We start from the raw sequence: 56,743 nt of genomic DNA, 5'->3' as shown, positions 1-56,743 counted from the left end.
ACGCGGCCCAGGCCCTTGCCTACGCCGAGAGTTACCTGGTCCGTCGCCTGTTCGCCGGGCTGTCCACGACGGGCAACAACCGGGTCTTCATGGAGCTCCCCAAGGAGCTGGACAAGGACCTTCCGCCGGCCGAAGCCGTACGCAGCCATCTGTCGCGCAGTACGGCCGGGCCCCGCCTCTGGCCCCGGGACGAGACCGTCCGCGAGGCGATCCGCACCCGGCCCTTCTACAAGTCGGGCCGCAGCGGGCAGCGTTTCCAGGTGCTGCGCAGGCTGGAGGAGAGTTACGAGGCCAGCGAGCCGGTCGACTACGGCAGGGCTCGGCTCACCGTGGAGCACGTCCTGCCGCAGAATCCCGCCCAGGACTGGTTCGACCTGCTCGCCGAGGAGACCGAGGACGCCCAGAGTCCCGGCGAACTGCTGGCCACGCTCGTGCACACCCTCGGCAACCTCACTCTCTCCGCCGACAACGCACGCCTGTCCAACCACCCCTTCCGCCGCAAGCAGGAGATCCTCGATGCCAGCGCCCTGCGGATGAACCAGCAGATCGCCGCTCGGACCCGTTGGGGCCGGGCCGAGATCCTCGCCCGCGCCGACGAACTGGCGGACCGTGCACTGGTGCTGTGGCCGGGCCCGATCGAGGACCTGGCGCCCGCCGACGCGGAGTCACCGGTCTGGACGGAGCTGCGCGCGGTCCTGCGGGCCATGCCCACCGGCGCCTGGACGACGTACGGCGAACTCGCCGCTCTCCTCGGGACGCACGCCATCGCCGTCGGCAACTACCTGATGTCGAAGCCGGGCGTGTACGGGGCGCACCGGGTCCTGACCGCCGACGGCCGGGTCGCCGAAGGATTCCGTTGGCCCGACGGCCAGGACAAGGGAGATCCGCGTGGCCTGTTGGCGGCCGAAGGCGTCTCCTTCGACGACGCCGGCCGCGCCCACCGCTCCCAGAGGCTGACCGCCACCGACCTGGCGGCGCTCCTGGGCAAGGACCCCGACGACCTCACCGTGCCCTCCGCCTCCCCCTCCCCGGGCTACGAACAGCTGCCGGCCGCCGCACGCTTCGAGGCCCAGCTGAGCGACAACCAGACGCCGGAGACCGTCCAGGGCATACGCGCCGTGCTGTCCGCCTGGGAGGACCTGGGCGGCCACCGCGATTACGGCAAGGCGAGCGAGACCAGCTGCTATCCGGCGATCCAAGTGGACGGCGAACCGCGCCCGCGCGTCCTGTGGCCGATCACGCTCTACCCCGTGAGCGGTGTGGCCGAGGTGGTCTTCCAGTACCTGAAGCGTCGTCCGCCCTTCGACGACGAACCGATGCGACGCGAGCTGATGCACCGTCTGAACAAGATCGACGGTGTCGAGCTGGCCGAGGCGAAACTGGACCTGCGCCCCTCCTTCCCGCTGGAGGTCTTCGCGGAGCACGCGGAGGAGATCAGCGCCGTGCTGGAGTGGTTCGTCCACGTCGTCGCACTGGCCGAGGCGCGGCGGTCGCTGGCTGAAAGTGATGTTCTGGATGGGGTGGGGCGCGGGTAGCCTGCGCGAACAGTGATCGGTATGTCACCCCGGGCACAGGTGCGTGGAGAGTGGCCTGCGACCGGAGCGCGGGGGGCCCATGGTGGACGCAGTCGAGGGTGTCGCCGACGGCGGCCGGCGGGTGGTGCCCGCGGTGTTGCCGCAGGTCCTGCGCGCGTGGCTCGGCGTCGTCGCCGGGATCGCCGTGCTGGTGGTCGCCGGGATCGGGATGCTGTACGCCGGGCACGGCGAGCCCGGCACCGCGGACAGGTGGGTCATCGACCCGACGGCGGACAGTGTGCGGCCGCCGTGGCGGCGCGTCGCTCTGGCCACGGACTTTCTGGGCGAGCCCATCGGCGCGGCCGTGCTGGTCGTGGTCGCCGTGACGGGCTGCCTGCTGCTTCGGAGAACCCGCGCCGCGGTGCTCGTCGTCGCCGGGGCCGGCGTCACCGTGGGGGTTGCGCGGCTGCTCAAGCACCTGGTGGGGCGCACGATCCACGGTGACGGCAATCTGTCCTACCCGAGCGGGCACACCGCCTTCGTCACCGCTCTCGCCCTCGTGTTCGCGCTCCTCGTGGTCGGGCGGCTCGGCCTCGGCAGGGCGGGCGGCGCGCTGCTCGTGCTCGGCGCGGCGCTGGTCGCCGGCGCCGCCATGGGCTGGGCCCAGGTCGCCCTGGGCGCGCACTACCCGACCGATGTCCTCGGCGGCTGGTGCACCGCGCTCGCGGTGGTGCCGGTGACCGCGTGGTGCGTCGACCGGGTCGCCGACACCGGTCGACGGCAAACTCCCTGACGTAGCGTCACGTCACGTCAGGCCAAGCGGCGGAACACCGGCTTCACCGGGCGGCCCTCCAGCCAAGGCGTGGGGTCCCCCGCGTCCAGCGCCTTCCGGTACACCGCGCACGCCTGGGCCACCGCGTCGACGGTGTGGTCGATGTCGGCGTCGCTGAGTGCGCTGCTCACGACGAACGACGGGGCCAGGACCCCGGCCGCGAGGAGTCGGCGCAGGAACAGGGTGCGGTACCGCTGTGACGGCTGACCGTTCCCGTCGAGGGTGGCGAAGACCAGGTTGCTCGCCCGGCCCCGGACGGTGATGTGGTCGCCCACACCCATGCCGGCCGCCGCCTCGCGCACCCCGGCGGCCAACCGCTCGCCCAGGGAGTGGAGTTGAGCGGTGATGCCCTCTTCGGTGTAGGTGGTCTGGACGGCCATCGCGGCCGCCAGCGAGTGCGTTTCCGCTCCGTGTGTGGTCGACAGCAGGAACACCCGGTCGCCGGAGTGGCGCAGTCCGCCGCGCTCCATCAGCTCGCGGCGTCCCGCCAGCGCGGAGACGGCGAATCCGTTGCCCAGCGCCTTGCCGAAGGTGGAGAGGTCGGGGACGACGCCGTACAGACCCTGCGCGCCCGCCTCGGACCAGCGGAAGCCGGTGATCATCTCGTCGAAGACCAGGACGCAGCCGTGCCGGTCCGCCAGCTCGCGCAGGCCGGTGAGGTAGCCGGGCGGGGGTTCGGTGTGGGTGGCGGGTTCGAGGATCAGGCAGGCGACCTCGCCCTGGTGCCGGGTGAGCAGTTCCTCCGTGGCGGCCAGGTCTCCGTAGGGGAACGTCAGGGTGAGGTCGGTGGTCTCCGCCGGGATTCCGGCGGGCATCGGTGTGGTGCCGATGAACCAGTCGTCGGTGGAGAAGAACGGGTGGTCGCCGCAGATGGCCGCCCGCGGGCGGCCCGTGACGGCGCGGGCCAGTCGTACCGCCGCGGTGGTGGCGTCGGAGCCGTTCTTCGCGAACTTCACCATCTCGGCCGTCGGCACGGTGGCCAGGAAGCGTTCCGCGGCCTCGACCTCCATGATGGAGGGCCGGACGAAGTTGCTGCCGCGGTCGAGTTCGCGGCGCACCGCCTCGATCACGCGCGGGTGGGCGTGGCCGAGGCTGACCGACCGCAGCCCCGAGCCGTACTCGATGTAGCGGTTGCCGTCGATGTCCCACACGTGGGCGCCCTGGCCGTGGCTGATGACCGGGGCCAGGTTCTCGGGGTACTGGTCGTCGCCCTTGGCGTAGGTGTGCGCGCCCCCGGGGACCATGGCGTGCAGCCGCTCGTTCGCCGCTCGCGACCGGGGCAGGGAGAACTCTTCGTTGTCCACGGTGGGTTCAGCTCGCTCTCTGCTTCAGGAGTTGTGCTTCAGGACGTCGGCCAGGCTGGGTGCCTCGCGGTCCCGCTGCGACATCGAGGTGGCCGGCAGCGGCCATGGAATGGCGAGTTCCGGGTCGTCGAAGGCGATCGTCACGTCCTCGGCCGGATCGTGCGGGCGGTCGATCCGGTACGAGGTGTCGGCGGTCGCGGTGAGCGCCTGGAAGCCGTGCGCGCACCCCGCCGGGATGTACAGGGTCAGCTGCGTCTCGTCGGACAGCTCGAAGAAGGCGCGGTTGCGGTACGTCGGTGAGTCGGGCCGCAGGTCCACGACGACGTCGAAGATCTTCCCGTACGAGCAGCGCACGAGCTTGGCCTCGCCGGCGCCGGAGCGCAGGTGCAGGCCGCGCAGCACGCCACGGACCGAGCGGGACAGGCTGTCCTGGACGAAGGCGTCCGGGTCGAGGCCCACCGAGCGGACCACGTCGGCGTCGAAGGTGCGGCAGAAGAAGCCGCGCTCGTCGGCGTACGGCGTCGGCTCGAAGAGGTACGCGCCGGAGATCTCCGGGACTTCGGTCGCTCTCATGGAGTCTCCTGCTGAAGGTGCGGGTGGGTGTGGGGGTCGGTTCTGGTGTGACTGTGACAGTGACTGTGACTGTGGGTGTGAGTGTGGGTGCCGGCGGGCGAGGGGAACAGGGCCTCGGTCAACGCCGCGAACTGATCGGCCAGTTCACGGGCGGCGGCCGCGTTCCGTTCGGTGAGGATCTGTCGTAGCTCCGCCGATCGCCGCTCCAGTTCCCGGAACTGTTCGAGCAGCCGGTCGGCGTCGACCTCGCGGGCCGGGTGGCGGTACGCGGCGAGGCCCATGCGGTCCATGAGGGCGTCGCTCTTCGCCGCGTAGCTGAGGGCGAGCGTCGGCGTTCCGGACTTCAGCGCGCAGACCAGGTTGTGGTACCGGGTCGCCACCACGCTGTCGGCGGCCGCCGTCTCCTTCATCAGGTCGGCGAGCGAGGCCGCCTCGGCGGCGGTGACCAGTGGCGAGTCCACCGCGTCGAGGATCGCGTCGACCACCGGCGCGTCGCACTCGTCGCCGGTGAGGAGCCGGACCGGCCTGCCGTCCTCGACCAGCGCGCGCACGAACCGGATCGTCCCGTCGAGGTAGCGCCGGTGGATTTCCTCGGCCCGCGCGCGGTCGTCGTTGCCGCCGTGGAAGGCCATGACGCCGACGCAGACAGGACCCGGCGAATCCGAAGGCGCGCCCGCCTGTGGTGTCGGCAGGGCGAAGGCGAGATCCGGGTAGACCTCGTCGCGCGTGGTGTCCACGCCCATCGCCCGCATCGCGTCGCGGGACAGGTCGTCCCTGTACGAGCGGTACGTGGCGAGCCGCGCCGACCAGCGCACCAGGGTCCGGGTCGGCCGGCTGCCGATCGCCGCCGCGCCGACGCCGACCAGCGCGACCCGGGTGCCGAACAGCCGGCCGGACGCGCAGAGCAGGAACAGCGAGTAAGGGAAACCCCACGGCCGCAGCGGCAGCGTGGCCTCCAGGACGCCCATGCCGGGCACGATCACCACGTCGTGCCTGCGCACCCAGGCCGCGGTGCGGAAGGCGTCGACGAGTTTGCCCGCGCCCTTCGCCGCGATCGCGCCCGCGCGGGACGCGGTCCGGTACTCCCCGCGGTACCAGTGCAGCCGCGTCGCCGGAACGCTGTACCGGGCCGACACGACCTCGGGGCCGCCGCACAGCGCGTCCACGGCCGCGTCCGGGTGCTCGGCGCGGAGGTACCCGAGCACGGCCTCCAGTGATCCGTCGTTGCCGAGGTTGCCGGAGCCGAGCAGGCCGAACACCCCGACGCGGGCGCGTTTCCCGCCTGCCTTCCCGTTCACGCCTGCCTTCCCGTTCACCCCTGGCTCCCCGTACGGCCCTCACGGCCCGCGACGAGGGCGTCTACGGAGACGGTGAGCCGGTCAGGGTCGACCGGGGCCCGGTCCTCGACCCGCTCGCCGGCGCCCGGCCGGACCCGGCTGGTCAGCCACGCGGCCAGGTGGCGGTGGCACGCGCGCCGGTCGGCCGCGGACAGCGGCGCCCGTCGGATCGCCGAGACGAAACCCCAGACGTACTCGGCGAGCAGCCGGGGCGTCGGGTGCAGCGGGCCCGCCCGGCGCGGGTCCAGGTTGACGCACCGGGAGCGCTTGGAGGGGTTCGCCCGCTCGGCGCGGGTGGGGTGGTCGCGGCGGAAGTACAGCAGCTCGGGCACCTGGTGGAAGGGCCCGTGCAGGGTGATCTCGGCGACGAACGTGCGGTCCGCGTGGTGGTAGCTGTCGTGCGGTTTCACCCGGCGCAGCACGTCGGCCCGCAGCACCCCGTAGAAGTCGTCGCCGCCGGGCTCGAACAGCAGGCTGCGGAAGCGCTCCGGCGCGCGGGGCGAGTCGGTGGCGAGCGTGTAGTCGTACGGGACCTTCACCTGTCCTTCGCCGTCGATGACCGCTTGGCCGGCGTGCGCGAGGACGACGTCCGGCCGCTCGTCCAGCGCCTCCACGCAGCGCAGCAGCAGGTCCCGGGCGTACAGGTCGTCGTGCGACGCCCACTTGAACAGCTCGCCGCGGCACTGCGTGAACACGTAGTTGTGGTTCGGTGCGGCGCCGATGTTCCGGGTCAGCCGGATGTACCGGATGCGCGGGTCCAGCGTGGCGTACCGGCGGCAGATGTCCTCGGTCCCGTCGGTGGAGGCGTTGTCGGAGATGACCAGCTCGAAGTCCTCGTAGGTCTGGCCGAGCAGGGCGTCGAGGGCCTCGGTGAGGTACTCCTCGCCGTTGTAAACGGGCAGGCCGATGCTCAGCCTGGGGTGCGCGGTCATGAGGTCCTCACTTCGGGGGTGGAATGGTGGTGGCGCTCGCGCAGGGCGGTCCGCAGCTGCAGCCACCACACGGCCGAGCTGACCGCCGTCGCGGCGGCGACGCCCCAGGCGGAGCCGGCCGTGCCGGCCACGGCCGCCCCGCCGAGCCCGCCGCCGACGTAGCAGGCGGAGGCGAACAGCTGGCAGCGCAGGCTGCGGCGGGCCGCGGCGAGGGCGCGGAGCCCGGCGGCCGCGCCGGTGCCGAGGCCGGCGCCCGCGACGCCGAGCGTGGCCGGCACGATGAGCTGTGACGCGGAGTGCCAGACCCCGCCGAGCACGAGCTCGCCGAGCCGGTCCGGCACGAGGAGCAGCGCCGAGCCCCAGAGCAGCGCGGCGACGGCCTGCCCCGCGCCGAGCAGGAGGCAGAACTTGGCGAGCCGGTGCGGGGACCGCCGCAGCACCCGTGCCGCTTCCGCGACGGTGACCAGGGAGAGTCCCATCAGCACGGCGAGGAACGGGCCGAGCAGGAGTTCGGCGCCCCGGATTGCGCCCACCGCGCCGATCCCGACGATCGCGCCGAGCCCGTAGGCCCGCAGCTGGCTCGCGCCGCTGACGCCGACGTTCTCGACGAGATAGCGGTAGCTGAGGTCGCGCTGCTCGCGCAGCCACGCGCGCGCTCCGGTCATCCGGGGCCGGAGGCCGGACTGGAGGCAGCCGTACGCCGCGGCCACGGCTGCGGACGCGCCCCAGGCGAGCACGAAGGCGGCCACGTTGCCGGCGCGGGCCGCCACCACCATGGCGGGGATGAGCGCGACGCCCCACACGAGGTCGTTGACGAACGCCTTCCGTCCGGCGCCGGCGGCGAAGAACGCGTACCGCCAGGCGTCCTGCAGCAGCAGCCCCGGCAGCATGACGCCGAGGCAGGCGAACGCGGGCCCCACCCGGCCGCCGAGGGCGAGCCCGGTCACCAGGCACGCCGCGCCGATGGCGGTGCCGACGCCGAGCGCGGTGCCCGACGAGCGGACCACCGCCCCGCGCCAGGAAGCGTCCGGCACGCCGCTGAAGCGGACCACGAGCGGGTCGGTGGCCAGGCCGCGGGAGACGCTGAGCACCACGCCGTACGTCACCCAGGCCAGGCTGAACACGCCGAAGGCGGTCACTCCCAGCGAGCGTGCCACGTAGATGCCCACCGCGAAGTTGGTCATGCTGGAGGCCGCCTGGTCGGCGAGTCCCCAGGACAGCCGGCCGACGAGGGCCCGCCGGGCGGACCCGGCAGACCGCTGCGTCGTCCGCGGTTTCTCCCCCTCGGTGGTCATCGGCTTCACGCCTTGAGCAGCCCGGCGCCGTGCAGGGCGTCGGCCGCGACGGCCACGGTGTCGAACGGCAGCCCGGACCGCTCGGCGACGTCCAGCAGACTGTGCTCGCCGTCGGACAGGTTGAGCACCCAGAGCATGGCCAGCTGGGCCTCCTTGGTGTCGCTGCGGCCGCCGAGCGCGTCGTACAGCCCGCGCCGTCCCAGCTGCGGTTCGCCGTAGGGGCTGAGGTTGACGTACCGCCGGTTCCTGTCGAGGACGGCGGACGCCTCCCGGCAGACGGCGAGCGTGTCCGCCATCGCCTCCGGGGAGACGAAGTCCGGGTTGTCCGCCGAGGTGTGGTACTCGGGGTAGCCGGCGTACGGGGTCCGGCTGAGCGAGCCCACGCCGAGGTCGAACCCGGGGGAGCAGAACTGCCTCTCGTCGTAGCCGTACGGGGTGAACTCCTTCACCTGGTGCGGGCGTTCGGAGGAGGCGAGGACGTGCCGCATCACCCGGTCGATCTCCGCGTCGCCGCGCCTGCTCTGCTTGTACGTCAGTTGGCCCCGGTCCCCGGCGCAGGCCAGCACGAGCCCGTGCTTCACCTGCTCGATCCGCTCCGCGTTGCGGGCCAGCCAAGTGATCGCCCCGATGGTGCCGGGCGCGAAGATGAACCGGTACGTGTAGTACGGCGTCGTCTCCGCCAGCGCCCGCGCCAGGAACGTCGCCACCGCGATGCCGGCCAGGTTGTCGTTGGCCAGCGACGGGTGGCAGACGTGACAGGAGACGATCACCTCGTCGGGGATCTGCCCCGGGACGACGTGCTCGGCGTAGGTGAGGTGGCCGTCGGCGAGCGTGGAGTCGACGCACACCTCGTACTCCCCGTCGGGCAGCGCGTCCAGGGCCTCCTGCGACAGGCAGAATCCCCACTCCGGCTTGTAGTAGCTGGTGCGGTACGGCACCCAGGCCGGGTGGTCCGGCAGGGTGTGCAGATGTCCGCGCAGTTCGGCCAGCGGCATCGTCGCCGACACCGGCACGCTGTAGCCGAGCACGTGCAGGCTGGACGCGGCGAAGTCGACGACCCGGTTGCCGGCGGCGTCGGCGATGTACGCGTCGCGGATGTTCCACTCCTGCGGCACCGTCCAGTCGAGCACCTGCGTCCCGGTCGGCACCTCGTGCATCCGCAACGGGACGTACTCGTCGACGATCTTCAGGGTGGCGCGCACGCCGTCGCCCGTGATGCTCCGGCACAGCGGGTACAGCCGCTCCACCAGCGCGTGCATCTGCTCGCCGAGCGTGGTCACCGGCGCCACCGCAGGGTGTCGTCGACGGTGTCGGCCTCGGACGCCGCGCGCAGCACGGCGAGGCGGGTGAAGCGTTGCTCGAAGCCCTCCCGCGTGAGCCCGAACTTCCGGTAGGCCCCGGCGAGTTCGAGCGCTCCCTGCTTCACCGTCCACTCGCAGTCGAAGCCCTCCGCCGCGGCGCGGAACCGGGAGAAGTCCACCCGGTACGACCGCGGGTCGGCCCCCGTCTCCCCGGTGATCACCACCTTCGAGCCGGACACCGCCTCGGCGACCTGCCCGGCGATCTCGGCGACCGTGACGTTGTTGGTCTCGCTGCCGATGTTGAACGCCCGGTCGTGCACCGACTCGCGCGGCGCGCTCAGCGCGGCGGTGAAGGCCCGTGCGATGTCGGCGGCGTGCACCAGCGGGCGCCAGGGCGTGCCGTCGGACATCACGAGGACCTCGCCGGACAGGAGCGCGTGGCCCACCAGGTTGTTCAGCACGATGTCGGCGCGCAGCCGGGGCGAGTAGCCGAAGGCGGTGGCGTTGCGCATGTACACCGGGCTGAAGTCGCCGTCGGCCAGCGCGTGCAGGTCGTCCTCCACCCGCACCTTGGACTCCGCGTACGGCGTCACCGGGCGCAGCGGGGCGTCCTCGGTGACCAGGTTCGACAGGTCGGGGTCGCCGGAGGCGCCGTAGACGGAGCAGGTCGACGCGTACAGGAAGCGCCGCACCCCCGCCTCGCGGGCCAGCCGCGCGAGGCGCACGGACGCGTGGTGGTTGATGTCGTAGGTGAGCTCCGGCGCCAGCGATCCCAGGGGGTCGTTGGAGAGCGCGGCCAGGTGGATCACGGCGTCCACCCCCGCCACGTGTTCGGCCGTGACGTCGCGCAGGTCCACCCGGTGTCCCGGCGGGTCCGCGGGCGGCGGGCCGAGCACGCAGTCGGCGAACAGGCCGGCGTCGAGCCCGACGACCTCGTGTCCGGCGGCCGCGAGGACAGGGGCCATCACGGTGCCCAGATAGCCCTGGTGTCCGGTCAGCAGTACGCGCAAGGTTCATTCCCCCACAGTGGAAGTGCTCAGGTCGAGCGTGAGTTTGGTGACGGCGAACGCCTCGGCGTAGCGCGCGTGACATTCGATGCCGCGGATGCGGGCGAGGCCGAGGAAGGCCTCGCGGTCGTACCAGGGGCGGTGCCGCTGCGAGGGGTAGTGCTCCTGCAGCAGCCGCACCTTCTGTTCGGCGACCTCGGGCGACAGCGGCTGGTACGCCGCCATGCGGCCGAGATCGCCGTCCCACTTGACGATCTCGTAGCCGAGCACGAGGTGGTCGCGGAACGCGGTGGGGATCAACTGGGCGAGACCGCGGTGGTCCTGGTGCGCGTCGTCGGTGCGCGGTGCGAGCACCAGGTCCGGATCGGTCTGCCCCCGCAGCTCCTCGACGGCGGCCTTGGCCTCGTCCCAGTGCACGGGCATCCGGCCGTCCGGCAGCTTGAGCACGGTCAGGCGCAGGTCGGCGCCGGGGCAGAAGGCGGCGAGCGCGGCCCGCTCCTCCTGCTCCCGCTCACTGCCGCCGCCGGAGAGCACCAGCGCGTCGACGCGGACACCCGGGCGCGCGAGGCACAGCGCGAGGAGCGTGCCGCCGGCGCCGATGGCGATGTCGTCGCAGTGCGCGCCCACCGCGACGAGCCGGTCCAGGCGCCCGGCCCCGAGCCGGATCACGCCCGCGCTCCGGCGGTGTCGTGCTCCCACACGGCCCACGGGCGGTCGCCCCTGGTGTAGGCGTCGTCGAGCGCGGCCCGCTCCTTGACGGTGTCGGTCGGCTTCCAGAAGCCGCGGTGCTGGTACGCCACCGTCCGCCCCCGCTTGGCCAGTTGGGCGCAGCCGTCGGCGACCAGGTCCCCGTTCTCCGGTATGTGGTCGAAGACCTCCTGGCGGAGCACGAAGTAGCCGCCGTTCTCCCACAGCGGCAGTTCGCTCACCGCGGTGATGCCCCCCACCAGGCCGTCCTCGCCCAGGTCCACGCAGTGGAACGAGGACTGCGGCGGCACCACCATCATCGACGCGCCGGCGTCACGCCGGGAGAACTGGTCGATCATCCGCGGCAGCGGGGCGTCGGTGAGCACGTCGGCGTAGTTGGCGAGGAACATCTCGTCGCCGTCCAGGTGGTGCCGCACCCGGCGAAGGCGTTCCCCGATCGGCGACTCGATGCCGGTCTGCGCGAACGTGATCGTCCAGTCGGCGATGTCGGTGGAGAGCAGTTCGGTCCGCCCGCCCCTCAGCACGAAGTCGTTGGACGTCGTCTCCTCGTAGTTGAGGAAGAAGTTCTTGATGTGGTGGGCGCCGTACCCGAGGCACAGGATGAACTCCTTGTGCCCGAAGTGCGCGTAGTAGCGCATGACATGCCAGATCAGCGGGCGCGGGCCGACCATCGCCATCGGCTTGGGCACGTCGTCCCCGGCACCGTCGCGCATCCGCATCCCGTAGCCGCCGCAGAACAGAACGACCTTCATGCTGTGACCTCTTTCGACGACGCGGCCTCGACGATGCTCAGTTCCGGGATGGGAAAGACGAGGCGGCCGCCCCACTCGTGCACGTACGACAGCTGCTCGGCCAGTTCGGCCCGCAGGTTCCACGGGAGGACGAGGACGTAGTCCGGCCGGTCGGCGGCGATCTGCTCGGGCGCCAGGATCGGGATGCGGGTGCCAGGGGTGAACCTGCCGTGCTTGTACGGGTTGCGGTCGACCGTGTACGGGAGCAGGTCGGGCCGGATGCCGCAGTGGTTGAGCAGGGTGTTGCCCTTGCCGGGGGCGCCGTAGCCGACGACCGTCTCGCCGCGCTCGGCCGCCTCGACGAGGAACTTCAGGAGGTCGCGGCGCACCTTGGCCACCCGGGAGGAGAACTCGGTGTACCCGGACAGGTCCTGGAGGCCGGCGGCCTTCTCCCGGTCGAGGACCTCGGCCACCTGCCGGGACGGCTCGCCCGCCACCTCGGCGGGGCGGGCCCACAGCCGGATGGAGCCGCCGTGCGTGGGCAGCAACTCGACGTCCACGAGCGTCAGTCCGCCGCTCGCGAGCGCACGGGCCGCGGACGCGACCGTGTAGTACTGGAAGTGCTCGTGGTAGATCGTGTCGTACTGGTTCTCCTCGATCAGGGTCAGCAGGTGCTGCACCTCGATGGAGACCCAGCCGTCGTCGGCGACCAGCGCCCGCAGCCCCTGGGTGAACCCGACCACGTCGGGGATGTGCGCGTACACGTTGTTGGCCACGACCAGGTCCGCAGGGCCGTGTTCGGCGCGGACGGCCGAGCCGGTGTCCGGGCTCAGGAACGCGGTGAGCGTGGGCACACCCGCCTCCCGCGCCGCCGCGCCGACGTTCACCGACGGCTCGACGCCGAGGCAGCGGACGTCGCGGTCCACCAGGTGCCGCAGCAGGTACCCGTCGTTGCTCGCGACCTCGACCACGAAGGCGTCGGAGCCGAGACCGAGGCGCCGCACTGCACCGTCGACGAACGTGCGCGCGTGCTCCACCCACGAGGTCGAGAAGGAGGAGAAGTACGCGTACTCGCTGAACGTGTCCTCCGGCGTGATCAGCGGCGGTATCTGCGCGAGCCAGCACTCGGTGCAGACCCGCAGGTGCAGCGGGTACGCGGGCTCCGGCTCGTCCAGTTGGTCCGCGGCGAGAAAACTCTCGCACGGCGGTGTCGCCCCGAGATCGACGACGCTCTCCAGCGCCGCCGATCCGCAGAGTCGGCATCGTGTCATGTGTTGCCCCCCAATAATTCCGACCGACCCGCGATCGCGGTGCGGTACCCCTCCACCAGGCGTTCGAGGCCGACGGCCGGGCTGAACCCCTGCTCGTACCGGCGCCGGGCCGCCCGGCCCATCTCCTGGTTGCGCTCCGGCCCGGCCGTGATCCGGCGCAGGCTGGACGCGAGCGAGGCGGAGTCGCCCGGCTGGTGCAACAGCCCGGTCACCCCGTCCTCGACGAGTTCGACGAAGGCGCCGTGACCGGCGGCGACGGTCGGAACCCCCGCCGCCATCGCCTCCGCGACCACCAGACCGAACGCCTCCATCCACGTCGAAGGAGCCACCACGGCCACCGAGCGCGCGATGGCCTGACGGCACTGCGCGGGGTCGTACAGGCCGACGTACCGCACGTCGTCCCGGCCCGCCGCCCAGGCGGTCACCTCCGGCTCCAGCGGCCCCGCCCCGGCGAGCACGAGCGGCACGCCGACCCCGCCGTCCGCGGCGATCTCGTCCCACGCGGCCATGAGCAGCCGTACACCCTTGGCCTCCGCGAGCCGGCCGAGGAACAGCAGGTGCTCGCCGGCGCCCGAGCGGCGGGCGTCCGGTTCGGGCACGAAGTTGTGCTTCACCGTGAGGCGTTCGGCCGGCATGCCGGACCGCACCAGGACGTCGCGCTGCGCCGCGGAGATGCAGAAGAACCGCTCCACGCCCGACCACCACCGCCGCCGGTTCACCGAAAGGCTGAGCGCGAGCGGCACCGTCGCGAGCCGCGAGCCGCGGTAGCAGCCGTGCCGGACGGCGGGCAGCGGAGCCCGCCCGACGCACTCGGTGCACGGCAGACCGTCCCGCTGCAGGGTGCCGGGCGGGCACACCTGGGTGTAGTTGTGCAGCGTGGCGACGGCGGGCACGCCGGCGTCGGCGCAGGCGGCGAGGACCGCGGGGGACAGGAGCGGGAAGACGTTGTGGACGTGCACCACGTCCGGCCGCTCGGCGCGGAGCCGGGCGGCGAGCTCCGAGCGGACCGCCCGGTTCCACGGCACGAGCAGCGGCACCCGGGCCTTGGCGGGCAGCGACATGGCGGCGATGTCGTCGCTGCGCCGCTCGAACATCCCGACCCGGTGGCCGGCCGCCCGGAGCAGCTCCACCTCCTGGTCGACGACGTTGTTCTCCCCGCTCGGCTGCGCCGAGGCGTAGCGGTTGTGCACCACGAGGACGTGCATGTCCGGGGTCACCTCCTGTCCTTGGCCCAGCGCGGGACGCGCCGTCGGGGAACCGCGGGAGCCGTGGGGGCCGCGGCCGCGGCGGGTGACGCGAGGAGCGTGGCGGCCACGGCCAGATGCAGCAGGTACGGCGAGGCGTCGCCGAGACCGGCCTCGGTGTACGACGCGATCGCGCAGTAGGTGATCAGGAAGATCGCGCAGGCCCTCGCCAGCGACGGCGGCCGCAGCAGCGCGACGCCGGCCAGGACGACGATGATCGCCGCCACCAGGGTGATGCCGGTCCAGCCCTGTTCGTGGTAGACGGCCAGCCAGCTGTTGTCTATCGGCAGCCCGCCGAACGACTTGTCACCCAGGCCCATGCCGAACAACTTCTCCGAGGTCGACCTGGGCGCCGCGAGCAGCGCGTCCCAGACCTTCGCCCGGCCGGTGAGGCTGGTGAGGTTCTCCTCGCTCTGGCCGCGCAGGAACCACGCCCGCAGCGCGGAGGCGAACCCCACCGCGGCCACCGCGGCGATCACCACCGCCCAGGTGAAGAAGCGGCGGGCGGCGGCACTGGTCAGGACGAGCGAACCGATCGCCACCGCGAGGCCGATGAGCAGGCCGAGCGTGGCCGTACGGGTGTGGGTCAGCGCGAGCAGGACGAGCGAGGGCACGATGATGACCACGGCGCTCGCCCTGTCGGTCCTGCGGCCCATCACGAGCAGCACGGTGAGCCCGATGATCACCGCTGCGTACTGCCCGATCTGCGGCGGGGTGAGCGGCCACAACGCGCCGACGAGGCGCCCGCCGTAGAGGTCGGGCATGGCGGCGCCCGGTGAGACGACCGCGCCGGCGGCGACCGACCCGAGCACCGCGAAGTACATCCGGATGTGGTGCCGTACGAACGTCAGGCCGCCGTCCCACCAGCGGCTGAGCAGCCACAGCGTGCCGATGAAGAGCGCCAGCCGGGTGCAGCGGAACAGCGCGCCGAACCCGGACTCCAGTTGCAGGCTGGAGATGAGGCTCGGCACAAGGAGCAGGGTGAGCAGGAGCACGTAGGCGCTGGCCCTGATGCGCAGCCGGAGATTGAGCGCGAGCGCCAGCGTGAACGCGGCGACCAGCGCGCCCATGGTGACGAGCTGGATGAGGGAGCGGGGCAGCGGGATGATCGTCTCCGCCCCGGCGGAGCCGAGCGTGTTGAGGATCAGCAGCCTCCACACGGTGCCGACCAACTTGGGTGTGCCGGTGCGCGGTTCGGCGCCGGGCCGCGTGCCCGCCGCGTCCGCTCCGCCCGGCAGTCCGCCGTGCCGCAGGACTTCGCTCATCTCAGCCCCCGGCCCGTGTGTCGAGGGTGCTGCCCGTGTCCTGCTGGTAGGGCGTGCCCTGCCACCGTCCGAAGTCGAGCACCCGGCTCGGGTCGTGGACGACGAACTTCCAGGCCCCGACGTAGACGTTGTCGTGCCAGCGGTTGTGCTGCTTGCGGGTGATCGCCTCGGCGACCCGTTCGCCCTTGTACGGCGACCACTTCGGGTAGGTGCCGTAGTTGGCGAGGACCGCCATGCGGTCGCACTTCACCGTGCACTTGACGACGGACTTGTCCAGCACGAAGCGGTTGGCGTGGATGTCCACCCGCTGGGTCTTCCACCGGCAGTCGGCATAGAGCGGCGCGGTGGCGATGCCGGGCCGCTCGCAGCGGTCCGTGTCGGGCACCAGCAGCGTGCAGTCACCGGACGAGGTGTTGGCCGGGCTGTTGCAGAACCGGTCGGCGTTCTCCCACAGGGTGATCCCGGACCAGTTGTTCTCCAGCACGTTCCGGTACACCTCGATCTTGTCCGTGCGGGCCTTGATCCGTGGTTCGCCGCCGGACTCGGACAGATAGACGGTCGCGAACGGGAAGTTGTCGCCGCGCTCGGCGTACTTGCGGCCCTCGACCCAGTTGTTCCGCCGGATCGTGTTCTTCCGGATGACCGCGTTGTAGCTGGTCTCATAGATCAGCGCGGCACCGTCGTTGGCCTCCAGCACGTTGTTCTCGATGCGGAAGTCGTTGTTGTTGGTGTCCGCCCACAGCCCGGTGCCACGGTTGTCGTGCACCCAGTTGCCGCGTATGTCCGCTCCGTCGACGGCCCAGAACTTGACGCCCCCGGTGCAGCCGCAGCCCTTCCGCTTCCGCTCCCAGTCGCCGGTGTTGTTGCCGACGATCTCGTTGCCCTCGATCACCAGGTCGCGGAGGGGCCCTGTGCCCTTGTACGCGTTCATGCCGTACTGGCCGTTGCCGCGCAGGCAGCTGGCGCGGACCCGCTGTCCGGCGCCGGCCATCAGCCCGGCACCGGAGTTGTACTGGATCGTCGCGTGCTCGATCACCCAGCCGTCCGCCGAGTCGTGGTTGACCACGCCCTCGTCGTGCGGCGCGACGAAACCCTGCACGGTCAGATGGCGGATGGTGACGTCGCGGCCCTCGCCGCCGAACGCGTACTGGTTGGTCTTGCGGCCGTCGAGCGTCGCGCCCGGCGCGCCGAGGTAGCGGTTGCCCTTCTTCGGGATGACCTGGGCGTGGCGGTCCGGTTCGAGCCTGTGCTTGCCGGGACGCAGCCAGAACGTGGTGTCCGGCGGGTTCTCCCGGGTCTTCGCGGACAGGTCACCGACCACCGCGGGATCGACCGTCACCGCGCCCGCCGGCGCCTTCGCCGGCCCCCGCGCGGGCTCGGCGCACACCCGTGCCACGGAACCGGCCACGGCCGTGGACGGCGCGACGGTCGGCTCCTCCTGGGCGCCCTGCGTGCCCACGCAGCCGGTCGCCAGCAGTGCCGACGCCACCATCGGCAGCGCCCAGTTCCGCCACTTGATCCCCACACGTCCTCCTAGTCGAACCTGAGCACGGTGGTGAACTCCCCCGACAACCCCGCGCCATCGGCGAATCCGGTGCCGACCAGCGTGGTGGAGGGTTCCTTGCGTCCGAAGCCCGCGGAGTACCAGCCGAGCGGCGGTTCGGTCTCGCCGCGGTGCGCCCGCCAGTTCAGCTGGCCCGGCAGGTCGAGCACGGCGGAGCGTTCCTCGCCGTCCCGGGTCCAGGTGAGCACCGCACGGCTGCCCGTCAGGTCCGCGACGATCGTCGGGCCCAGGTGGAAGGCCAGGCGCGCGGCCCGGCGCGGCCCGCGCACCTCGTCGACCACGCGCAGCTCCTGGCTCGCGGCGGTCAGCTCCACCCGGCGGCGGTGCACCGAGGGCTCGTAGCCGTCGTGCTCGGCGCTCCAGCGGGCCACGCCCTTGTCGGACGTGTCCGCGACCAGGACGCGGCTGCGGGCATGCCGCGCCCACAGGAACGGGCCGCCGGAGACGGACTGGTCCTCGCCGTCCAGCTCCAGGGTGTTGTGGCCGAGCGTCGACCGGAAGTACTGCCGCCACTCGGGCTGCCCGTGGTAGCAGAACGTCCCGGGGTCGGCGAGCACGTCGACCCCGTCGTGCCGGACCTCCACGGACAGCGCGTCCGCGTGGGCGTGCGCGGCGATGGACAGGAAGCCGTGCGGGCCGCCGTCGCAGCGGCACCAGATCTTCGAAGGGCCGCGCAGGATGGTCAGGCCCGCGTCGGCGAAGTGGTCCGGGCGCTGTGCCGGGCGGGGGAGGGCCGGTGGCGTGCCGTCCTTCGCGTACGGCCGGATGAGCGCGGCGAGGAGCGGGGTGCGCACATCGGTGCCGGTCACCGCAGGCCACCAGTCGAGCCGGCCGAACACGGCGTCCCCCGTGGCGAGCAGCGAACCCCAGCGGTCGGTGCCCGCCCCGTCGACGACGAGGCCGTGCCCGTCGTCCGCGTCGCCCTGGCGCGGCGGCCGCAACCGGTCGTCCACGACGGCCGCGAGCGCGTCGGTCATCCGCAGCAGCACCAGGCGGACCGTCGGCGGGACGGGCACATCGGCGGCGTCCGCCTCGGCCACCGCGGCCAGGCCGAGCTCCAGCACCAGGCCGTGGTACTCACTGGCCAGTTCGCGGTTGAGGCCGGAGACGAACGTATTGCTCCGCAGATGCCGTTCCAGCGACCGCAGCGCGTCGTCCCGCCACCGCGCCGACGAGGGGAACCAGCCGAACGCGCAGGCCGCGGCGGACTGCCCGGCGGCCTCCGCGACGATGTGGTTGTTCGCCGACGATCCCCGGCTGGGGAAGGCGGCGAGCCAGCGCTGGTGGTGCCAGATCTGGTTGCGCGCCACCGGGTTGTCCTCGAACAGCGCGGCCGCGCCCGGCCAGCCGTCGAGCAGCCGGCGGACCCACACCCAGGAGAGCAGCCGGATGCCCAGCTCGATGCCGCTGATCCAGTGCACTCCGCGCAGCGGGGCGTTGGCCGCCCACCACAGGCGCAGATGCTCGGCCACGCGCTCGGCGTACCGCTCGTTCCTGGTGAGCGCGTAGGCGGCGGCGAGGACGGTGAGGTACTGGTGCCGGGACAGCTCCCAGATCTGCTTGATGTCCCCGACCACCTCCTCGTCGCGGTAGGGCACGTCGAAGGCGTAACCCCACGGAGCGCGGCGTCCGGTCTTCGGGTCGTACCACCAGTCCGGGTCGGCCAGGTCGTCGCGGTCCACCCCGAAGTACTCGACGTGCCCGGCCATCAGCCGGTCCGCCTCGGCGATCAGGCGTTTCGCGGCGTCCGGCGGCACCGTGGCGAGTGTTCCCGCGGGCAGCACGGCGGTGAACCGGGCGCCGGTCACGTCCGGGCAGTCCGGCCGCGCCGACCGCCACCACCGCCTGCGCACCGCGTCGCCCACCCGGCCGCCGACCTCCCGCGGCCCCATCCGGGACAGCCGGCGCAGGTACCAGCCCGGACTCCCCGAGCGCACGGTCATCGCGCCTCCGCCAGCGTCACAGGGGCGCCGCCGACCAGGCTGCTCCGCACCGCCAGGGTCGCCGCCGTGGTGGCGACCAGCGACTCCAGCGGCACCGGCATCGGCGCGCCGGTCCGCACGGCCCTGACGAACGAGGCCAGTTCGGCGTTCTGCCCCTTGTCACGGGCCTTCGGCAGCCGCGAACCGACCCACCGCTTGCGGCCGCCGTCGTACACGCAGGCGCGGACGAAGTCGTCGAGCCGCAGCGCGTGGCCGTCCGCGATCAGGTCCAGCGTCTCCTTGGGGAAGCCGGCCGGGCCGGTGGTGACGTAGCTGATGGTGGCGGTGGACCCGTCCGGGTAGCGCAGCACGACCTGAAGGTCGTCGTTGCCGGAGGTGGCGACCGCGTACACCGAGACCGGGTCGGCCCCGAGCAGCCAGCTCGCCGTGTCGATGAAGTGCCCGCCCTCACCGGCGAACCGCGAGCCCTCGGTGCCCTGTTGGAGGTACCAGCTGCCGTGCTGCAGCCGGCCCGCGTTGACCAGGTAGCGGAGGTTCGCCGGCCCGGTCCGGGTGCCGAACCGCTCCCTGGCCTCCCGCAGCAACGGCGCGAACCGGCGGTTGAAGCCCACCTGGATGCGGTCGTTGCCGGACTCCTCCACCGCCGCGAGCACACCGGCCAGCTCGTCCTCGGTGAGGGCCAGGGGCTTCTCGACGAACACCGCCTTGCCGGCGAGGAGCGCCCGGCGGGTCAGTTCGGCGTGCGAGCTGTGCCGGGTGACCACGAACACCGCGTCGATGGCGGGGTCGCCGAGCACGGCGTCCAGGTCGGTGGTCGCCTCGGCGAAGCCGAACTTCCGCTTCGCGTTGGCCGCGGACAGCGCCGTCGTGGTGACGACCGTGGACAGCTCGACGCCGTCGCGCTGCGCGAGGTGCGGCAGCAGCATCGACGTCGCGTAGTTGCCCGCGCCGGCGAACGCGAGGCGCACCGGCTTCCCGGCGGTTCCGGCGGTTCCGGCGGTTCCGGCGGTACCGGCGGTACCGGCGGTTCCGGCCGGTGCGGACCCGCCGCCGGTCCGCTTCACCGCGGGCACGGAAACCACCGGGGCCTCCGTCTCCTCCTCCGTCTCCGTCGCCTTCTCCGCCGCCTGTTCGGGGTACCGGAACAGCACGGCCACGGCCTTCAGGTCGCCGTCCTTCAGGCGCCGGTACGTCTCGACGGCGTCGTCGAAGTCGGCGACGTGGGATATCAGGGGCTCCACGTCGACGCGGCCGCGGGCGGCCAGGTCGAGGAAGCACGCCAGGTTGCGGCGCTCGGTCCAGCGCACATAGCCGATCGGGTAGTCCCGCCCCTCCAGCTCGTACTCCGGGTCGTAGCGCCCGGGGCCGTAACTGCGGGAGAACCGGACGTCGAGCTCCTTCTCGTAGTACGCGTTCCACGGCAGGTCCAGGCTGCACTTGCCGATGTCGACGACCCGGCCGCGGTCCCGGCTCAGCCGGGCGGCCAGCTCGACGGGCTGGTTGCTGCCGCCGCCCGCGGCCAGATACACCTGGTCCACGCCGTGCCCGCCGGTGAGTTCGGCGACGGCGGCCTCCACGGCCGCGGACGCGGGATCGCCGCAGGCCGCGGCGCCAAGACGCTCGGCGAGTTCGCAGCGCACCGGGTCGGGGTCGGCCCCGACGACGCGCACCCCAGAGGCGGTGAGGAGCTGCACCACCAGCTGTCCGATCAGCCCGAGGCCGATGACCAGTGCCACGTCGCCGAGTTGCGGCTCGCCGCGGCGCACGCCCTGCATCGCGATCGACCCGACGGTGCCGAAGGCGGCGTGCCGCGGCGCGAGGCCGTCGGGCACCGGGGCGTAGAGGTTCTTGGGCACCCAGTTCAGCTCGGCGTGCAGCGCGTGCTCGTTGCCCGCGCAGGCCACCAGGTCGCCGGCCTTCACGTCGTCGATCCCGGCGCCGACCTGCTCGACCACCCCGCACAGCGAGTAGCCGAGCGGCGTGTACGAGTCCAGCTTGCCCATGACCTTGCGGTACGTGGCGGGCACCCCGTTGGTGGCCACGCTCTGCATGACCTTGGCCACCTGGTCGGGCCGGGAGCGGGCCTTGCCCACCATCGACATGCCGGCCTCGGACACCTTCATGAGCTCGGTCCCGGTGGAGATCAGCGAGTAGGCGCTGCGCACCAGCACACCGGCCGGCTTGCACCCCGGCACCGGCACGTCGAGGAGTGCCAGCTCGCCGCTCTTGTAGTTCTGCACAACTTGTTTCACCCAAAGGCCTCTTGTTCTCTACGCCGTCAGAAAGAGTTCTGGCCGGAGCCGGAGGTCGCGCCGCGATACCAGTACTCGAGGGTCAGCACGTGCCACAGATGCTTGGAGAAGTCCCGCTGCCCGGCGGCGTCCTCCGCGACCATCCGCGCCAGCGCGTCGCGGCGCAGGATGCCGGAGTTGACGAGCACGCCGTCGTTGACCACCTCGCGCACCAGCGGCGCCAGATCCCGGCTCATCCAGGCACGCAGCGGGGCGCTGAACAGACCCTTGGGCCGGTACACGATCTCCTTGGGCAGGACCGAGAGGGCCGCCTCCTTGAGGACGGCCTTGCCCTGCCGCCCGACGATCTTGCGGTTGCCGGGCACCGCGAACGCCGCCCTGACCACCTCGACGTCCACGTACGGCACCCGCACCTCGGTCGACGCGGCCATGCTGGAGCGGTCCGTGTACGCGAGGTTCAGGCCCGGCAGGAACATCCGGGAGTCGCCGAGGCACATGCGGTTGACGAAGTCGTCGAGCTCGTTGTCCTCGTAGATGTCCGCGTGCTCGGTCAGTACGTCGTCGACCGTCCCGGCCAGGTCCGGGTTGACCAGGGCGAGCAGCTCGTCCTGGTCGTACATGGTGTAGCTGCGCCGGAACGCGGTCTCCTCCGGCAGATCGGCGAAGGACAGGAACCGCTTCGCGAAGCGCACCGACCGGTATCCGCGGCGGGCCGTGGCGACCGGCAGCCGGTCCACGGCCCTGGACAGGCCGCGCCGCAGGGGCCGCGGAACGCGCTGGTAGCGCAGCGCGAGCAGGTTGGCCAGGTGCTTGCGGTACCCGGCGAACAGCTCGTCGGCGCCCATCCCCGAGAGCATCACCTTGACCCCGGCCTCGCGCGCCGCCGAGCAGATCAGGAACGTGTTGATCGCCGCGGGGTCGCCGATCGGCTCGTCCAGGCTGTACGTCATCTGCGGCAGCAGGTCGAGCACGTTCGGGGCGATCTCGATCTCGTGCAGGTCGACGCCGAACTGCTCGGCCACCTGCCGGGCGTAGCGCAGGTCGTCCGGCATCGCCTCGAACTTGGCGTCGGCGGCGCGGAACCCGATCGTGTAAGCGGAGATCCCGGGCCGGCTGCGGGCCGCGAGCGCGGTCAGATAGCTGGAGTCGAGCCCGCCGGACAGGAAGGTCGCCACCGGTACGTCGGAGAGCAGGTGCTGCCGGGTCGACTCCTCGACGATCGCCGCGAGATCCGGCCGCTCGCCGCTGCGGGCCCGCTCCTGGCCCTCGGCGGCGACGTCCTTCAGGCTCCAGAACCGGCCGCGCTCCACCCGGCCGTCGGGCCGGCACCTGAGCCAGCTCCCCGGCGGCAGCTTCTCCGCCTCGCGGAACGCGCAGCGCGAGTCCGGCACCCAGTAGTAGAGCAGCGAGGCGACCAGCGCCGCGTGGTCCACCTCCAGCGACCCGCCGGTCACGGCGGCCAGCGCCTTCAGCTCGGAGGCGAACATCAGGCCCTGCCCGCGCCGGAGCAGGAACAGGGGCTTAATGCCGAGCTGGTCGCGGGCGAGCGTCAGGTCGCCGGTGCGCTCGTCGAAGACCGCGAACGCGAACATGCCGCGCAGCCGGGGCAGACAGTCGGTGCCCCAGCGCCGCCAGGCCTCCAGGAGCACCTCGGTGTCGGAGGTGCCGCGGAAGCGCACACCGGCGGCCGCCAGCTCGGTGCGCAGCTGCGGCGCGTTGTACAGCTCGCCGTTGTACGTGAGGGCGAGGCCGTCCGAGACCATCGGCTGGGCGCCGGTCTCGGACAGGTCGATGATGGCCAGCCTGCGGTGCCCGAGGTGCACTTCGCCTTCCCCGGCGCCGTGGCCGTACCGGCCCGCCCCGTCCGGGCCGCGGTGGGCGAGGACATCGGTGAGCCGGTCGGTCACGGCCTTGCCGTCCGGCCAGAGATAAGTGCCTGCGATGCCACACATGATCTAGCGCGCCTCCTGGTCGCTGTACGGGACCCGTGCGGCCGGCACCGACGGCCGTTCCGTGCGCGGCTGACCCGTCCCGTGCTGCCGGGCCGGCCGCTCATGAGGGCGGTGCGGCGCCGTGTGCCGCCCGTCCCACAGCGTGCCGTCGGTCCGGTCACGCGGATCGGGGTCCACCAGCACCACACCGACCACCGGAATGCGCTGGTCCGCGAGTTGCCGTGCCACGGTGTGCAGCCATGCGGCGCTGCTGTGCCCGGCGCGTACGACGAGCACGGTCTGGCCGCCCAGCTGGTGCAGGTCGCTCCACGCCGTGCCGGGGGCGACCGAGCCGACGCCGATCCTGCGCGCCTGACGCGGCACGGCCGCGGCACGCTCGGCGCCGACCACGGTCGGGTCTCCCGGCTCCTGGCGGCGCTTGGCGAGCTCGGGGCCCGGCAGCCCGTCTATGACGGCCACGGGCCCCTCCGTCGCCAGTTCCCTGGCGACGTCCAGGGCGATCGCGCCCGTGGTGCGCGCGCAGCCGAGTTCCAGCAGGGACACCGGTTCCGCGGCGCCGCGCACGGTACGCGCGAGGCTCACGGTGAGGCGCTCGCGGGCCGCCCTGGTGCGGGGGAGCTGCCACCGTCCGGCCGGTCCGCGGAGCGTGCGGCGCAGCTCCGCGACGACCGAGGCGCCGAGGTTCGCCGCGATCTGCCGGCGCAGCACGGGGCGGTCCGCCACCACCGTGCCGACCGCGGCCAGCGCGAGCCCGACGACGAGCCCGAGGACGAGCCCGATCGCGGCGTTGGTGGCAGCGGCCTTGGGCAGGGAGTGCGGCACCGCGCGCGGTGCGTCCACGATCTGCGTCCCAGCGATGAGTTTGGGCGTGCCGGTGCGCGCCTCCGCGGCGCGCTCGTCGAAGTCGGCGATCCGCGAGTTGAGTTCGGCCCGGCGGGCGAAGAGTGACTCGATGCTCGCCGACGCCGTCGGGTCGCTGTCCGGCGACCTGCCTCCGATCGCCTTGTTGACCTCGGCGAGTTCGTCGCGCATGCGGTCACGCTGGTCGAGCAGCGCCTTGGCCTCCGCCTTCGCGGTGTCCCGCATCCGCCGTACGTGGTCGGCGACGAACGCGTCGGCCAGCGCCTTGGCCCGGGCCACCGCGTCGGCGTCGCTGTCGCCCGTCACATCGATCTGGAGCAGGTTGTTGGTCAGGCCGGTGCCCCGGTAGTCCTGGATGAAGTTTTCCGGTTTCTCCGTGGACTTGAGGGTGCGCAGGGCCTCGCCGGCGATCCGGGTGGTGCCGAGGAGCGCGACGTCGGTGCGGATCAGCGTGCCGGTGTCGTTGGGCTGGTCCTCCTTGTGCACGACAAGGACCTTGGTCAGGGCGGTCGGGGGCGGCGGCATCAGGACCGCCACCGCCGTGCCGGCCAGCAGGCCGAGGAGCGCCATGAGGCACCAGAGGCGGCGGCGTCTGCGCACCGCCACCACCAGCGCCTGGAGGTCGAGGAGCGGAGTGGCCGCCGACGACTCGTCGGTCGTGCTCGTCGTCACCCCGCACCTCCCGTCGCACGGCCGCGGGCCGCGAGCGCCGGAGCGGCGTTCTCCGCGGGGCGTTCCCCGGCGGACCGCGCGGGACGGGTCCGGACCTGGCCGGCGACGACGACGCCGACGACCTCGTGCCGGGCGTCCGCACACGCCTCGGCGATGCCGGCGAGCTCGCCCGCGGTCCAGTTGCCCGCGCTGAGCACGACGACGGCTCCGGACTCGGTGTCGCGGTCCGGCACCATCGGCCGGTCCACGGGAACGTCGACCACCCGTAGCAGCGGATCGTTCTCGGCCTCGGCGGCGAGCTGTCCGGCGGCCCGGCGGGCGACCTCGTCGCCGTCCGGTACGACGACAAGCAGCCGCCTGGGGGACGACAGCCGGTTCCGCAGACGGGCGCACACCCGCCGGTAGCGGATGCGTCTGCCGGCCTCGTCGGAGGTCTCGGGGGTGGGGACGTCCCACCGGGTGTCGAGGCCGAGGAACCGGCGGAGCCAGGCCCGCGGGCCGCCGCTCTCCGGTCGCGGCGCGTGCTTCTCGGCGGGTACGTCGACACTGCCGAGGAGGGTGGAGCCGAGCGCCGCGGTGATCTCCGGTTCGGTGCGCAGCCGGCGGTTCGTCCGGGCGGCGGCGAGGTGGCCGACGACCGAGAGCAGGAGGAACAGCAGGGCCCCGGTGACGATGAACTGCGTTCTCGTCGGCGGCGCCTCGCCGGCCGGCCGGGGTGCGGGACCCATGACGACCATGCCGGCCTTGCTGGTCGCGGGGTCGGCCTCGTCCAGCTTCTTCATGGCCTCCTCCAGCGCCGTGCGCAGCTTCTCCAGGGAGGTGCGGGCCTGCACGCTCTCCACGGTCCGCCCCGGATCGGCCGCGTCGGCCAGGTCGCTGATGCGGCGGTTCGTCTCCACGACCTGCTGCCGCAGCGCCTCGGGCCCGGTGGCCGCCTCGGGGTCGGAGCTGTCGCCCGCGACCTCCGCGGCGAAGGTGACGAACTGCTGGGCCAGCCGGTCGGAGAGCCGCTGGGCGCGCTCCGGGGTCTCGGCCGTACCCGAGATCTTGATGATGTTCCCGTCGGTGGCCTTGGCGCTGACGCGGTCGCGCAGCTCGTGACCGCTGACGCCGCTCCAGCCGAGCGTGGTGGCGGCGCGGTCGACGACGGCCGAACTGGTCGCGATCTCCGCCTGGGTCAGCAGTTCGCGCTCCTCCCACTGCCCCGGCAGCAGGACCGATGCCGACGCGGTGTACCGGGGCGGGAACAGCACGGAGGTGCCGTAGCCGACGAGTGCGCCGACCACGGTGAGGACGGCGAGGAGGCGCCAGCGCCGACGGAGTATCCGCCCGATCGTGGCCAGGCGAATCGTGTCATCGCTCAACGGCGCGGCCTCCTCCCTTTCCGGCCCGGGGCGCCGGCCGAAGCCTGGGCGCGGCCACGGCAGGCGGCGGCGTAGGCGGCGAGGAGCGACTGCTGGGAGTTGCGCCAGGAGAGCTCCCCGTTGATCCGCTCGCGGCCGATCTCGCCCATCCGGGTCCGCTGCGCCGGATCGTCGAGCAGCAGCGTGATGAGCTTGGCGAACTCGGCCTCGTCGTTGGCGGGCGCGTAGAGGGCGGCGTCACCGGCGGAGACGCGCGCCTCCCGGAGGTCGAAGGAGACGATCGGCCGGCCCATCGCCATGTACTCCAGGACCTTGTTCATGGTCGACACGTCGTTGAGCGGGTTGCGCGGGTCGGGGGAGAGGCACACGTCGGCGGTGGACAGGTAGCGCACCAGGTCGGCGTCGGGTATTCGGCCGGTGAACTGCACCTGGTCGGAGAGTCCGAGCTGTCGGGACAGCTCCACCATCGCGTCGAAGGCGTCGCCGGAGCCGACGAACACCGCGTGCCAGTCGGTCCGCCCGAGCTCGTCGCGCAGCTTCGCGAGGGCCCGCAAGGCGTAGTCGACGCCGTCCTGCGGCCCCATGACGCCGAGGTAACACAGCAGATGGGGCTTGCCGTTCTTCAACTCCGGTTCGGGCGGCACTGGTTGGAACCGGTCGCTCTGGGGTGCGCTGCGCACCACGAAGACGTCCTCCGGCCGCTTGCCGCCGCGCCGCACCGCGACGTCCCGGTAGCTCTCGTTGGTGGCGAGCACGATGTCCGCTGCCCGGTAGGTCATCCGTTCCAGCGCGCACACCCCCCGGTGGAGGAGGTCCTCGCCGCGGTCGAACCGGGAGAGGTACAGCTCCGGTACCAGGTCGTGCTGGTCGAAGACGAACCGTGCCCCGCGCCGCGTCAGCCACCGCGCCGGCAGGAACAGCAGGTCGGGCGGGTTGCAGGCGTGGACCACATGGACCGGGCCGACCTTGCGGACGAGGCGGGCCGTGTGCCACAGCGCCGATCCGTACTCCCGCAGATAGCCGGCCGGACCACCGGTGGCCGCCCGCAAGGGGTAGCGGTGAATCCGCACCCCGTCGATCTCCGCCTCCGGTTCCGTGTCCCGCTTGCGGCCCTGGGGGCAGATGACGTGCACCTCCCAGCCCGCGTCGCGCAGGGTCGTGCATTCCTGCCACACCCGCCGGTCGAACGGCACCGACAGGTTTTCCACGATGATCAGAGCGCGCCGGCCGGGCCGGTCGCCGTCGGCCGTGGTACCGAACGATGTGTCACCAAGCAAGGCCTATGTACCCCGGTTCTGTCCGGCGCGCGTCCGCGTCGGGAAGGTGGATGAGATCGATGAGCACCGGGCCGTCGTCGCCGTGGGGCAGCGCCGAGAGCACGGCCGGATCTCTGGTGCCGACCAGGCACACCTCGGCGTGGTCGAGCACGTCGCCGACGGAGTCGGCGAGCAGCTGCGCGAGGTGCGGCAGCCTGGTCTCGATGTACTCGCGGTTCGCGCCGACCAGCCGCGAGAGGCTGACGTTGGCGTCGTGGATACGCAGGTCGTAGCCCTTGCCGAAGAGCTTCTCCGCCAGTTCTACGAGGGGGCTCTCGCGGAGGTCGTCGGTGCCGGGCTTGAAGGAGAGGCCGAACATGCCCACCTTGCGCTTGCCGGTGCGCTCGACCAGGTCGACCGCGCGCTGCAGGTGGTCGGCGTTGGAGGGCAGCACGTGGGCGAGGATGGGCACCGAGACGTCGGCCCGCCGCGCCGCGTGGACCAGGCTGCGCAGGTCCTTGGGCAGGCAGGAGCCGCCGAAGGCGAAGCCCGGCCGCAGATAGGCGGGGCTGATGTTCAGCTTCCGGTCGGCCAGGAACACGTCCATCACCTGGTGCGAGTCGACCCCGAGCGCCTGGCAGACCGCGCCCAGCTCGTTCGCGAAGCCGATCTTCAGTCCGTGGAACGCGTTGTCCGCGTACTTGATCGCCTCGGCCGTCGGGACCGGCACCCGGAACACCTCGCCGGGCAGGCCGTCGTACAGCGCCGCCACCGCGTCGCCGCTCACCGCGTCGAGCTGGCCGACGACGGTCTTGGGCGGGTCGAAGAAGTCCCGCACGCTGGTGCCCTCGCGCAGGAACTCCGGGTTGACCGCGACCCCGAAGTCCACCCCGGCCGTGCCGACGTGCTTCTCCAGGATGGGGACCAGCAGGTTCAGGCAGGTGCCCGGGAGCATGGTGCTGCGGAACACGACGGTCTGCCGACCGCCCTGCCCGTCCCGCTCCGCCAGCGCGGCGCCGATCTGCTCGGTGACCCGCTCCAAGTAGGTGGTGCACAGGCTGCCGTTGGGCTCCGACGGTGTGCCCACGCAGATCAGCGAGATCTCGCTGCCCATGATCGCTTCGCGGACGTCGCCGGTGGCGCGTAACGCCCCGGTCCGCACGACCTCGGCGATGAGCTCGCCGATCCGTTCCTCGACCACCGGGGCCTTGCCGTCGTTGACCAGGTCGACCTTGACCTGGTTGACGTCCACCCCGATGACTTCGTGACCCATGCTCGCCAGGCACGCGGCCGATACACAGCCCACGTAGCCGAGCCCGAAAACGCTGACCCTCATGATTCGTCCCTCCCCCCAGGCAGGCCGTCGCGGCCCGCGGTCCGCGCGTCCGCCGGACGGCGGCCCCCGCGCATCAGTAAGCCCCGTGCCCGTACAGCACCGCACGCAGCGTCTTCCACAAGATCACCGCGTCCAGGGCGAGCGACCAGTCCTCCACGTACCGCAGGTCGAGCCGGACCGCTTCCTCCCACGGCAGGTCGCTGCGCCCGCTGATCTGCCACAGCCCGGTGAGACCGGGCTTGACGAGCAGCCGCCGCCGGATGTCCGGGCCGTACGAGGCGGACTCCTCGGGCAGCGGAGGCCGCGGGCCGACGAGCGACATCGATCCGGTGAGTACGTTGAAGAGCTGCGGGAGCTCGTCGATCGAGTACCGCCGCAGCACCGCTCCCACCCGGGTCACCCGCGGGTCCCGGCGGAGCTTGAACAGCAGGCCCGCGCCTTCGTTGCGGTCGGCCAGCGCGGCACGTGCCCCGTCGGCACCGGCGACCATGGTGCGGAACTTGAGAATGGTGAACTGACGGCCGCCCTTGCCCACCCGGCGCTGGCGGTAGAAGACCCCGCCCCGGCTGTCCGTGAGCACGAGCAGCCCGACGACCACCATCAGCGGCGTGAACAGCAGCAGCAGGATGGTCGCGCCCAAGCGGTCGACGACCGCCTTGACCGCCCGGCGGCCGCCGGTGAAGGCCGGCATGCTGACCCGCAGCAGCGGGATGCCGAGCACCGCGTCGACGTGCAGCCGCGGTCCCGCCACCTCCATCAGCACGGGGGCCACGACCATCTCGGCGTCGCTGCCCTCCAGGTTCCACGCCAGCCGTTGCAGCCGGTCCGGTGACCAGTGCGGGTCGGGTGTGACGGCGACGACGCGGTAGCCGTCGCGGCGGACGTGGTTGGCGACGTCCGCGAGCCGGCCCACGACCGGCACCCCGTCCAGGTGGTCGCCGTCGGGGCCGAGGCCGTCCGTCGTGCAGACCGCCTCCACCCGCCAGCCGAGGTGCGGCAGCTTACGGGCCCTGGTGATCAGATCGCGGACGGTGGCCGTGCTCCCGGCGGCGAGCACCGGTCTCAGGCACCGTCCTTCTTTCCGCTGTTTGTGCAGCCACAGACGCAGCAGATAGCGCGCGGTCATGGTGACGAGCGCGATCGCCGGGACCGCGACGAAGATCCAGAGTTTGATGTTGCGCGAGGTGAGGGCGATCCCGCCGAGCGCCAGTACGACGACCGCCGTGAACAGTGAGCGGCCCAGCCGCCGGAATTCCTCCGCGCCCTGGCCGAGCACGGCCGGAGCCCACGCACGGCTCACCGCGAGCGCCCCCAGTATCAGGAGTTCGGTGCCGAATGCGAGAATTCCCCACTTCTCGTGCCAGTTGGCCGCGTCCCGCGCCCCGAAGAAGTTGCCGATGGCCGCCACCACAAAGGCGGTGGCCACGGTATCGCTGGTGATCACGGCACGTCGGTACCGTTGCTCCCAGTCGGTCGCGGGTCGATTGATTGCCCCGTTCGCCAGCCGGTCGTGCGCCGACGGAAACGGGCTGACTAATCCCCCCTGCCGCACAGAACCCCCCACAGGTCGCCAGTGGTTCGACGTGTTTGCCCAACCCTGTTTTCCCCCCGGGAGGCACCGCCCCCCGCGCCGCGCTGTTCCTCCCCACGGGAGGCCCCCGCCTCCCGCGCACGACAAATGCGTTTGTTGTGGCGCTACTTGAGCAACTCGCCCCGACAGCAAGGGACTTGCGGAAGCAGCCAGACCTCGGGGCGTGCGGGAGCCGTCGGAACCCCGGGTGCTCCCCGCACCCAAGGCCCTCCCGGGCTCCGCTGATTGGTCACCCCTGTGTCTGGCGCCGGGGACGTGATTGCCGGCTGTTTGTGGCGCCTGACCTGAAGATCATTATTGGTCGCTTCATGCCCGAACAGGTGAAGCACGGTCAATCTAGACCATCGCGACCAGTATGGAGAGGGGATGTGTTGAATTTGTGGTCAAGCGTTGAATCTGGTTCACCGATCGGTCACCGTCGGCCATGAATGTCCTGTTCCGGCCGCGGGCAGCATGCCGTCGCCACGGCGTTGCTACCTTTCGTTTGTCGAGTGAAAGTAAATGACATCGCTCGCGGCGGAAGGGGTTATGCGGGTGCTGACCGAAGAACGGCGCGAGGCGATCCTGCGCATGGTGGAGCGCCGGAGGGCGATCAAGGTCGCAGAGACGGCGGCCGAGCTGGGCGTCTCCGCCGTCACCGTGCGCCAGGACGTGCGGGCCCTGGCGGGGCGCGGGCTCGTCGTCCGGGTCCACGGGGGCGCGATGTCGAACGCCGCGGCCCAGCAGTCCGAACCCCCCGGCCCCGCCGCGTCCCGGCCGACGGCGGCCCGCCCCGGGTCCGTGCTCGGCCTCGTCGTCCCGCCGGGGAGCTACTACTACTCCGAGATCATCCGCGGTGTGCAGGACGCGGCGCGCGCGCACGGTGTCCGCGTCGTGCTGGTCGTCTCCGGCGAGACGCTCGAGGACAACGAGGAGCAGGTGCGGCGGCTTGTCGCGTCGGGCGTCCAGGGCCTTCTGCTGATGCCGCGCGCGGGGCTCGAACCGGTGGAGCGGACCGAGCGGTGGCTGAGCGGCCTCGACGTACCCGCCGTCCTCGTGGACCGGCGGGCCGGCGCGCAGGCCGGCCGTCTGGAACAGGTCGCCTCCGACCACGCCTACGGCGCGGGTCTCGCGGTCCGGCACCTCGCCGGGCTCGGGCACGAGCAGATCGCCCTGGTGGCCAGGGCCGAGAGCCCCAACACCCCCTTGATACGCGAGGGTTACACCGCCGCCTGCGCCGACCTGGGTCTCCCGGCGGGCCCGGAGCACCGCGTCGAGTCCCCGACCGGACGCACTCCGTTCGAGGCGCAACTCGCGGAGCTCGTACGGGCGGTCGAGGCGGGGGAGATCCACGCGGCGCTGGTCCACAACGACCTCGACGCCGTCACCCTCGTCGGCCTCCTCCAGGCACGCGGCCTGAACGTCCCGGACGACCTGGCCATCGTCACCTACGACGACGAGGTCGCCGAGCTGAGCGACGTACCGCTCACGGCCGTGGCCCCGCCCAAGCGGGCGGTCGGGGCCTGGGCGGTCGAACTGCTGCTGCGCAGACTCGCCGACGCGGCCCCGCCCCTCGCGGAACTGCTGCTCCGCCCGGAGCTGAGGGTGCGGGAGTCCAGCGGGGCGCCCCAGGGGGCCGGGGGCCACGCGTAGGACCGATACGCGGAACCGATGGCCGCATCGCGGAACCGATGGACGCGTCGTCCGCTTTCACTTGCCGTCACCTGAAACGTGAAGTGCTCTGCGCGCCCGATGGGCTGCTGCCTTGACGCGGCTCTGGCAGGCCGTGGAGCAGAACTGCCGGGCGGCGTTGCGCGAGGTGTCGACGTAGACGCGATCGCACTTCGGAGCCCGGCAGACGCCGAGACGTCCGGCGAGGTCACTGCCCACCGCGAGGGCGAGGGCCGTCGCACACCCGGCGCTCCAGCCCACCGCGAGGGTGTCGTCGCGCCCGTGGAAGTGGACCTGCCAGGGTTCCCCGCGTGTCCGGTCCAGTTGGGTGGCCTGCTCCGGTTCGATCTCGTCAGGGCCGGGGCTGCCGGGCGGAAGGGCGGCGGCGACACCGGCGGGCAGGTCACCTTCGCGGGGCGCCTCGTACGCCCTGCCGCGCCGCGCTGTGGCTCACCACGGTCGGCGCCTGTCTCGTCCTGGCCGTCGTCCAGCCGTTCCTCGCCCGTGCCGCACCGGCGCGGAGGCAGGCCGCCGGAGTGTGTCGGCGGCCTGCCCGGTCCGCTGCCCTAGGGCAGTGACCACCAGTTGACCCACAGGTCGGAGTCGTCGGTGATGACGAAGGCGTACGGACGCTGCGCGGCGTTCGCGGTGTCCTGCAACGTGATCGCCTCACCCGGGCGTTCGATGACGCGTCCGGGCGGGGTGTTCTGGGCGGACCAGTGCCACGCCTTGCCGTCCCACCAGTTGACGTACAGCTTCGAGTCGTCGGTGATGACGAAGACGTACGGGCGGGTGAAGGCGTTGGGGGTGTCCTTCATCGTGACCACCCCGACGGAGTCGAGGACGAGCCGGCCGCTGGGCGCACCCTGCGCGCTCCAGTTCCACTTCTTGCCGTCCCACCAGTTCACGTACAGCTTCGAGTCGTAGCCCTGGACGAAGACGTACGGCTGCTCCGCCGCGTTCGGGTCCTTCTGGACGCTGACGACGCCCGCGCCCTTCTTGACCGGCTGCCCGGACGGCGCGCCCTGGTCGCTCCAGTGCCACTTGGCGCCGTCCCACCAGTTGACCCAGACGTCGGAGTCGTCGGTGATGACGAAGGCGTAGGGGCGGGTGAAGGCGTTGGCGTCGTTCTTCATCGTGGTGACGCCGACGGGGCGGGAGATGGTGCGGTTCGGCGGCGCGCCCTGGTCGCTCCAGTGCCACTTGGCGCCGTCCCACCAGTTGACCCACATGTGGAAGTCGTCGGTGATGACGAAGGCGTACGGGCGCTGCGCCGCGTTCGGGTCGTCCCGCACGGAGACGACGCCGACGCCTTCACGGATCATCCGTCCGGCGGGTGCGCCCTGGTCGCTCCAGCGCCACTTGGCGCCGTCCCACCAGTTCACATGCAGCTTCGAGTCGTCGGTGATGACGAAGGCGTAGGGGCGCTGCTGAGCGGAGGCGTCGTCCTGCACGGTGACGGCGCCGACCTTCTCGATGACCGTGCGCCCGGCCGGTGTCCCCTGGTCGCTCCAGTGCCACGCCTTGCCGTCCCACCAGTTGACGTGCAGCCGCGAGTCGTAGCCGCGCACGAACGCGTACGGCCGCTGCGCGGCGGACGGGTCGTCCTTCATGGTGACGACGCCCATCGTGGCCCGCACCCCGACGGTGGCGGTCGGCCTTTCCTGATCGCTCCACTTCCATGAACCCATGGCGTTCCCTCTCCGGCCCGCGGCCCGCTCTCGGCGGGCGGGGCATGCTGAAGTGTTCAGGGACGGGTCCGGCCGGAGTCCCGCTGCGTGCCGTTCGCGCACACTCTTACACCGCCCTGCCGCCCTGTCATCGCCGCAGAAGCGAAGAAAACGGTCCACTGAAGTGTTTCGGACATGTCGGCCGACAGCATCACATTCGGCCACCCGATGTTGCCCTGCGGGAAAGCCTCGCGCCCTTGCGCCGGGCACCGCCCGTGTAGTCCGCTGATGCCCATGATTCCTATGGGAAAGAGAAGCATTGCCGTCGTGGCCGCCGCCCTGGTCGCGGCGCCTCTTCTGGCGGGCGTACCGAACGCGGGCGCGCAGCCGCGGGCAGCCGGGCCCGACACCGCAGGACCGTCGTCGTCCCCCGGCTCGTCCGCCACGCCCGGCGTCGACCTCGACACCGTCACCATCCCGCAGTTACAGACCCGCATGGCACACGGTTCGCTGACCTCGTCGACGCTGACCCGGGCCTACCTGCGACGGATCGAGAACGTCGACCCCAAGATCCACGCGGTGCTGCGCACCAGCCCGACCGCCCTGCGCCAGGCGGCAGCCAGCGACGCCAGGCACCGGCGCGGCGAGACCCTCGGCCCGCTGGACGGCATCCCCGTCCTGATCAAGGACAACGTCGACACCCGCGACATGCCGACGACGGCAGGATCGCTCGCGCTCGCCGGGAGCCCGCCCGCCACCGACGCCGCACTGGTGACCCGGCTGCGCGAGGCGGGGGCCGTGATCCTCGGCAAGACCAACCTGTCGGAATGGGCCAACTTCCGTGCCGCCAAGCCGACTTCCGGATGGTCGGCCGTGGGCGGGCAGACCAACAACCCCTACGTGCTCGACCGGAACCCGTGCGGCTCCTCGTCCGGCTCCGCCGCCGCGCTCGCCGCGTCGTTGGCACAGGTGGCGATCGGCACCGAGACGGACGGCTCCATCGTGTGCCCGGCCGGGATGAACGGCGTCGTCGGCCACAAGCCGAGCCTCGGCCTGGTCAGCGGAGCCGGCGTCGTGCCGATCTCCGCCGAGCAGGACACCGCGGGCCCCATGGCGCGCAACGTGACCGACACCGCCCTCACGCTCTCGGTGCTGAGCGATGACGGCCTGAAGGCCCCGCCCCCGGCCGCGGCGGCGGACCACGGCACCGGCCTCCGCGGCAAGCGGATCGGCCTGTGGCGCCTGCCCTCGCTCGGACCCGACGTCGACGCGGTGATGACCCGTACGGCGAAGAAACTGCGCAAGGCAGGGGCCACGGTCGTCGAGGTGACACCCCCGTACCAGGCACGCCTCGCCGAACTCGAATTCCCGGCGCTGCTCTCCGAGTTCCACCGGGACCTCGACGCCTACCTCGGCACGCGCGAAGGACCGCGGAACCTCGAAGAGCTGATCGAGTTCAACCGCGCCACGCCCGGCGAGCGGACCTGCTTCGCCGGTCAGGAACTGTTCGAGCAGGCCCTCGCCGCGCCGCCCACCACCGACCCCGCGTACAAGGCGATGCGAGCCGAGCTGAAGGACCTGTCCCGGCGTTCCCTCGACGAGACGATCGCCACCCACCACCTGGACGCCATCGCCGCGCCCACGAACCCGCCCGCCTGGACGACCGACTGCGCGCGCGGCGACAACGACGTCATCCCGTCCTCCACCCCCGCGGCCGTCGCCGGGTACCCGTCCCTCTCCGTGCCCGCCGGTTCCGTGGGCGAACTGCCGGTCGGCCTGCTCCTGATGGCCGGTGACCACGAGGACGCCGAGCTGCTGTCGCTCGGCGCCGCGGTGGAGCACCGGCTGAAGGCATGGCGGGCGCCGCGCTACCTGCCGACCGTGGGGGCGGGCGCGCGGCGCTGACCTCGGGTCGGCACGGCCCGTTCGAAGTGCGGGGGTACCCGGTGGGTGAAAAGAATGGTGAGGCAGGAATGCCGACGGGTACCCCTACGCGGACGGAAGCGGAGCTGACGCCCGAGGAGACGAGGAGCACATGAAGATCGGCTACAAACTGGCCGCCGAGGCGTTCGGCCCGGCAGAACTGGTGCGGCAGGCGGTTCTCGCGGAGCAGGCGGGGTTCGACTTCGTCGAGATCAGCGACCACTACCACCCCTGGCTCGACAACCAGGGCCACTCGCCGTTCGCCTGGACGGTCCTGGGCAGCATCGCGGCCAAGACCGAGCGGATCGAGCTGGCGACCGGCGTGACGTGCCCGACGGTGCGCTACCACCCGGCGATCATCGCCCAGGCGGCCGCCACCCTCGCCCTGCTCTCGGAGGGCCGTTTCGTGCTCGGCCTCGGCTCGGGAGAACGGCTCAACGAGCACGTCACCGGCGTCGGCTTCCCGGACGCCGTGGCCACCAGGCACGAGATGTTCAGGGAGGCCCTGGAGATCATCCGGCTGCTGTGGCGCGGCGGATACCGGTCCTACGAGGGCAAGCATCTGCGGCTGTCGGACGCCCGGGTGTTCGACCTCCCCGAGGAGCTGCCCCTGATCGCGGTGGCCGCCAGCGGCAAGGTCTCGACGAAGCTCGCCGCGGAGCTGGGGGACGGCCTGTTCGCCACGGAGGACAAGCCCGAGATCGTCCGGCAGTACCGGGAGGCCGGCGGGTCCGGTCCGCGGTACGCGGAGGTGCCGATGGCGTGGGCGCCCGACGAGCACACCGGGGCCAAGGCCGCCCTGGAGACGTCACGCTGGGCGCTGACCGGGTGGAAGGTCATGAGCGAGCTGCCCAATCCGGTGAACTTCGACGCGGCGACCTCGACCGTGCGCGAGGAGGACATCCTGGAGAAGTTCGCCTGCGGCACGGACCCCGCCCGGTTCGTGGAGGTGGCGCAGAAGTTCGCGGACGCGGGCTTCGACCACCTGGTCATGCAGAACGCGGGGCCCGACCCCGACGGCTTCATCGACTTCTACCAGCGCGAGCTGGACGGCCGCATGCGGCAGCTGCGACCCGCCGACGGCAAGGGCTGAACCACCCCCCCCAGCGGCCGGCTGAGTGTCAGCCGGCCGCGTTGTCGACGCGCAGGCGAACCTGTTCCTCCAGCCGTTCGAGGCTGCGGTCCAGGGCCTCGTGCACGGCCCGCTCGCCCGGATCGTGGCCCTCGTCGAGGGCCTCGAAGAACGACAGGTGCACCGTGACCTCACTGGTGCCGCCTGCCAGGCCGGCGACCTGCAGCCAGCCCGTGTAACCGCCCTGCTCGCGGGTGCCCCACTCGAGCCGCATCTGCTCGGGCCGGGCGCGCAGCAGGGCGGACACGTCCTGATCGGTGCGGTCCTCGTGCACGGTGACGGCGGGCGGCTCCCCGGCGTCCACGTGCAGGTCCTGCGGCAGCCAGGCGTCCATCTGGGAGACGTCGGCGGCCTGGTCGAAGACGTGCTCCGGCAGCGCGGGCATCGTGCGTGAACGTTCGTACTCGGTCATCCTGCACCGTTTCCCGACGCCGGTCGTCAGTGGCCGAGGGCCTTGGACAGTTCCTGCTTGTTCATCGACGAACGGCCGTCGATGTTCCGCTTCTTCGCCTCCGCGTACAGCTGGTCCTTCGTCGGCCCCTGGGAGCCGCTGTGGGAACGCTCGCCGCCGCGCTGCGAGGCGGACTTCCTGTCCTGCGTGGACGTCTTGCTCGCGGTCTTCGACTCGCCGGAGCGCGCCCGTTCCTTGTTCACGGTGCGCGCGGCGATCTCCTTCGCCCTGCCCTTGGAGGTGCCGCGCTTCTCGGCGCCCTCCTTGATGTGCTCGTACTGACGCTCTCGCTTGGAGCTGGAACCCTGCGGCATGGCGTTCTCCTTCCGGACCGGAAGCGGCTGCTCGACTGCATCCGCTCATCGCTGGCCTCTCGCGTACCCGACGGTCGGCTTCCCATACGGAATGCGGACAGATCGGATGGAACCCATCTGATGTGGGTGGCCGGAGGTGTGCGAGCAGACGGCGCCCGAACGGATGAGGGCTACTCGTCCGAGCCCTGCTCGCCGAGGCGCTGGTGGTCGAGTACGTGCTCCGCGGTGCGCAGCAGGGGCTGGTTGTGGCGGAAGGAGTGGGCCCGCAGGCGGGCCAGGGCGTCGTCGGGGGAGAGGTCGTACTTGGCGGCGAGGACTCCGGCGGCCATGTGGACGGTGGGCGGGTAGCCCTGCGGTCCGGGCTGCGGCAGCCGGGTCCGGGTGGTGAGGAGGTGGGGGTGCTCGTCCAGGGCGAGCAGGGCCAGGATGCGGGCGTAGGAGTACGCCCGGTCCTTCTGCGCGGAGGTGAAAGGGACGGGCGCGCGGCGGTAGAGATCCACGGCGCCGACGGAGAGCCTGCCGATGATGAGCGGCAGCGCGAGGACGCTGCGGGCGCCCTGTTCGCAGGCGATCGGGACGTAGGCGGGCCACCGGGCGGCCACCTGGTACAGGTCCACCACTTCGACGGCGGTGTTGCGGACGCAGGCGTCGGTGCAGGGCCCTTCCCCGGTCACCAGCTGGGCGTCCTCCACCAACCGGGCGCGCTCGTCGGTGGCCGTGGCCAGGAGGCGCAGCTCCCCGGCGACGACGAGGGTGGCCCCGGCGAAGTCCGCCTCCAGGTCCTCGGCGCAGGCCCGGCAGGCGGTGGCGAGCGTGGGGCGGCCGGTGGTGGCAGCGCTGACGCGCTGCCAGGCCGCGGCGTGGTGGTCGTCATTCACGAGGTGGCCCCATAACGGGTACGTGCCGGGGAGCGGTGTCAGGGTCGCTGGATGGAGGAGGAGTCGAGGGAGCCGTCGATGAGCTCACGGCACAGCGTGGTCAGGGCCTGCTGGTGGCTGCGGGCGTGCTGCCGCAGGGCGTCGAACGCCTCGTCGGGGGTGGCGTGCCAGCGTTCGGCGAGGATTCCCTTGGCCTGCTCGATGACGATGCGGCTCGACAGGGCGGCCCGCAGCTGGGCCCGCTCGACGTTGCCGTGCACGATGGTGCGGTGCTGCAGGATGGCGATGGTCGCCACGTCGGCCAGGGCCTGCCCCACCCGTGCGTCACGTGTACTGAGCTCCTGGTCGCGGGTGTCGAAGAGGTTCAGCGCGCCCACGACCTTCTGCCGCATGCGCATCGGCAGCGCGTGGCTGGTGGTGAAACCGGCTTCACGGGCACGCTGCGCGAAGAGCGGGAACCCGGCGGTCTCCGCGTCGGACGTCAGATTGATGTTGAGCTGGCCGGTGCCGTTGCGGTAGCACTCCACGCAGGGCCCCTGATCGCTCTGGATGGCGAAGAGCTCCAGCAGCCTGGTGTGCTCGTCGGACGCGGCGATCAACTGCAGGCTGCCGGTGGGATCGGCGAGCATCACCCCGACGGCGGACACGTCGAGCAGACTGTGGCACCGGTCGCACAGCTGGTGCAGGAAGTCGATGAGATCGAAGTCGTCGACGAGGGTGTCTACGGCCTCGACCATGGCTGCCAGCAGTTGTTCTTCACGTGTCATGGCCCTTCAGTCCCTTCGCCGGCAGGAGCACCCGGCCCGTATTCATCATCGTGGAAGCTCAGCCGCCTGGCCACCACGTCTTCGGAGACCTCCTCCACGGGCCGCCCGTGCCGGTAGGCGTGGGCGCGCAGCCGAAGGAGGGCCTGGGCCAGGGAGATCCCGGCCTGCACACTGACCATGCCGCTGGCCTGGTGGACGGCCGCCCGGTAGAAGTCCGAGGAGTCGGCGGCGGCCGCGAAGGCGTCCTGTTGCGGGCCGCCTTCCAGGAGGATGGCGACCAGGGCATTGGCCACGACCCATGCGTCGGTCAGCGCGGTGTCCGCGAGAGGACCGGGTACCGCCCGTTGCAGGGTCATGGTGCCAAGACAGGCGGAGCCGAGTGACAGCGGGAAGCAGAAGACCGCGCCGATGCCCAGCGCCGTGGCCTCCGGCAGCAGTGCGGGCCACCGGCCGTCCGGCAGGCGCGACAGGTAGGGCACCAGGACGGGCGCGCTGGAGGCGGCCGCCTCCAGCCCCGGGCCCTGGCCCAGTGTGAACTGCAGTTCTTCCAGCCGTTCGCTGGCGCCCGCGGTGGACCACAGCAGTTCGCTCAGGCCGCTGTCCGTCGTCGCGGAGACGGCGACACCGTCCACCCGCAGAACCTGTGCGCACAGATTCGGATCGGCGCCGACCAGGCCCCTGTCACCACCGGAGGGGTGCAGGCTGTCCAGCACGGCGGCCAGATCTTCGGAGCCCACAGCCCTTCACCTCCCGGTACCAGAGTCATGTGGAGGGCCTCCGCGGTGCGGGAAGTCACTCCGGACAGATTCAGTCTAGGGACACTCCGGTGTTGCCTGCCCCTCTTGCCGCTCGGGCGATCACCCTCCGGCGCCCGGGACAGCGGGTACCCCGAAGCCATACATGCATCCCGGCCGGCGCGGAGCGGATGCGAAAGGCAATAGGGGCGTAGGCTGAAGGAACAGGCTGCCCGCAGGCGAATCCGCCATAACCCTGACATTGGCTTCCGATCAGGGCAGCGTCGGCGGTGAATGCCGGAGATCGGTCGCCATCATGCCCGCGCGATACAGGGCAGCTCACCTGCACCTTCCCACATCGAGCCTCCGATGACCGCCCCACGGCCGGAAGCCGTGGTCCTCGCCGCCCGTCACATGGGTCACGCCGACCCGGCAGGGCGCATCGGCGTATCGTGCCGGGCGGCCCTGCACGACGCCTACTCCGTGGGTCTCACGCTGGCGGCCGACGCCGCTCTGGCGCAGCGCGTGTCGCTGTGTGCCGCCGGACCGCTGGCCGCCCGGGGCGAGGCGCTCCAGATCAGTCTCGGAGAGGGTCCGTGCGTGGAGTCCCTGCGCCGTCGCGCCGCGGTCCTCGCCGACGACCTCGACGACCCGGTCACCACACGCGAGTGGCCCGTCTTCGCCCAGCAGGCCCAGGGCCAGTACATCCGGGCCGTCTTCGCCCTGCCCGCCCTCAACGGCACCGACCCGACACGGCAGGCCGGCCTCGTCCTCAGCCTCTACCGTCACCGCCCAGGACCGATCTCCGACGCCGACCTGCACGCCGCCGAGGACCACATCGCCGCCGCCGATCTCCTGCTCCTCACCACGCCCCACCCGGCCGAGGACGACCTGGTCCACGCCTGGCTGCTGCCCGCCGACGCCGTCGTCCACCAGGCCATCGGCATGATCAGCTACCGTCACTCCCTCACCACGGGCCAGGCCCTCGCCCTGCTGCGAGCCCACGCCCACAGTCAGGAGACGGACCTGACGTCCCTCGCCAACGCGGTCGTCCACGAGCACCTGTCCCTGCCCGACCTGCCCCCCTCGCATCCCACGGACCACACGGACCACACGGACGGCTGACGGCACCCCCAATAGCAGGTGCCGCACGGGCGGCGCAGATGATCGGCTGAACTGTCGCGCCGGGCGAGCCGTCGCCCTTACCGTGAAGTGCTGGCCCAGACCCCGTTGGCGACCGGTCCCGAGGGACACAGTGCCGAGCCGAATGAGGGTCATGTCGTCTTCGACGTCCACGACGTCCTGCATCGAGTCCGTCCACGCACACGGCCCCGACCTCGTGGTCAGCCTGCGCGGCGAGATCGACGTCGCCACCGCGCCCGCCATCAGCTCCTACCTCGACACACTGACGGACGCGCACTCCACCGGGCTGCTGATCGATCTGCGGCAGGTGACGTTCATGGACGGTTCCGGTGTACGAGTCCTGACCCGTGCCCGCGCGAGAAGGGACGGCCGCCTGCGCCTGATCTGCACACAGCCGATCACCCTCAGGCTGCTCCGCCACCCGAGCCTGCGTCTGCACTTCGAGATCCTCGACCGCCTCCCGCCTCCGTGAGTGCCGGCGCATTCCCGCCGCGCCGGCACCCACGGCCGGGCCGCACCGGCCGTGGAGGGGAGCTCGTCGCGGACGGTACGCCCTACCGTCCACCGTCCTCCATCGACGGGCCCCGGAACGGAGCGCCGCGGCGTACTTTCCCTACGCCGCGGAGCCCGGGACCTCCGACACAAGTGCTAGAGGCGCAGCAGTCGTTGGGTGATCTCGCGGTACTGCCGGAGCGCGAGCCGGAGTTCGACGGACCGGGTCGCGGGGTCCTGCTCCTGCCAGCCCTCGCGGAGGGCTCGCCTCCGCTCGGCGAGGGCCTTCATCAGCTGCGCGGAGGTTTCGTCCAGGGCGGCGTCCGCCTCCTCCAGCGCCTCCATCGGGGTGTCGGCGAAGGTGTTGATGGCGTGGCCGAGGCGCCGGACGATCTCGTCCCGTTCGTCCGACGTGAGCAGCGGTTCCACACCCGCCGCGGCGTGGTCGGTACGGCCGCGTGGCTGGTCGGCGGGCTGCTGGGCGCGTGTCTGGTCGTACATCATCGGTGCCGCTTCCGTTCCGCATGTTGGCGTTCTCGGTCTTCTCGACGGCCCGTCGCGGGCTGTGCGCCGTGCGCCGCGCAGTCAGTCAACGTCCGGTGGCCGTCCGTGTCAACGCGTTGCCCGGGCGTTCCGGACAGGCGCTTTCCCCGACCGGCGGGAGTACGGTGCCGACGGGAGTACCTTCGAAGCAGCGAGGGCGCCTTCGCGCGCCGGTGGCCAGACCGGCCGGCCAAGCCCTCGCCTTCCCTATCAGGGGCAGCCCAGGACCCCGGCCGCACCGTCGCACCGAGGCCGAGGAGCCCCGCATGCCGCTCGTTTCCGGCACCCCACCCCTGACGGCGATCCCGCCCTGCCGGCGACCCCGCCCGCCACCGCCCGGCGGCCGAACCCTGCCGCCGCCCGCCGCCGTCCGCCGCCGTCCGCGACACCGACTGCCGCCCCCCGCATGGCAATTGAGAGGACCATCATGGCCATCGCCCCGGAAATCCCGTATCGCTCCCAGTCCCGCCTCCGCCTGAGCCTGGCGCCCCACGGCACGCTGCCCCTGGCCATCGACGGGGCGTGGTGGCCCCGCTCGTACGACGTGGTCGTCGAACTCCCCGAGCTGCTCGCCGGGTTGCCCCGGCTGTGGGGTGACATCACCAGCGTCACCGTCAACGGTTCGATGTGGACCGACCCTCCCGGCCGGATGCTCGTCGCGGGCCAGGTCGTACGCCTGCACAGGAACCTGACCACGTCCCTCCCGCACACCGTCGTCCTGCTCGCTCCCGGCCGCGGACGCTGGGACCTGTCGGTCGTGCCGCCGGACACCGCCGTGGAGGCGGCGGCACAGCTCATGGCCGCCGCCGCGGCCGGCCAGGCCTGACCCGTCTCCCGCCGCCCCGGACCGCTCGGTCGCCGTCCGGGGCGTTCGGTGATGTGATGTCGTGAGGACGGGAGGCAGCAGACCGTGTCCACGACAAGAGGCCCCGACTCCGGGGAGCCGGGGCAGCAGGCGCTGTTCGGGTGGGCGGACGCCGTACCCACGGACGCCGTGCCCACGCACGCCGTGCCCACTTACGCCGTGCCCGCGAAGGACGGCGCGCGCGGCGCGTTCCGGGACAGCCCGCGGGCCCGCCGCATGCTGGACGTGCGGGAGGTCTACGCCGAGCCTGCGGCCCTCGACTCTCCGCGCGGTCAGCAGATCATGGCCCGGCTGCCGGACGTGCGCGTGACGGAGATCGACAGTCACTGGCGCATCCCTTCCCTGCACGGCAACGACGGCAACGTCTCGCGGTGGGTCCGCATCAAGACCGAGACGCTGGTCCTCGGGGTGAAGCAGAAGCTCGTGACGCGCCCCAACGGCAGGTCGGCCGACTGGATCGCCCCCGGCCCCTCCAATGGGTGCGCGATGGCCTGCGCCTACTGCTACGTGCCCCGCCGCAAGGGGTACGCCAACCCCATCACGCTCTTCACCAACATCGAGGCGATCGTGGCCCATGTCCGGCGCCACGCACGGGCCTTGGGGCCCAAGCCCGAACCCAACCAGTGCGATCCCCGGGCGTGGGTGTACGACATCGGTGAGAACGGCGACTGTTCCGTCGACGCCCTGGTCTGTGACAACACGGCCGATCTCGTCGCCGCGTTCCGTGGCCTGCCGACGGCGAAGGCCTCCTTCGCGACCAAGTTCGTCAACCCCGACCTGCTTAGCCTGGACCCGCAGGGCCGTACCCGGGTGCGCTTCTCCCTCATGCCGCCCGACGACGCCCGGCTGCTGGACATCCGCACCAGCCCGGTCGCCGAGCGGATCGCGGCGGCCGCCGACTTCCTCGACGCCGGCTACGAGGTGCACTTCAATCTCTCGCCCGTCGTCCTGCGCCCGGGGTGGCAGCGGGACTGGGCCGACCTGCTCGACCATCTCGACGACGTGCTGCCCGCCCGGGTGAAGGAACAGGCGGCCGCCGAGGTCATCATGCTGACCCACAACGAGTCGCTCCACGAGGTCAACCTGGGCTGGCACCCGCGCGCCGAGGAAGTGCTGTGGCAGCCGGACGCGCAGGAGATCAAGCGCTCGCAGAACGGGGCCCTCAACGTGCGCTACGCCCAGGAGGTCAAGCGGCAGGCGTTGGCACGGATTCAGGAGCTGCTGGCGGAGCACACGCCGTGGCTGCGCGTCCGGTATGCCTTCTGAGGGCCGGGAGCAAAGCCTGAGGACCGGGAGAAGATCCCGGGGGAATCGTTACTTCTTTCACGTACGGGTGATATCGGGCGTATCGCGTCGTGGGGATGGGGAGTCACGGAGCGGCTCGCGTTGATCGCCGGGCCGGAGACAACTCCACCGACGTAAAAGGAGAGTTCACATGCGCCGTTCCGCCGCCGTCATCCTGGGTGCCGTCGCGTTGCTGGGAGTCCTCGCGGCACCCGCCAGTGCCGTGCCGGACCCCGTCGCGACCGTCGACTGCCTGACGCATGCGGCCGGCGATGTCACGTCGCTCATCGACCCGGCGAGCCCCGGCCTGCCCGCCGAGGTGCCGGGCACGGCGTGCCTCGCCCCGTGATGATCTGAACGGACCGCCTCGCCCGCGCACCGCACTTGCGTCTCCTGGCACCGGGACACGCAAGTGCGGGCCGGCGGGCGGTGGTTCGGGCTCTCAGCCGCCCCAGCGGTAGCCGTCGCCGAAGAGCAGGGTGTGCTCCAGCACGTCCTCCAGCGGGTCGTCGATCTGGCCGGTGTTGATCAGCCCGACCCTGGGCGCGTTGTGCGAGTTCTCGTTCGTCTCGTCGGCGTGCGCCGTGCCGGAGCACAGGACGGCCGGTGCGACGGCCATCGCCGCGACCAGAGCCCATCGGGACATTGTCGGGACCCAATTGCCGTTCACTGCGGCCTCCTTGGAGCGTGCGTGTACGGGCCGTCGGTCGCGGCCCGCTCGCCGGGTGTAACCCGGGTGCGTCCAGGAAGTCACCGGTCGTCCCTGACGATCATACGAACGGGTTGTCGCCCCCCTGTCGCCCGAATGACCCAACCGTCCTCACCCCTAAGGCTGTCGCATGCTCCGTCGCGCCCCGTTCCTCGCCCTCCTCGCCCTCGTCGTCGCGGGCACGGTGAACCCCCACCCGTTGCCGCTGCCCATCGCCGACACCGTGGTCAATGAGGGGGTCTCCATCGAAGGACCGCTGATCAACAACATCGGCCTGCCGACCGTGCTGTGAACCGGAGGGGAGGGGGTCAGGCGCGGAGCTCGGGCGGGAAACCGGTCCAGCGCAGTTCCTCCGGCAGGTGCCGCATGTCGTTGTAGAGCACCAGCGCGGCGGGGCGGCCCGGGGTGTAGCGGATGACCGTCAGGGCCGCGTTGCAGTGGTTGAGGCCGAGCCAGCGCGACGGCGGGGCTTCGAGTGCGGCCCGGACCAGCCAGCCGACCAGGAAGTTGTGGGTGACGAGCAGTTCGTGGCGCGGCTCGTCGCCGGGGACGGGGCCGGTGAAGCGGGCGAGCGCCTCCTGGGCCAGGGCGGGGCCGTCCGCGCGTTCCGCCTCGGGGAATTCGGCAAGGCGGGCCAGCGTCGCGTCGGCGGTCTCCGGGGGGAGCTCGTCCTTGTGCGGGAGGTGGGGGAGGTAGTCGCCCGCGGGGGCCGAGCGGATCAGGGGGGCGTTGCTCTTCAGCTGGTCGGATATCAGGGCGGCGGTCTGTTCGGCCCGGGGGAGCGGGCCGTGGTGGATCGCCGCGAAGGGGAGGTCGCGCAGGCGCTCGCCGAGCAGCACCGCCTGCCTGAAGCCGCCCTGCGTCAGCCCGCTCTCGTCGGGCGTGGCCTCGCCGTGCCGGGTGATGTACAGGTGTCGCGTGGCGTGTGTGGCGGCCGGGGGTGTGGTCATGGAGCGGCGTTCCCTTTCAGGTCTTCGGTGGTGACCTGGGTGACGTGCTCACGACGTGATCGGTTCCGGCGGCTCCGGAGGCGGGTGCCGTACGTAGGGTGGCGGGAGTACGACAGATGAGGAGCGTGACATGACCGCCGCCGAACGCCATTCCTCCGCCTTGCTGGGCCTCGACGCCATCAGGGGTGAGCTCGCCGATCTCTACCGCGATCTGCACGCCCACCCCGAGCTGTCCTTCGAGGAGCACCGCACCGCCGCCGAGGTCGCCCGCCGCGCCGGCTCGTACGGCTACGAGGTCACGACCGGCGTCGGCCGTACCGGTGTCGTCGCCGTCCTGGAGAACGGTGAGGGGCCGACCGTCCTCCTGCGCGCCGACTTCGACGCGCTGCCCGTGACCGAGCGGACCGGGCTCCCGTACGCGTCCGTCCACGACGGGGTGATGCACGCGTGCGGGCACGACATGCACGTCACCTGTCTGCTGGGCGCGCTGAAGCTCCTCGCGGACGCTCGCGCCGACTGGGCGGGCAGGATCGTCGGGGTGTTCCAGCCCGCCGAGGAGGTGGCGAAGGGCGCGCAGGCGATGGTCGAGGACCGTTTCTACGAGCGGTTCGGCACCCCGGACGTCGTGCTCGGGCAGCATGTCGCGCCGCTGCCCGCGGGGATGATCGGCGCGCACCCCGGGCCCGCCTTCGCGGCGACCGACGCGCTGCGCGTGCGGATGTTCGGCAAGGGCGCGCACGGCTCACGTCCCGAGGCGTCGATCGACCCCGTGGTGATGGCCGCCGCGACCGTGATGCGGCTGCAGACGGTCGTGTCCCGGGAGATCGCGGGCGGCGAGACGGCCGTGGTGACCGTCGGCTCGCTCCAGGCGGGCACGAAGGACAACATCATCCCGGACGAGGCCGAGCTGAAGATCAATATCCGGACGTACACGCCCGAGGTCCGTACGCGCGTCCTCGCCGCCGTCGAGCGCATCGTCAAGGGGGAGGCGGCCACGGCGGGGGCGGAGCGGGAGCCCGAGATCACGGAGATCGACTCGTTCCCCGTCCTCGACAACGACCCGGCCGCCGTCGAGAGGACGATGGCGGCGGTCGGCGCGGCCATCGGCGCGGACCGCATCCTCGACCCGGGTCCGGTGACCGGCAGCGAGGACATCGGGTACTTCGCGACCTCCGCCGACCGCGAAGTCCCGCTCTGCTACTGGCTGTTCGGCGGCGCCGACCCGGCGGAGGTCGTAGCCGCGCAGAAGGCGGGGACCTTCGAGCGGGACATCCCGTCCAACCACTCGCCGTTCTTCGCCCCGCTGATCGAGCCGACCGTCACCACCGGCGTCACGGCGCTGACGACGGCCGCGCTGGCCTGGCTGGGCGGCCGGCCGCCGCAGTGACGGCCGGCCACCGGGGGGCGAGGGGTCAGCCCTCGTCCTCCAGGTTGCCCTCGGTCTCCAGGTAGGCCTGCCGCAGCGCTTCGAGCACCGCCGGGTCCGGCTTGGCCCACATGCCGCGCGACTCCGCCTCCAGAAGGCGCTCCGCGATGCCGTGCAGGGCCCAGGGGTTGGCCTCCTGGAGGAACTGACGGTTCGTCGGGTCCAGGACGTACGTCTCCGTGAGCTTGTCGTACATCCAGTCGGCGACGACGCCCGTCGTGGCGTCGTACCCGAACAAGTAGTCCACGGTGGCGGCGAGTTCGAAGGCGCCCTTGTAGCCGTGGCGGCGCATCGCCTCGATCCACTTGGGGTTGACGACACGGGCGCGGAAGACGCGGCTCGTCTCCTCCACCAGCGTGCGCGTGCGGACCGTCTCGGGGCGCGTCGAGTCCCCGATGTACGCCTCCGGGGCCGTGCCCCGCAGCGCGCGCACGGTCGCCACCATGCCGCCGTGGTACTGGAAGTAGTCGTCCGAGTCGGCGATGTCGTGCTCGCGGGTGTCCGTGTTCTTCGCGGCCACGGCGATGCGCTTGTACGCGGTCTCCATCTCGGCGCGGGCCGGACGCCCTTCGAGCCCCCGTCCGTACGCGTAACCGCCCCACACCGTGTACACCTCGGCGAGGTCCGCGTCGGTGCGCCAGTCGCGGGAGTCGATGAGCTGGAGCAGGCCCGCGCCGTACGTGCCCGGACGGGAGCCGAAGATGCGGGTGGTCGCCCGGCGTTCGTCGCCGTGCTCGGCCAGGTCGGACTGGGCGTGGGCGCGTACGAAATTCCGGTCCGCGGGCTCGTCGAGCGAGGCGGCGAGCCGCACCGCGTCGTCGAGCAGGCCGATCGTGTGCGGGAACGCGTCGCGGAAGAAGCCCGAGATGCGCAGCGTCACGTCGATGCGGGGGCGGCCCAGCTCCTCGTACGGGATGGCCTCCAGGCCGGTGACGCGGCGCGACGCGTCGTCCCAGACGGGGCGGACGCCGAGCAGCGCCATGGCCTCGGCGACGTCGTCACCCGCGGTGCGCATCGCGCTCGTGCCCCACAGGGAGAGGCCGACGGACGTGGGGTACTCGCCGTTGTCGGACTTGTACCGCTCGATGAGGGAGTCGGCCAGGGCCTGGCCCGTCTCCCACGCGAGGCGGGACGGGACGGCCTTCGGGTCGACCGAGTAGAAGTTGCGGCCCGTCGGCAGGACGTTGACCAGGCCGCGCAGCGGGGAGCCCGAGGGGCCCGCGGGGACGAAGCCGCCGTTCAGGGCGTGCACGGAGTGGTCGAGCTCGGCGGTGGTGGCCGCCAGGCGCGGGACGACCTCGCGGGCAGCGAACTCCAGGACCGCGGCGACCTGTTCACCCTGGTCGCGCGGGACGGCGGCGAGGTCCCAGCCCGCGTCGTCCATCGCCTGGACCAGCTCGCGGGCCTTCTCCTCGGCCGCGTCGGCGGTGGTGCGCGTCGCCGCGGACTCGTCGAGACCGAGGGCCTCGCGCAGGCCGGGCAGCGCGGACGTGCCGCCCCAGATCTGGCGGGCCCGCAGGATCGCGAGGACGAGGTTGACGCGGTCACCGGCGGCCGGGGCCGTGCCGAGCACGTGCAGTCCGTCGCGGATCTGCATGTCCTTGATCTCGCAGAGCCAGCCGTCGACGTGCAGCAGGAAGTCGTCGAAGCCGTCGTCGTCCGGACGGTCCTCCAGGCCCAGGTCGTGGTCGAGCTTCGCGGCCTGGATGAGCGTCCAGATCTGCGCGCGGATCGCCGGAAGCTTCGCCGGGTCCATCGAGCTGATCTGCGCGTACTCGTCGAGGAGCTGCTCCAGGCGGGCGATGTCGCCGTAGGAGTCGGCGCGCGCCATCGGCGGCACCAGGTGGTCGATGAGCGTGGCGTGCACGCGGCGCTTGGCCTGCGTGCCCTCGCCCGGGTCGTTGACCAGGAACGGATAGATCAGCGGCAGGTCGCCGAGCGCGGCGTCCGGGCCGCAGGCGGCGGACAGGCCCGCGTTCTTGCCGGGCAGCCACTCCAGGTTGCCGTGCTTGCCGAGGTGGATCATCGCGTCGGCGCCGAAGCCGCCGTCCGCCGCGGACGCCGCGATCCAGCGGTACGCCGCCAGATAGTGGTGCGACGGCGGCAGGTCGGGGTCGTGGTAGATCGCGATGGGGTTCTCACCGAAGCCGCGCGGCGGCTGGATGAGGATGAGCAGGTTTCCGCGGCGCAGCGCGGCGAGCACGATGTCACCCTCCGGGTCACCGCCGTTGCCCACGCGCGAGCGGTCCAGGAACATCTCGCCGGGCGGCGGACCCCAGTGCTGCTCGACCGAGTCGCGGAGCTCCTGCGGGAGCGTCGCGTACCAGCGCTTGTAGTCGGCGGCCGGGATGCGCACCGGGTTGGCGGCGAGCTGCTCCTCGGTGAGCCACTCCTGGTCGTGGCCGCCCGCGTCGATCAGCGCGCGGATCAGCTCGTCGCCGTCGCCGGAGACGAGGCCAGGGATGTCTTCCGTGGGGCCGAAGTCGTAACCCTCGGCGATGAGCCTGCGCAGCAGTGCGACGGCGGAGGCGGGGGTGTCGAGGCCCACCGCGTTGCCGATGCGGGAGTGCTTCGTCGGGTACGCGGAGAGGACCAGCGCGAGGCGCTTGTCGGCGGCCGGAATGTGCTTCAGACGCGCGTGCCGTACGGCGATCCCGGCGACGCGGGCCGCACGCTCGGCGTCCGCCACGTACGCGGGGAGCCCGTCCTCGTCGATCTCCTTGAAGGAGAAGGGGACCGTGATCAGGCGCCCGTCGAACTCTGGCACCGCGATCTGGCTCGCGGCGTCCAGCGGCGAGACGCCCTCGTCGTTCTCCTCCCAGGCGGAGCGCGACCCGGTCAGGCACAGCGCCTGGAGGATCGGCACGTCCAGGCCGGTCAGCGCGCCCGCGTCCCACGACCCGTCGTCGCCGCCCGCCGACGCCTCGGCGGGCTTGGTGCCGCCCGCCGCGAGGACGGTGGTCACGATGGCGTCGGCGGCGCGCAGCTCGTCGATCAGCTCGGGCTCGGGGGCGCGCAGCGAAGCCACGTACAGCGGCATCGGGCGGGCGCCCGCGTCCTCGATCGCGCCGCACAGGTCGTCGATGAACGCGGTGTTGCCGCTCATGTGGTGGGCGCGGTAGTAGAGCACGGCGACCGTGGGGCCCTCGACGTCGGCGCGGGCGGTGCGCTCCAGCGGGCCCCAGGAGGGGGCGGCCGCGGGCGGGTCGAAGCCATGGCCGGTGAGCAGCACGGTGTCGGAGAGGAAGCGGGCCAGCTGCTCCAGGTTGGCGGGGCCGCCGTGCGCGAGGTAGGCGTGCGCCTCGGCGGCGATGCCGATCGGCACGGTGGAGGAGGCCATCAGCTGGGCGTCGGGCGCCTGTTCACCGGTGAGCACGACGACCGGGAGGCCGGTGGCGATGAGCTGGTCGAGGCCGTCCTGCCAGGCGCGGACACCGCCGAGGAGGCGTACGACGACGAGGTCGACGCCGTCGAGCAGGGCGGGCAGCCCGTCGAGATCCAGGCGGGACGGGTTGGCGAACCGGTAGTCGACCGGGCCTCCCGCCGCGCGGGCGCTGAGCAGGTCGGTGTCGGAGGTCGACAACAGCAGAAGCATGCGGGCGCAGGCCTTCCTCGGGGTGTCCGCGCCCCGGGTGGTCGTGTGGACGGCAGGAGTTCCTGGCTCACCCCACGCGGGCGGGGTTCACAGTGGCGGGACCGCGCCGGATTCGCACCGGGCTTCCTCCCTCGGGTCCTGGTGGACCCACGCCGTCGCTGGCGTCGACGGACCTGAAGGCCCGCCGCCTGCATAGTAAGTCCTGCCCGCCGCCGATGGGGCGGCCACCTGCCCGGACGGTCCGTCTCGGGAGACGACCGGCCGGATGCGCGTGGGTATGCTCGCCGCCATGCCGCCCACCCGAGCACCATCCCCAGACCAGGGCGAATCCCTCATACGTGACCGGGGCGACGCCTGCCCCGGAGCCCTCCGCCTGCACCTCGCCGACGACGGCCGGCTGGCCCGGCTCCGGCTGCCCGGCGGCCTCTTGACGAACCGTCAGGCGGACGTGCTCGGCGTCGCGGCGGAACGTCTCGCGGACGGCGCCCTCAGTGTCACCTCGCGCGGCAACGTCGAGCTGCGCGGCCTGGGCGAGGCGTGCGGCGGCGAGCTCTCCCGGCTGCTCGCGGACGCCGGTCTGCTCCCCTCCGAGCGGCACGAGCGCGTCCGGAACGTGGTGGCGTCCCCGCTGGCCGGAACCGACGGACTCGGCCACGCCGACGTGCAGTTGTGGGTCCGCGAGCTGGACCGGTTGCTGTGCGCCGAGGAGTGGACGACAGCCCTCTCCGGCCGCTTCCTGTTCGCCCTCGACGACGGCCGCGGGGATGTGGCCGGGCTCGGCGGCGATGTGACCTTGATCGCAGAATCGGGTGGGGCGGCTGGGGTGGCTGGGGCGGCTGGGGCAGGCAGCACGGCTGGTGTGGCTGGCTCGTACGGGACGGCCGGATCGGCTGACGCGTACGGGGACCCGTATGGGATGGCTGGGGCGAGCGGGACGGCGCTCGTGCGGCTCGGGGGGCAGGGCTTCCGGGTCGCCGCCGCCGACGCCCCGCGCGCGGCCCTCGCCGCAGCCCGGGCCTTCCTCGCCGCCGCCCACCGGGCCGGAAACGGCGCCTGGCGGGTACGCGAACTTCCCGCCGGGCAGACCGTCGACCTGGCGGAAGCCCTCGCGCGGGCGGATGTCGCGGCCACGCCCGCCACCATCCCCCGGACACCGGTCGCCCCGCCGCCCGCCCCGGGCGTCGTCGGCCGCGCGGTGGTGGTCCACGCCCCGCTCGGCCGTGTGAGCGCGGCCCAGTGGCGGGCCCTCCTGCCGCTCCCCGCCGACGAGCTGCGGGTCACGCCCTGGCGCGGCTTCGTGCTTCCCGGCTTCGCCGACGGAACGGCGGCCGGGGAGCGGCTCGACGCGCTGGCCGACGCCGGATTCGTCACCGACCCCGGCTCGCCCTGGCTGGGCGTCGGCGCCTGCACAGGCCGCCCCGGCTGCGCCAAGTCCCTCGCCGACGTCCGCGCCGACGCGGTGCCCGGCGAGGTTCCCGGCACGGCTCCCGGCACGGTTCCCGGCACGGGCGGCCTCCCCGTCCACTGGTCCGGCTGCGAGCGGCGCTGCGGGCACCCGCACGGCGACTGGGTCGACGTCCTCGCCACCGGGGACGGCCGCTACGAGGTGACCCGGCACACCGGCGGCTCGACGGCACCCGTGACGGGCAGCACCTTGACCGAGACGGTCACCACGGCACGTAACACCACCGGCACGTAACACCATGAAAACGACGGCCACGAGATGAGCGAGAGCACAGTGTTCGACTACGAGAAGGACGGCGCGGCGATCTACCGCGAGTCCTTTGCCACCATCCGCGCGGAGGCGGACCTCCAAGGCCTGCCCGCCGACGTCAGCCAGGTCGCGGTCCGGATGATCCACGCCTGCGGCATGGTCGACCTCGTGAAGGATCTCGCCCACAGCCCGCGCGTGATCGCCGACGCCCGCAAGGCGCTGCGCGACGGCGCGCCGATCCTCTGTGACGCGAACATGGTCGCGAGCGGCGTCACCCGCAAGCGGCTGCCCGCCGACAACGACGTGATCTGCACCCTCGCCGACCCGTCCGTGCCGGACCTCGCGGCACAGCTGGGCACCACCCGCAGCGCCGCCGCCCTCGAACTCTGGCGCGACCGCCTCGAAGGCTCCGTCGTCGCCATCGGCAACGCGCCCACCGCGCTCTTCCGTCTCCTGGAGATGATCGAGGAAGGCGCGCCGCGCCCGGCCGCCGTCCTCGGCATCCCGGTCGGTTTCGTCGGCGCCGCCGAGTCCAAGGACGCGCTCGCCGAGCACCGCTCCGGTCTGGAGTACCTGGTCGTACGAGGGCGTCGGGGCGGCAGCGCGATGGCCGCGGCGGCGATCAACGCGATTGCGAGCGAGGCGGAGTGAACACCGAGACCACGCACGCGGGCACCGAGACCACGCACGCGGGCACCGAGACCACGCACGCGGGCACCGAGTCCGTGCACGCGGGCACCGAGACCACGCGAGGGAAGCTGTACGGCGTCGGGCTCGGGCCCGGTGACCCCTCCCTGATGACTCTGCGGGCCGTGGAGGTCATCGCCGCCGCCGACGTGATCGCGTACCACTCGGCGCGGCACGGCCGTTCCATCGCCCGCTCCATCGCGGCGAAGCACCTCAGGGACGACCACATCGAGGAGCCGCTGGTCTACCCCGTGACTACGGAGACCACGGACCACCCCGGCGGCTACCGCGGCGCCCTCGACGAGTTCTACGAGGAGTCCGCGGCCCGCCTCGCCGCCCACCTCGACGCGGGCCGCACGGTCGCCGTCCTCGCCGAGGGCGACCCGCTCTTCTACGGCTCCTACCAGCACATGCACAAGCGCCTCGCGCACCGCTACCCGTCCGAGGTGATCCCCGGCGTCACCTCGGTGAGCGCGGCGGCGGCCCGCCTCGGGGAGCCGCTGGTGGAGGCGGAGGAGATCCTCACCGTGCTGCCCGGCACCCTCCCGGAGGAGGAGCTGGCCGCGCGCCTCGCGGCGACGGACTCGGCGGTCGTCATGAAGCTCGGCCGTACGTTTCAGAAGGTGCGCGGCGCCCTGGAGAGCGCGGGCCGCCTCGACGAGGCCCGCTATGTCGAGCGGGCCACCATGGAGGGCGAGCGCACCGGCCGGCTCGCCGACGTGGACCCCGGTTCGGTGCCGTACTTCTCCGTGGCGGTGCTGCCGAGCCGGGTGGCGCCCCTGACCGGCGGGCCCGCCCCAGAGGCTCCGGAGGAGACCCCGGAGCGCGGTGAGGTCGTCGTGGTCGGCACGGGTCCCGCGGGCCCGCTGTGGCTGACCCCCGAGACGCGCGGCGCGCTCGCCGCCGCCGACGACCTGGTCGGCTACACCACGTACATCGACCGCGTGCCGCACCGCGCGGGCCAGCGGCGGCACGGCTCCGACAACCGTGTGGAGTCCGAACGGGCCGCTTTCGCACTGGACCTTGCGCGGCGCGGGCGGCGCGTCGCCGTCGTCTCGGGCGGCGACCCCGGCGTCTTCGCGATGGCCACGGCCGTCCTGGAGGTCGCCTCGCAGGACGAGTACACGGACGTTCCGGTCCGCGTGCTGCCCGGGGTGACCGCGGCCAACGCGGCGGCGGCCCTCGCGGGCGCCCCGCTCGGCCACGACTACGCCACGATTTCCCTCTCCGACCGTCTCAAGCCGTGGGAGGTCATCGCGGAGCGGCTGGCCGCGGCGGCCGCGGCGGATCTCGTCCTCGCGCTCTACAACCCCGGCTCGCGCAGCCGCACGTGGCAGGTGGGCAAGGCGCGCGAACTGCTCCTGGAGCACCGGACGCCGGATACCCCGGTGGTTCTGGGGCGTGATGTGGGCGGGCCCGAGGAGAGCGTGCGGATCGTGCGGCTCGGCGACCTCGATCCCGCGGAGGTCGACATGCGGACGCTGCTGATCGTCGGCTCCTCGCAGACGCGAGTGTCGCGGCGGCGCGGGGGCGGGGAGCAGATCGTCTGGACGCCGCGGCGGTATCCCGAGGGGTGATTCCGCAGTGCGTCGTCTGCGGGCGCGTTGTGGCTGGTCGCGCAGTTCCCCGCGCCCCTGAAAGCGGGGCCGTGCCCCGTGAGGGGCGCGGGGAACTGCGCGCTCAGCCACGGCGCGCCCGCACCTGACCACTCAGCAAGCGGACCCAGGCGACGGCTTCCCCCGGGGTGGCGACCTCGGGGACGGCCTCCGGCAGGGCAGGGCGCCGGACGACCACGACAGGAGTCCCCGCCTCGCGCGCAGCGACAAGTTTCGGCGCAGTCGCCGCGCCCCCGCTGTCCTTAGTCACCAGGACGTCGATCCGGTGCGTACGCAGCAGTTCGCGCTCCCCGTCCAGGGTGAACGGGCCCCGGTCGAGGAGTACCTCCATGCGGGCGGGGAACGGTGGCTCGGGCGCGTCCACGGAGCGTACGAGGAACCAGAGCGCGTCCGGTCCGGGGCCCGCGAACGCGGCGAGGCCCATCCGGCCGGTGGTGAGGAAGACCCGCTCGCCCAGTGCGGGAAGCACCCGCGCGGCCTCTTCCAGGGAGCCGACCGGATGCCAGTCGTCCCCGTCACCCGCGACCCAGCCGGGCCGGCGCAGGGCGAGCAGGGGAACATGGGCCGTGGCGGCGGCCCGCGCCGCGTTGAACGAGATCGTCCCGGCGAAAGGATGGGTGGCGTCGATGAGCGCGTCCACGTGGTGCGCGGCCAGCCACGCCGCCAGCCCCTCGGCCCCGCCGAAGCCGCCCACGCGGACCTCGCCGGGCGGCATGCGCGGCGCCGCGACCCGGCCCGCAAGGGAACTGGTCACGCGCGGCCCCGTCCCCACCAGGAGCTCCGCCAGGCGGCGCGCTTCGGTCGTTCCTCCCAGAATCAGTACGTGCACGGAGTTCGGTTCCATTCATGAGTAAGGCAAGCGGGGCGGGCGAGGCCGCGGGCGGTCGCAGCGCCCAACTCAAGCACACCGGTCTGCGGCCCGGCTGGACGACCGGAGCCTGTGCGACCGCCGCCACCACGGCCGCGTACACGGCGCTGCTCACCGGCGATTTCCCCGACCCGGTGACCATCACGCTGCCCAAGGGGCAGACGCCCGCCTTCGCGCTCGCCGCCGAGGAGCTGACGGACGCGTACGCCATGGCGGGCATCGTCAAGGACGCGGGCGACGACCCGGACGTCACGCACGGCGCGCTGGTGCGGTCCACGGTCCGGCGGCTGCCGACGGGCGCGGGCGTCGTCTTCAAGGCGGGCCCCGGCGTGGGCACCGTCACCCGCCCCGGTCTGCCGCTGGAGGTGGGCGAGCCCGCGGTCAACCCCGTGCCGCGGCAGATGATGCGGGACCACGTGGCGCTGGTGGCCGACCGGGCCGGCACCACGCCCGACGTCGAGATCACCCTCTCCGTCGACCACGGCGAGGAGATCGCCCGCTCCACCTGGAACCCGCGGCTCGGCATCCTCGGCGGCCTGTCCGTCCTCGGGACGACCGGCATCGTCGTCCCGTACTCCTGCTCGGCGTGGATCGACTCGATCCGGCGGGGCGTGGATGTGGCGCGGGCGGCCGGGCGCACGCATGTCGCCGGGTGCACCGGGTCGACGTCGGAGAAGACCGTCGTCGCCGAGTACGGACTGCCCGAGGACGCCCTCCTCGACATGGGGGACTTCGCGGGCGCCGTCCTGAAGTACGTACGCCGCCATCCCGTGGACCGCCTCACCGTCTGCGGCGGCTTCGCCAAGCTGTCGAAGCTCGCGGCGGGCCACCTCGACCTGCACTCGGCCCGCTCCCAGGTCGACAAGGGCTTCCTGGCCGGTCTGGCCCGGCGCGGCGGGGCCTCCGAGGAGCTCGCCGGGCAGGTCGCCGTCGCCAACACGGGCCTCGCGGCACTGCAGTTGTGCGCGGCGGCCGGGGTGCCGCTCGGCGACCTGGTCGCGGAGACGGCCTGCGACGAGGCGCTCGCGGTGCTGCGGGGCGCCCCGGTCGCGGTCGACGTCATCTGCATCGACCGGGCCGGCACGGTCGTGGGCCGCAGCGCCCTCAAGTAGCGCTACGGGCCGCCGTCAAGTAGCGCTACGGGCCGCCGTCAGCAGACGTGACGGTCCCGCTCCGCCGAGTACAGGTGACTGTCACGGAACTGCGAGGCGCCCAGTGTCCGCCCCA

50 protein-coding genes and 1 riboswitch (2 of these 51 cut by a window edge) are annotated in these 56,743 nt (G+C 72.3%); of the genes, 16 read left to right on the top strand and 34 right to left on the bottom strand.

Annotated elements, in window-relative coordinates; all coding sequences use genetic code 11:
* Together AB0N81_RS01950 and AB0N81_RS01945 are read left to right on the top strand one after the other, a co-directional pair.
* Positions 1-1,535, top strand: partial view of a DUF262 domain-containing protein gene (locus AB0N81_RS01950; protein ID WP_365354736.1) — the 3' portion only. It extends 1,069 nt beyond the left edge of the window; 1,535 of the gene's 2,604 nt are visible here — the last part of the coding sequence; the start codon falls outside the window, past its left edge; it ends in the stop codon at positions 1,533-1,535.
* Positions 1,536-1,614: 79 nt separating this feature from the next.
* Positions 1,615-2,307, top strand: coding sequence for a phosphatase PAP2 family protein (locus AB0N81_RS01945; RefSeq protein WP_365354734.1), 693 nt, complete (start codon positions 1,615-1,617; stop codon positions 2,305-2,307).
* A 17-nt stretch (positions 2,308-2,324) separates the two neighbouring features.
* Here AB0N81_RS01945 and AB0N81_RS01940 read toward each other — a convergent pair whose 3' ends face one another.
* The 21 genes from AB0N81_RS01940 to AB0N81_RS01840 form a co-directional block, all read right to left on the bottom strand.
* Positions 2,325-3,650 (bottom strand): glutamate-1-semialdehyde 2,1-aminomutase, encoded by a 1,326-nt coding sequence (locus AB0N81_RS01940; RefSeq protein WP_365354733.1) that lies wholly within the window; start codon positions 3,648-3,650, stop codon positions 2,325-2,327.
* Between the two features lie 24 nt (positions 3,651-3,674).
* Positions 3,675-4,223 (bottom strand): dTDP-4-dehydrorhamnose 3,5-epimerase, encoded by a 549-nt coding sequence (gene rfbC, locus AB0N81_RS01935; protein ID WP_365354732.1) that lies wholly within the window; start codon positions 4,221-4,223, stop codon positions 3,675-3,677.
* Complete coding sequence (locus tag AB0N81_RS01930; protein WP_365354730.1) at positions 4,220-5,521, bottom strand: polysaccharide pyruvyl transferase family protein; 1,302 nt, start codon at positions 5,519-5,521, stop codon at positions 4,220-4,222. Before AB0N81_RS01930 ends, rfbC begins: the two co-directional genes overlap by 4 nt.
* A 14-nt stretch (positions 5,522-5,535) precedes the next feature.
* Positions 5,536-6,492 carry a glycosyltransferase family 2 protein gene (locus AB0N81_RS01925; RefSeq protein ID WP_365354728.1) on the bottom strand — a complete coding sequence of 319 codons (957 nt, stop codon included), beginning with the start codon at positions 6,490-6,492 and terminating at the stop codon, positions 5,536-5,538.
* Positions 6,489-7,787, bottom strand: coding sequence for a hypothetical protein (locus AB0N81_RS01920; protein WP_365354726.1), 1,299 nt, complete (start codon positions 7,785-7,787; stop codon positions 6,489-6,491). The genes AB0N81_RS01925 and AB0N81_RS01920 overlap by 4 nt, the downstream gene beginning before the upstream one ends.
* A gap of 5 nt (positions 7,788-7,792) precedes the next feature.
* Positions 7,793-9,076, bottom strand: a complete 1,284-nt coding sequence (locus AB0N81_RS01915) for a DUF4910 domain-containing protein (protein ID WP_365354725.1) — start codon at positions 9,074-9,076, stop codon at positions 7,793-7,795.
* Positions 9,064-10,098: an SDR family oxidoreductase gene (locus AB0N81_RS01910; protein WP_365354723.1), complete on the bottom strand. Its 1,035-nt coding sequence runs from the start codon at positions 10,096-10,098 to the stop codon at positions 9,064-9,066. Before AB0N81_RS01910 ends, AB0N81_RS01915 begins: the two co-directional genes overlap by 13 nt.
* Positions 10,099-10,101: 3 nt before the next feature.
* Positions 10,102-10,764 carry a PIG-L deacetylase family protein gene (locus AB0N81_RS01905; protein ID WP_365354722.1) on the bottom strand — a complete coding sequence of 221 codons (663 nt, stop codon included), beginning with the start codon at positions 10,762-10,764 and terminating at the stop codon, positions 10,102-10,104.
* The gene (locus tag AB0N81_RS01900) at positions 10,761-11,555 is read right to left on the bottom strand and encodes a glucose-1-phosphate cytidylyltransferase (RefSeq protein ID WP_365354720.1); all 795 of its coding nucleotides are present in this window, start codon (positions 11,553-11,555) and stop codon (positions 10,761-10,763) included. Before AB0N81_RS01900 ends, AB0N81_RS01905 begins: the two co-directional genes overlap by 4 nt.
* Positions 11,552-12,805, bottom strand: coding sequence for a class I SAM-dependent methyltransferase (locus tag AB0N81_RS01895; RefSeq protein WP_365354718.1), 1,254 nt, complete (start codon positions 12,803-12,805; stop codon positions 11,552-11,554). Before AB0N81_RS01895 ends, AB0N81_RS01900 begins: the two co-directional genes overlap by 4 nt.
* A complete protein-coding gene (locus AB0N81_RS01890) occupies positions 12,802-14,010 on the bottom strand; it encodes a glycosyltransferase family 4 protein (protein WP_365354846.1) in 1,209 nt (402 codons plus the stop codon). Before AB0N81_RS01890 ends, AB0N81_RS01895 begins: the two co-directional genes overlap by 4 nt.
* A gap of 8 nt (positions 14,011-14,018) precedes the next feature.
* Positions 14,019-15,314 (bottom strand): O-antigen ligase domain-containing protein, encoded by a 1,296-nt coding sequence (locus AB0N81_RS01885; RefSeq protein WP_365354716.1) that lies wholly within the window; start codon positions 15,312-15,314, stop codon positions 14,019-14,021.
* A 1-nt stretch (position 15,315) separates the two neighbouring features.
* Positions 15,316-16,839, bottom strand: a complete 1,524-nt coding sequence (locus tag AB0N81_RS01880) for a right-handed parallel beta-helix repeat-containing protein (RefSeq protein WP_365354715.1) — start codon at positions 16,837-16,839, stop codon at positions 15,316-15,318.
* 8 nt (positions 16,840-16,847) lie between these two features.
* Positions 16,848-18,821, bottom strand: a complete 1,974-nt coding sequence (locus AB0N81_RS01875) for an alginate lyase family protein (protein ID WP_365354713.1) — start codon at positions 18,819-18,821, stop codon at positions 16,848-16,850.
* Positions 18,818-21,073, bottom strand: coding sequence for a bi-domain-containing oxidoreductase (locus tag AB0N81_RS01870; protein WP_365354712.1), 2,256 nt, complete (start codon positions 21,071-21,073; stop codon positions 18,818-18,820). Before AB0N81_RS01870 ends, AB0N81_RS01875 begins: the two co-directional genes overlap by 4 nt.
* Positions 21,074-21,099: 26 nt before the next feature.
* Positions 21,100-23,025 carry an asparagine synthase (glutamine-hydrolyzing) gene (asnB, locus tag AB0N81_RS01865; protein WP_365354710.1) on the bottom strand — a complete coding sequence of 642 codons (1,926 nt, stop codon included), beginning with the start codon at positions 23,023-23,025 and terminating at the stop codon, positions 21,100-21,102.
* A 3-nt stretch (positions 23,026-23,028) separates the two neighbouring features.
* On the bottom strand, positions 23,029-24,558 hold the full coding sequence (locus AB0N81_RS01860) for a Wzz/FepE/Etk N-terminal domain-containing protein (RefSeq protein WP_365354709.1): 1,530 nt from the start codon (positions 24,556-24,558) through the stop codon (positions 23,029-23,031).
* Positions 24,555-25,922 (bottom strand): Wzz/FepE/Etk N-terminal domain-containing protein, encoded by a 1,368-nt coding sequence (locus AB0N81_RS01855; protein ID WP_365354708.1) that lies wholly within the window; start codon positions 25,920-25,922, stop codon positions 24,555-24,557. Before AB0N81_RS01855 ends, AB0N81_RS01860 begins: the two co-directional genes overlap by 4 nt.
* The gene (locus tag AB0N81_RS01850; protein ID WP_365354706.1) at positions 25,919-27,199 is read right to left on the bottom strand and encodes a glycosyltransferase family 4 protein; all 1,281 of its coding nucleotides are present in this window, start codon (positions 27,197-27,199) and stop codon (positions 25,919-25,921) included. The genes AB0N81_RS01855 and AB0N81_RS01850 overlap by 4 nt, the downstream gene beginning before the upstream one ends.
* Positions 27,189-28,514, bottom strand: coding sequence for a nucleotide sugar dehydrogenase (locus AB0N81_RS01845; protein ID WP_365354704.1), 1,326 nt, complete (start codon positions 28,512-28,514; stop codon positions 27,189-27,191). Before AB0N81_RS01845 ends, AB0N81_RS01850 begins: the two co-directional genes overlap by 11 nt.
* 73 nt (positions 28,515-28,587) lie before the next feature.
* Positions 28,588-30,066, bottom strand: coding sequence for a sugar transferase (locus tag AB0N81_RS01840; RefSeq protein WP_365354703.1), 1,479 nt, complete (start codon positions 30,064-30,066; stop codon positions 28,588-28,590).
* 573 nt (positions 30,067-30,639) lie between these two features.
* Here AB0N81_RS01840 and AB0N81_RS01835 point away from each other — a divergent pair.
* Positions 30,640-31,737: a LacI family DNA-binding transcriptional regulator gene (locus AB0N81_RS01835; protein ID WP_365354701.1), complete on the top strand. Its 1,098-nt coding sequence runs from the start codon at positions 30,640-30,642 to the stop codon at positions 31,735-31,737.
* Positions 31,738-31,794: 57 nt separating this feature from the next.
* Here the strand turns inward: AB0N81_RS01835 and AB0N81_RS01830 are convergent, their stop codons facing one another.
* Positions 31,795-31,974: a CGNR zinc finger domain-containing protein gene (locus AB0N81_RS01830; protein ID WP_365354845.1), complete on the bottom strand. Its 180-nt coding sequence runs from the start codon at positions 31,972-31,974 to the stop codon at positions 31,795-31,797.
* A gap of 347 nt (positions 31,975-32,321) precedes the next feature.
* A complete protein-coding gene (locus AB0N81_RS01825; protein WP_365354700.1) occupies positions 32,322-33,446 on the bottom strand; it encodes a hypothetical protein in 1,125 nt (374 codons plus the stop codon).
* A gap of 282 nt (positions 33,447-33,728) precedes the next feature.
* Between AB0N81_RS01825 and AB0N81_RS01820 the strand changes: the two genes are divergently transcribed.
* The gene (locus AB0N81_RS01820; RefSeq protein WP_365354698.1) at positions 33,729-35,330 is read left to right on the top strand and encodes an amidase; all 1,602 of its coding nucleotides are present in this window, start codon (positions 33,729-33,731) and stop codon (positions 35,328-35,330) included.
* A gap of 130 nt (positions 35,331-35,460) precedes the next feature.
* Complete coding sequence (locus AB0N81_RS01815; protein ID WP_365354696.1) at positions 35,461-36,441, top strand: TIGR03557 family F420-dependent LLM class oxidoreductase; 981 nt, start codon at positions 35,461-35,463, stop codon at positions 36,439-36,441.
* A 28-nt stretch (positions 36,442-36,469) separates the two neighbouring features.
* Here AB0N81_RS01815 and AB0N81_RS01810 read toward each other — a convergent pair whose 3' ends face one another.
* The 5 genes from AB0N81_RS01810 to AB0N81_RS01790 form a co-directional block, all read right to left on the bottom strand.
* The gene (locus AB0N81_RS01810) at positions 36,470-36,892 is read right to left on the bottom strand and encodes an SRPBCC family protein (RefSeq protein WP_365354694.1); all 423 of its coding nucleotides are present in this window, start codon (positions 36,890-36,892) and stop codon (positions 36,470-36,472) included.
* 26 nt (positions 36,893-36,918) lie between these two features.
* On the bottom strand, positions 36,919-37,245 hold the full coding sequence (locus AB0N81_RS01805) for a plasmid stabilization protein (RefSeq protein ID WP_365354693.1): 327 nt from the start codon (positions 37,243-37,245) through the stop codon (positions 36,919-36,921).
* Positions 37,246-37,415: 170 nt separating this feature from the next.
* The gene (locus AB0N81_RS01800) at positions 37,416-38,123 is read right to left on the bottom strand and encodes an ANTAR domain-containing protein (RefSeq protein WP_365354692.1); all 708 of its coding nucleotides are present in this window, start codon (positions 38,121-38,123) and stop codon (positions 37,416-37,418) included.
* A 38-nt stretch (positions 38,124-38,161) separates the two neighbouring features.
* Positions 38,162-38,890 (bottom strand): GAF and ANTAR domain-containing protein, encoded by a 729-nt coding sequence (locus AB0N81_RS01795; protein ID WP_365354690.1) that lies wholly within the window; start codon positions 38,888-38,890, stop codon positions 38,162-38,164.
* Positions 38,887-39,627, bottom strand: coding sequence for an ANTAR domain-containing protein (locus AB0N81_RS01790; protein ID WP_365354688.1), 741 nt, complete (start codon positions 39,625-39,627; stop codon positions 38,887-38,889). The genes AB0N81_RS01795 and AB0N81_RS01790 overlap by 4 nt, the downstream gene beginning before the upstream one ends.
* A 366-nt stretch (positions 39,628-39,993) precedes the next feature.
* Here AB0N81_RS01790 and AB0N81_RS01785 point away from each other — a divergent pair, with 366 nt between their 5' ends.
* Positions 39,994-40,749, top strand: coding sequence for a GAF and ANTAR domain-containing protein (locus tag AB0N81_RS01785; RefSeq protein WP_365354687.1), 756 nt, complete (start codon positions 39,994-39,996; stop codon positions 40,747-40,749).
* 151 nt (positions 40,750-40,900) lie between these two features.
* Positions 40,901-41,239, top strand: coding sequence for an STAS domain-containing protein (locus AB0N81_RS01780; protein ID WP_365354685.1), 339 nt, complete (start codon positions 40,901-40,903; stop codon positions 41,237-41,239).
* Positions 41,240-41,415: 176 nt separating this feature from the next.
* Here AB0N81_RS01780 and AB0N81_RS01775 read toward each other — a convergent pair whose 3' ends face one another.
* Entirely contained in the window at positions 41,416-41,760 is a 345-nt protein-coding gene (locus tag AB0N81_RS01775) for a hypothetical protein (RefSeq protein ID WP_365354844.1), read from the bottom strand.
* Positions 41,761-42,208: 448 nt separating this feature from the next.
* On the opposite strand from AB0N81_RS01775, the gene AB0N81_RS01770 reads away from it, so the two are divergent.
* The 3 genes from AB0N81_RS01770 to AB0N81_RS01760 all read left to right on the top strand — a co-directional run bounded on the left by AB0N81_RS01770 (position 42,209) and on the right by AB0N81_RS01760 (position 44,300).
* Positions 42,209-42,628 (top strand): DUF5994 family protein, encoded by a 420-nt coding sequence (locus AB0N81_RS01770; RefSeq protein WP_365354684.1) that lies wholly within the window; start codon positions 42,209-42,211, stop codon positions 42,626-42,628.
* 168 nt (positions 42,629-42,796) lie between these two features.
* Complete coding sequence (locus tag AB0N81_RS01765; RefSeq protein WP_365354842.1) at positions 42,797-43,933, top strand: spore photoproduct lyase family protein; 1,137 nt, start codon at positions 42,797-42,799, stop codon at positions 43,931-43,933.
* A 169-nt stretch (positions 43,934-44,102) separates the two neighbouring features.
* Positions 44,103-44,300 (top strand): hypothetical protein, encoded by a 198-nt coding sequence (locus AB0N81_RS01760; RefSeq protein WP_365354683.1) that lies wholly within the window; start codon positions 44,103-44,105, stop codon positions 44,298-44,300.
* Positions 44,301-44,393: 93 nt separating this feature from the next.
* Here AB0N81_RS01760 and AB0N81_RS01755 read toward each other — a convergent pair whose 3' ends face one another.
* Positions 44,394-44,597 carry a hypothetical protein gene (locus AB0N81_RS01755; RefSeq protein ID WP_365354682.1) on the bottom strand — a complete coding sequence of 68 codons (204 nt, stop codon included), beginning with the start codon at positions 44,595-44,597 and terminating at the stop codon, positions 44,394-44,396.
* 193 nt (positions 44,598-44,790) lie between these two features.
* Between AB0N81_RS01755 and AB0N81_RS01750 the strand changes: the two genes are divergently transcribed.
* On the top strand, positions 44,791-44,952 hold the full coding sequence (locus tag AB0N81_RS01750) for a hypothetical protein (protein WP_365354681.1): 162 nt from the start codon (positions 44,791-44,793) through the stop codon (positions 44,950-44,952).
* A gap of 16 nt (positions 44,953-44,968) precedes the next feature.
* Here the strand turns inward: AB0N81_RS01750 and AB0N81_RS01745 are convergent, their stop codons facing one another.
* Entirely contained in the window at positions 44,969-45,610 is a 642-nt protein-coding gene (locus AB0N81_RS01745) for a histidine phosphatase family protein (RefSeq protein WP_365354680.1), read from the bottom strand.
* A gap of 130 nt (positions 45,611-45,740) precedes the next feature.
* Between AB0N81_RS01745 and AB0N81_RS01740 the strand changes: the two genes are divergently transcribed.
* Positions 45,741-46,997, top strand: coding sequence for an amidohydrolase (locus AB0N81_RS01740; RefSeq protein ID WP_365354679.1), 1,257 nt, complete (start codon positions 45,741-45,743; stop codon positions 46,995-46,997).
* A gap of 25 nt (positions 46,998-47,022) precedes the next feature.
* Here AB0N81_RS01740 and cobN read toward each other — a convergent pair whose 3' ends face one another.
* Entirely contained in the window at positions 47,023-50,631 is a 3,609-nt protein-coding gene (gene cobN / locus AB0N81_RS01735) for a cobaltochelatase subunit CobN (protein ID WP_365354677.1), read from the bottom strand.
* 56 nt (positions 50,632-50,687) lie between these two features.
* A riboswitch (cobalamin riboswitch) is annotated at positions 50,688-50,760 on the bottom strand.
* 160 nt (positions 50,761-50,920) lie between these two features.
* Here cobN and AB0N81_RS01730 point away from each other — a divergent pair.
* The 3 genes from AB0N81_RS01730 (at position 50,921) to AB0N81_RS01720 (ending at position 54,609) form a co-directional block, all read left to right on the top strand.
* Entirely contained in the window at positions 50,921-52,330 is a 1,410-nt protein-coding gene (locus AB0N81_RS01730) for a cobalamin biosynthesis protein CobG (RefSeq protein ID WP_365354675.1), read from the top strand.
* A gap of 24 nt (positions 52,331-52,354) precedes the next feature.
* Positions 52,355-52,996 carry a precorrin-8X methylmutase gene (locus AB0N81_RS01725; RefSeq protein ID WP_365354673.1) on the top strand — a complete coding sequence of 214 codons (642 nt, stop codon included), beginning with the start codon at positions 52,355-52,357 and terminating at the stop codon, positions 52,994-52,996.
* Between the two features lie 146 nt (positions 52,997-53,142).
* On the top strand, positions 53,143-54,609 hold the full coding sequence (locus AB0N81_RS01720) for a precorrin-2 C(20)-methyltransferase (RefSeq protein WP_365354840.1): 1,467 nt from the start codon (positions 53,143-53,145) through the stop codon (positions 54,607-54,609).
* A gap of 103 nt (positions 54,610-54,712) precedes the next feature.
* Here AB0N81_RS01720 and AB0N81_RS01715 read toward each other — a convergent pair whose 3' ends face one another.
* Positions 54,713-55,477, bottom strand: a complete 765-nt coding sequence (locus AB0N81_RS01715) for a cobalt-precorrin-6A reductase (protein WP_365354671.1) — start codon at positions 55,475-55,477, stop codon at positions 54,713-54,715.
* 17 nt (positions 55,478-55,494) lie between these two features.
* Here AB0N81_RS01715 and AB0N81_RS01710 point away from each other — a divergent pair, with 17 nt between their 5' ends.
* Positions 55,495-56,628, top strand: coding sequence for a cobalt-precorrin-5B (C(1))-methyltransferase (locus AB0N81_RS01710; protein ID WP_365354670.1), 1,134 nt, complete (start codon positions 55,495-55,497; stop codon positions 56,626-56,628).
* Positions 56,629-56,666: 38 nt separating this feature from the next.
* Here the strand turns inward: AB0N81_RS01710 and cobM are convergent, their stop codons facing one another.
* Positions 56,667-56,743, bottom strand: partial view of a precorrin-4 C(11)-methyltransferase gene (gene cobM, locus AB0N81_RS01705; protein ID WP_365354668.1) — the final stretch only. It continues 673 nt past the right edge of the window; 77 of the gene's 750 nt are visible here — the last part of the coding sequence; the start codon falls outside the window, past its right edge; the stop codon is at positions 56,667-56,669.

Origin of the sequence: Streptomyces sp. NPDC093510, assembly GCF_040683555.1 — a bacterium.
Classification (GTDB): domain Bacteria; phylum Actinomycetota; class Actinomycetes; order Streptomycetales; family Streptomycetaceae; genus Streptomyces.
This window is presented reverse-complemented; position numbering and strand designations above follow the sequence as displayed.

Excerpts from the sequence above, each read along its gene's own strand:
- AB0N81_RS01780 (WP_365354685.1), top strand. The coding sequence starts at position 40,901 with ATGTCGTCTTCGACGTCCACGACGTCCTGCATCGAGTCCGTCCACGCA.
- AB0N81_RS01920 (WP_365354726.1), bottom strand. The coding sequence starts at position 7,787 with ATGACCACCGAGGGGGAGAAACCGCGGACGACGCAGCGGTCTGCCGGG.
- AB0N81_RS01805 (WP_365354693.1), bottom strand. The coding sequence starts at position 37,245 with ATGCCGCAGGGTTCCAGCTCCAAGCGAGAGCGTCAGTACGAGCACATC.
- AB0N81_RS01770 (WP_365354684.1), top strand. The coding sequence starts at position 42,209 with ATGGCAATTGAGAGGACCATCATGGCCATCGCCCCGGAAATCCCGTAT.
- AB0N81_RS01795 (WP_365354690.1), bottom strand. The coding sequence starts at position 38,890 with ATGACACGTGAAGAACAACTGCTGGCAGCCATGGTCGAGGCCGTAGAC.
- AB0N81_RS01760 (WP_365354683.1), top strand. The coding sequence starts at position 44,103 with ATGCGCCGTTCCGCCGCCGTCATCCTGGGTGCCGTCGCGTTGCTGGGA.
- AB0N81_RS01710 (WP_365354670.1), top strand. The coding sequence starts at position 55,495 with ATGAGTAAGGCAAGCGGGGCGGGCGAGGCCGCGGGCGGTCGCAGCGCC.
- AB0N81_RS01785 (WP_365354687.1), top strand. The coding sequence starts at position 39,994 with ATGACCGCCCCACGGCCGGAAGCCGTGGTCCTCGCCGCCCGTCACATG.
- AB0N81_RS01825 (WP_365354700.1), bottom strand. The coding sequence starts at position 33,446 with ATGGGTTCATGGAAGTGGAGCGATCAGGAAAGGCCGACCGCCACCGTC.
- AB0N81_RS01945 (WP_365354734.1), top strand. The coding sequence starts at position 1,615 with ATGGTGGACGCAGTCGAGGGTGTCGCCGACGGCGGCCGGCGGGTGGTG.
- AB0N81_RS01895 (WP_365354718.1), bottom strand. The coding sequence starts at position 12,805 with ATGACACGATGCCGACTCTGCGGATCGGCGGCGCTGGAGAGCGTCGTC.
- asnB (WP_365354710.1), bottom strand. The coding sequence starts at position 23,025 with ATGTGTGGCATCGCAGGCACTTATCTCTGGCCGGACGGCAAGGCCGTG.
- AB0N81_RS01890 (WP_365354846.1), bottom strand. The coding sequence starts at position 14,010 with ATGCACGTCCTCGTGGTGCACAACCGCTACGCCTCGGCGCAGCCGAGC.
- AB0N81_RS01815 (WP_365354696.1), top strand. The coding sequence starts at position 35,461 with ATGAAGATCGGCTACAAACTGGCCGCCGAGGCGTTCGGCCCGGCAGAA.
- AB0N81_RS01925 (WP_365354728.1), bottom strand. The coding sequence starts at position 6,492 with ATGACCGCGCACCCCAGGCTGAGCATCGGCCTGCCCGTTTACAACGGC.
- AB0N81_RS01900 (WP_365354720.1), bottom strand. The coding sequence starts at position 11,555 with ATGAAGGTCGTTCTGTTCTGCGGCGGCTACGGGATGCGGATGCGCGAC.
- AB0N81_RS01885 (WP_365354716.1), bottom strand. The coding sequence starts at position 15,314 with ATGAGCGAAGTCCTGCGGCACGGCGGACTGCCGGGCGGAGCGGACGCG.
- AB0N81_RS01810 (WP_365354694.1), bottom strand. The coding sequence starts at position 36,892 with ATGACCGAGTACGAACGTTCACGCACGATGCCCGCGCTGCCGGAGCAC.
- AB0N81_RS01775 (WP_365354844.1), bottom strand. The coding sequence starts at position 41,760 with ATGTACGACCAGACACGCGCCCAGCAGCCCGCCGACCAGCCACGCGGC.
- AB0N81_RS01740 (WP_365354679.1), top strand. The coding sequence starts at position 45,741 with ATGACCGCCGCCGAACGCCATTCCTCCGCCTTGCTGGGCCTCGACGCC.
- AB0N81_RS01845 (WP_365354704.1), bottom strand. The coding sequence starts at position 28,514 with ATGAGGGTCAGCGTTTTCGGGCTCGGCTACGTGGGCTGTGTATCGGCC.
- AB0N81_RS01720 (WP_365354840.1), top strand. The coding sequence starts at position 53,143 with ATGACTCTGCGGGCCGTGGAGGTCATCGCCGCCGCCGACGTGATCGCG.
- AB0N81_RS01745 (WP_365354680.1), bottom strand. The coding sequence starts at position 45,610 with ATGACCACACCCCCGGCCGCCACACACGCCACGCGACACCTGTACATC.
- cobN (WP_365354677.1), bottom strand. The coding sequence starts at position 50,631 with ATGCTTCTGCTGTTGTCGACCTCCGACACCGACCTGCTCAGCGCCCGC.
- rfbC (WP_365354732.1), bottom strand. The coding sequence starts at position 4,223 with ATGAGAGCGACCGAAGTCCCGGAGATCTCCGGCGCGTACCTCTTCGAG.
- AB0N81_RS01755 (WP_365354682.1), bottom strand. The coding sequence starts at position 44,597 with ATGTCCCGATGGGCTCTGGTCGCGGCGATGGCCGTCGCACCGGCCGTC.
- AB0N81_RS01820 (WP_365354698.1), top strand. The coding sequence starts at position 33,729 with ATGGGAAAGAGAAGCATTGCCGTCGTGGCCGCCGCCCTGGTCGCGGCG.
- AB0N81_RS01875 (WP_365354713.1), bottom strand. The coding sequence starts at position 18,821 with ATGACCGTGCGCTCGGGGAGTCCGGGCTGGTACCTGCGCCGGCTGTCC.
- AB0N81_RS01750 (WP_365354681.1), top strand. The coding sequence starts at position 44,791 with ATGCTCCGTCGCGCCCCGTTCCTCGCCCTCCTCGCCCTCGTCGTCGCG.
- AB0N81_RS01725 (WP_365354673.1), top strand. The coding sequence starts at position 52,355 with ATGAGCGAGAGCACAGTGTTCGACTACGAGAAGGACGGCGCGGCGATC.
- AB0N81_RS01730 (WP_365354675.1), top strand. The coding sequence starts at position 50,921 with ATGCCGCCCACCCGAGCACCATCCCCAGACCAGGGCGAATCCCTCATA.